The organism is Streptomyces sp. NPDC006435 (assembly GCF_040612315.1).
Taxonomy (GTDB): domain Bacteria; phylum Actinomycetota; class Actinomycetes; order Streptomycetales; family Streptomycetaceae; genus Streptomyces.
The window spans coordinates 1-57,044 of record NZ_JBEXPY010000022.1 but is presented as its reverse complement, the minus strand read 5'-3'; the positions used below and the strand labels follow the sequence as shown (position 1 = coordinate 57,044).

The following is a 57,044-nucleotide window of genomic DNA, read 5'->3' as shown; positions in this document are numbered from 1 at the left end:
TGATCTCGATGTCGACGCCCGCCGGCAGGTCGAGGCGCATCAGCGAGTCAACCGTCTTCGGCGTGGGGTCGAGGATGTCGATGAGGCGCTTGTGCGTGCGCATCTCGAAGTGCTCGCGCGAGTCCTTGTACTTGTGCGGCGACTTGATGACGCAGTACACGTTCTTCTCAGTGGGCAGCGGCACCGGGCCCGCGACCGACGCACCAGTGCGGGTCACCGTCTCGACGATCTTCTTCGCCGAGGAGTCGATGACCTCGTGGTCGTAGGCCTTGAGCCGGATGCGGATCTTCTGTCCCGCCATGGCTACTAGTAGTCCTGTCTCTCGCTAACGCTCTGGCCACCCGGGGGCTCTGACGACTCCGTCTCCGACCCACGCGGTCGGGCGTGTCGCATCCCCTCTACGCAGATCTCCCGAAGGATTTCCCAACCAAGGGGGTGCGGGCCCGAGGACCGCAGGACCGGGGGCGGAACACCCACCGGGTGCCTGGCCGGTGCCCCGCTGACGCTTCCCGGAAGATTCCCGTACGTCCGACCCGCAAGGGGTCGACGAGTACTGTGGGACTCGCTTCCGGTCCTCCCGGCGGGAGGCGCGCAGCATTGACACTCAACCGAGCAACCTGGTCAGTGTGCCATACGGGGCGCGGGCCTGGCCAATCGGGCGGAGGATCTTACCCCGCGTGGTCGCCCGGTCAAACGCGGGCACGCGGCGGTGCGCACGGAGACTCCGCTTCCGCCGGCCGCGCCGGGGGTCACGGCCGCCGCTCCCCCGCCCGCACGGCCCGCCGCCGCTCCCGGAAATCCGGTCGAGCACCGCGCCGCCCCGCCCCTACAGTGACCGGTCGGGCACACCGTCGTCACCAGGGGCTTCCATCATGCGTACGCACTATCCGCGCACCGCGCACCTGCCCTGGTCCCCCGGGGCCACCTCGGACGACGTGCGGATCGCGGACCTCTCCGGGCTGACCGGCCGCGAGGTCGTCGTCACCGAGAAGCTGGACGGCGAGAACACCACGCTCTACCCCGACGGGCTCCACGCCCGCTCCCTCGACTCCGCCCACCACCCCTCACGGGGCTGGGTGAAGGCCCTCCAGGGCCGGATCGGGGCCCGCATCCCCGCCGGGCGGCGGATCTGCGGCGAGAACGTGTTCGCCCGTCACTCCCTGCCGTACGACGGCCTGGAGAGCTACTTCTACGGCTTCTCCGTCTGGGACGGGGAGCGGTGCCTGGACTGGGACCGGACCGTGGCGTTCCTGCGCGACCTGGGGATACCGGTGCCGCCCGTGCTGTGGCGCGGGGTGTTCGACGCCCGCGCCGAGAAGGCCCTGCGGGCGCTGCGGCCGGACACCGGGCGGCAGGAGGGGTACGTCGTGCGCCCCGCCGACGGCTTCGACGCCCCGGACTTCGGCCGCCTGGTCGCGAAGTGGGTGCGCCCCGGCCATGTACGGACCGACACGCACTGGATGCACGCCGCCGTGGTGGAGAACGGGCTCGGCCCGGCCGCCGCCCTGTGGGCCGTACGGTCCGGGGCCCCGGTCGACGCGGCGGCGCTGGCCGCCGCGACGGGCACGGAGGCGGGGGACGCCGGGGCCGCCCGCGCGACGGCCGCGGCCCTCGACGCGGCGGGCCGCACCGGCGACGACCGGCTCGCCGGGGTGCTGGCCGCGCTGCTGCGCCGTTCGCCCCGTGCCGCGCTGGCGCCCGCGCTGGCCCGGACGGTGGGGATGCCGCTCGCCCGGCGCGTCGCCGACCTCGTCGGGCTCCACCCCTCGCTGCACCGCCCTTACCCGGACGAGGAGCGCCGCACGGGCCTGGTCCGGATGTCGTTCGCCGCCGATCTGCCGCTGCTGCACACCCTGGCCGCCGCGGTCGCACAGGACGACGGGGCCCGCGAGCAGGTGGAGTGGTCGGCGCTGCACGCGGAGGAGCTGCGGGAGCCCGAGGGGCTGCGGGAGGTCTTCGCGGACCTGGCGCCGGACGCCGCCGACCGCTGTGTGGCGCAGGCCCGCGAGGCGTACGCGCTGGGCCGGGTCGCCACCGCCGAGGAGGCGGTCGCGGCGACCTGGCGGTGGCGGTCGGGGGACTTCCCGCGCCTGGTCCACCTGGTCGGCCCGTCCGGCAGCGGCAAGAGCACCTTCGCCCGCGGCCTGCCCGGGGTCGGCGCGTACGTCTCGCTGGACGACCTGCGGCTGGCCCGGGGTTCGCGCGCCGACCAGAAGGCCAACGGCGAGGTGCTGCGCGAGGGGCTCGACCGGCTGGACGCCGCGCTCGCCGCGGGCGGCACGGTCGTCTGGGACGCCACCTCGCTCAACGTGCACCAGCGTTCCCTGGTGCACGCGGTCGCCCGGCGCCGGGACGCGCTGCTCACGCACGCCGTGGCCCTGGTCGACGAGGCGGAGCTGCTGCGCCGCAACGGCCGGCGCGACCACCCGGTGCCCCCGGAGGTACTGGCCTCCCAGCTGCACCGGTTCGTCCCCCCGTACCCCGGCCAGGCGCACCGCACCTGGTACGTCGGCGCGAGCGGAACCGTGGAGGACAGGGCGTAGCGATGGAGGGCAGGGCGTAGATGCGTACCAGCGAGGAGATCTACCACCGGGTCCGCTGGGACACCAGGTTCGACCCGGCGCGCTTCGTGATGGGCGTGGCGCAGCGCGGGACGGTGCCCAAGCGGGTGCCGCTGCCCCGGTTCACGCCGGGCGGGGACATCCCCTGGCACCGGGTGCTGTTCTTCGAGGCGGACGGCGAGGTGGTGTGGGACCGGTCCTCGGGGGTGGACCGGATCGACGCGACGGACGCCGGACGGGTGCGCGCCCCGCGCCGGCTGCCGTCCCCGTACTTCACCTCCCGCGCGCCGCACGCGTACTCCGCCTCGCGGGCCGCCTGGACGCCGGTGCCCGAGGACGCGCCCGCGCCCCCGCCGGCCTCCGGTCCCCCGGCCCTGCTGACCTGGAACACCCTCTGGGACCGCTACGACAGCGACCGCATCGACACCGCCCGCCGCAGGCCGCTCCTGCTCGACGCGCTGCAGGCCGCGGACGCCGACGTCATCGCCCTCCAGGAGGCCGAGCCCGCCCTGCTCGCCCTGCTGCTGGCGGCGCCGTGGGTCCGCCGGGACTACACGTTCTGGGCCGATCCGGCGGGCCGGGACGTCGCCGACTGCGGTCTGCTGCTGCTCAGCAGGCTTCCGGTGCGGGAGGCGGGGCTGCACGCGCTCGGCCCGCACAAGGCGGTCGCGGCCGTCGTCGTGGAGACCTCCGAGGGGCCCTTCACGGTCGCGGTCACCCATCTCAGCAGCGACCACTCGTCGAACGGTGCCGCCCGGCGCGATGCCGAACTGACCGATCTGGCAACGGGGTTGGCGGCGGTCGAGGGCGACGTGGCACTGCTCGGCGACTTCAACGACGGCGGGGACACCCCGCAGGAGCGGCTGGGGATGGCGGACGCCTGGAGCCGGGTGCACGGCGCCGGTGACCGGACGCCGACCTTCGACCCCTCGGTCAACCCGCTGGCCGCGGTCTCCTCGCTGACCGGGCGCGCGTCCCGGCTGGACCGGGTGCTGCTCCGTTCGGAGCGGCTGCGCCCGGTGTCGGCGGTGCTGCTGGGCGACACGGCGGCGCCGGACGGGCTGTACGTCTCGGACCACTTCGGGGTCCGGGTCGAGCTGGCCCGCATCGCCGCCGGGGCGCCCGAGGCCGGTGATTCGGCGGAGGCGGAGACGGAAGCGGAGACGGAAGCTGCCGTCGCCGCGGAGGGCGCGCTCGCGGCGGAGATCGTGCGCCGGGTGGCCGCCGCCCTGCCCGAGGCCCGCGTCCACCTGGTCGGTTCGCGCCGGACGGGGTGCGCGCTGCCCGGCGCCGACGTGGACCTGGTCGCTGCGCTGCCGGGCGACGGGGACCTGCCGGGGGTGCGGGCGCGCTTGGCCGCCGCGCTGCCGGAGGCCGCCGGGGTGCGCGAGGTGACCGGGGCCCGGGTGCCCGGTCTGCGCTTCGAGGCGGACGGGCTCGGGGTGGACCTGGTGACCGTCGCGACGGGCGACGTGCCCCCGGCCGAGGCGGTGGCCTGCCGCACCGAGGCGGGTGCGGCGGCGGCCGTCGCGCTCAGCGCGGTGAGCGACGCGGACGCCGTGCTCGCGGCGGCGGACCCGCACCGGGAGGCGTTCGTCCGGCTCGCCCGCGACGTGAAGGCGTGGGCCCGGGCGCGCGGCCTGGACTCCGCCCCGTGCGGCGGGCTGCCCGGCCTCGCCTGGTCGGTGCTCGCGGCCCGTACCGCCCGCGAGTCGGGCGACCTGCCGCCGCTCGCCCTGCTGCGGCACTTCTTCGCGACCTGGGCGGCGTGGGACTGGGACCGCCCGGTCGGTGGCGACCGGCCTTCCGGCGACGCCGACGGGCGCCCCCTCACCGTGCTGACCCCGACCGCCCCCGTGCGTTCCTGCACCGCACAGGTCTCGGCGGCGGGCCGCGACCTCGTCACCGAGGAACTCTTCCGCGCCTGGGAGGTCCTGGACTCCGCCGCCGACTCCGGCCCCGTACCGCGTTCCCTGCTCTGCGCCCCGCCGCCGCTGCGCGAACGGCACGCGGCCTGGGCGGTCGTCCCGGTGCGGCGGGGCGCGGACGAGGGCCGCTTCCGGGGCCGCCTCCTGGCCCTGCTCGCCGCCCTCGCCGACGCGGGCTCCCCGGACGCCCACGCCTGGCCCCGGCCGTACGCCGTCGACGCCTCCCACGTCCAGTACGCCATCGGCCTCGGCCGCACCCCGCCCGACGCGTCACGGCTGGCGGAGATCGGCGGCGAACTGCTGCGCGGCATCCCGGGGGCGGAACTGCGCCGGGCGGACGGGGGCGAGGTACGGGGCCTGCGGTGAGTACCGGCCCGCGCGGGGCCGGGTAACGGCGTCCGGTAGAGACTTCCGCCGACAGCGACGAGCCCCCGGTCCGCACCGGCCGGGGGCGGGGCCCGGTCACGCCGGTGGACATGGTCCGAGAAGTCACCCGAACCGGATATTCCGCTTGTGTCCCGTCCCACGGCCCGGACCAGGCAACCCTCCCCCGTCGATCTCCGTCTATCCCCCCGCGGCAACCGCTCACCCCCCTCCGGCGGTCCGCACGCGAATCGGCACGCAGCACAGGGTCGCCCGGCCGCCCGCTGCGGGGGAACGGACGGAGCACGGTGTGACGGATCGACCCTTGTCGCGCGCATCCCGCACGGGAACGACGCGGCGCACCCTGATGACGGCGGCGGTCGGCGCGACCGGACTCGCGGCCCTCACCGCCTGCGCGACGCCCTCCTCGCCCCGCCGTCGCGACCCGGCCGCGAACCCCCTGCCCGGCCTGCCGATCAGCACCGCGCACCCGGCCCTGATGATGCAGTTCCTCGCCCACCCGGACGACGACCTGTACTTCATGAACCCGGACACCCAGCAGGCCCTGGACGCCGGTACGCCCCTCGTCTGCGTCTATCTGACCGGCGGCGAGGCCGACGGCGTCAACCGAATACCCGGCCGCCCCACGCCCCCGCCCGACAAGGCCGCGTACTCCTCGTCCCGCCACCAGGGGCTCCGCCAGGCGTACGCGACCCTGCTCGGCCTCGACCGGTTCACGGCGTGGGACAAGTCCGTCGTCGAACTGCACGACGGCCACCGCGCCGAGATCAACACCCTCTCCTCCGGCGGCCGCAGGGTCGAGCTGATCTTCCTCAACACCGCCATGCACACCTCGTACGGCCGTCTCGGGCTGCCCAGCCTCTGGCAGGACCGACGGCTCGTCCTGCGCACCGTCGTCGCCGACGACTCCCCGCTGACGAAGGCGGGCTCGTACACCTACGACGGGCTGATCGACGTGCTGGTCGGGCTCCTGGACCGGTACCGGCCCAGCGTCGTGCACACCCTGGACCCGGACCCGGACATCCAGCACAGCAGCGAGGCCGTCCGCCGCCGGGACAGCGAGCAGCCGGGCTACTCCGACCACCCCGACCACACCGCCGCCGCGTCGTTCACCTGGGCGGCGCTGATCCGGTGGGTGGCGCGGTCCACCCGGGACGGCGGCGGGGTACCGGCCTTCACCACCACGTCGTTCCGGGCGTACTACAACCGGCACTGGCCGAAGAACCTGCCGCCCGCGGTGCTGGCCGAGAAGGCCTCGCACCTGGTGCCCTACGGCGGCTCGGTGGACTGGCGGTGCGGCAACCCCGCGGGCTGCGGGGACTACAACGTGGGCGGCGACCGGCCGTTGACCAACCGCAAGGGGTGGGTGCGGTCCACCCACCACCGCCACCCGGGCCCCCGGGCGCGGGTCGCCGCCGGGGCGGACGGCCGGCTCACCCTGTACGGGGTGCTGGGGCTGCGCGCGGCCCGGTGGCGCGAGAGCGCGCCCGGCAGCGGGCTCTTCGAGGCGGCGGACGACCTCGGCGGCGGTCCGCTCGCCCCGGTGCTGGGCTCGGCGGCGACGGCGGACGGGCGGCACCTGCTGTTCGGGCTGCGGTTCGCGGCGCTCGGCGGGCACGGCTCGGACAACGAGCGCGAGATCGTGCTGCTGGAGCAGGGCGCACCGGGCGGCCCCTTCCGCGCCTGGCGCGGGCTCGGCAACCCCTCCGCCGGGGCGGACCACGGGCGGCGGATCGGCGTGCCCGTCGCCGTGGCGGCCCCGGACGGCCGCGTCCACCTCTTCGTACGGAACGCGGAGAAGGGGCTGAGCACCCGGGTGCGCGACGCGGGGTCCGGGCGCTGGAGCGAGTGGCGCGATCTGGGCGGCGGCGAGGTGCAGGACGGGCTGACCGCAGTCGTGGACACGGCGGGGTGCGTCCATGTGTACGCGGCCGGGCACCACTTCGTGCACCACTGGACCCAGGACACCCCGGACACCGACGTCACCGCCCGTGCCCAGTTCACGGACGCTCCCACACCGGCGCACGCCCCCGGCGCGCTCCCCGCGCCGGACGGGTCCGTGGAGCTGTACTACCGGCCCGCCGCACGGTCGGAGCTCGCCGTCGTACGGTCCGGCGGCGGTCCCGCGCCCCGCTTCGGGGGGTACGGTCCGGTGACCGCCGCCGCCGCGCCGGGCGGCCCGGTCCTGCTGGGCCGGACCACGGAGGGCCGCATCCGGCTGCGGACCGCCGCGGGCTCCGCCGTACGGTCGCGGGGGCCGGTCGCCCTGGATGGCACCGCGCTCCACGTCGGCGCTGACGGGCGGCCGGTCGTCGTGGGGGTCGGGGCGGACGCCGCACCCTGGGCGTGGCGCCCGTAGAGGTGGGCGACTCCCCCCAACTGCCGTTCCATAAGGCCGCGTTATTCCCAAACGCTAGTACCTCTGCCTCGTCGCGCTCCGGCACCCTGTTGCCCACCATCCCCCATGGACACGCCAACCCCAGCGTGTCGCGCGAAACGAGGAAGCATGCGTATATCCAGGCTCGTGCCCGCTGCCGCCGCCGCAGCGGCCTGTGTCCTCGCCCTCTTCGCACCGTCCGCGTCGGCCGCCCCGGAGCCCCCGCTCCAGGACTCCCCGCCGCCCACCACCCAGATCATCGGCGGCGGCCAGGCGACCAACGCCCCCTGGGCCGCCCGTCTCTTCTCGAACGGCAGGGAGACCTGTTCGGCGACGATCATCGCGCCGACCTGGATCCTCACCGCCAAGCACTGTGTCGCCGGCGGCGGCCTGTCGTTCCGCATCGGCAGCCTCGACCAGCACAGCGGCGGCGTGGTCGCCAACGGCGCCCAGACCTACACGCACGGCTCGGACCTGGCACTGGTGCGCCTGGACCGTTCCGTGCAGGCGACCTACTCCCGCCTCGGCTCGCCCGGCTCGGTGAGCATCGGGCAGAGCGTCCAGGTCTGGGGCTGGGGCGCCACCTCGCAGTGCGGCTCCGAGGCCAACTGCCAGTCGCGCTACCTGAAGGTCGCCAACGTGACGGTCACCGGCGGCTGCAGTGACGCGTACGGCGGCTCGGCGATCTGCGCCCGGCGCGGCAACGGCATCACCGCGGGCGGCGACTCCGGCGGCCCGATGACCGCGAACGGCATCCAGGTCGGCGTCGCCTCCACCAGCGACCGGCAGACCACGACCGCGTACACGAACGTCACCGCGTACCGGTCCTGGATCCAGTCGATCGCGGGCGTCTGACCGACGCCGCCGACCGGGACGACGGGCACCTGACCGGCCCGCCGTCCCCGTGAACCGCAGGGCCCCGGTACCTCGCCGCTCCGAGGTGCCGGGGCCTGCGCCCGTTCCTGGCCCCGCGCGATCCGTACCGCGTCGACGGGGGTGCGGACGTGCGGCTTGCCGACCGTCGACGAGAACCGGTTGCGTATGGTGCCGACGCCGGGGAACAGCTCGGCGACGATCCCCGGGAGTGCGCCCCGGCGGCCCCGGCGCCCGGCCCCCGGTCCGGGCCGCGGTTGACCCTCGACCTGGTCAAGGGCCCAGAGTTCCGGACGTGGAGAACGACATGCGCAGCATCGGCGAGATGGCCCGTGACAGCGGACTGGGCGTGAGCGCCCTGCGGTTCTACGACGGGGCCGGCGTGCTGGTCCCGGCCCGGGTGGACCCGGACAGCGGCTACCGCTGGTACGGGCCCGAACAGCTCGCGGAGGCCGTGCTGCTGGCCGGGCTGCGCCGGACCGGCATGCCGCTGGCGGACGTCCGGCTGGTGCTGGCCGGGTGGTCCGCCGCCGACACCGAACTGATCCGGACGCTGCTCCGGACGCATCTGCACCGGCTCGAAACAGGTCTGTCCGATGCCCGCGCCGAGTTCTCCCGGATCCGAGCCGTACTCGAACGCAGGGAGAACCCCATGGCCTCGCCCCACTCCACGACGCTCCGGTCGACCGTCTCCGGCCCCGGACTGGCCGCCGCCCTGGACGCGGTCCGTTTCGCCGTGGGCACCGACCCCGAGCTCCCCATGCTGCACGGCGTGCTGTTCGACTTCGAGGACGACGGGCTCCGGGTCGTGGCCACCGACCGCTACCGGCTGGCCGTCGCGCGCACCGGTGCGACCGGGCACGAGGGTCCCGGTGCACAGGTCGTCGTGCCGTCCCCGCTCGTCGACGCGATGCGGGCGCTGCTCACCGACGACGCGGCCACCCGCCTCACCGTGGACGGCGACCGCGTGGCCCTGGAGGCGGGCGACCGCCAGGTGGCGGGCCAGTGCCTCGACCACGGCTTCCCCGACCACCGCCGCCTCGTCCGCCTGCCGGCCGGGCGCCGGGTGACCGTCGACGTCCCGGCCCTCCGGCAGGCCGTCGAGAACGGCCCCGTCCATACGGACGACACGGCCCGCGGACAGGACGGGCCGCACGGCGGGATCAGCCTGCTCACGCTGGCCGACGACGGCACCGTGACCGTCCACGAGGAGGCCGACGGCCACCGGGACGACGTCATCGCCCTCAACCGGGAGTTCCTGCTGCACGCCCTCGCCGCCGGGGCCCGGGACCGGCTGGTCCTGGAGCTGGGCACGCCGACCGCCCCCGTCGCGATCCGCCGGACCGACTCCGAGGACACCTTCTCCCTGCTGATGCCCGTCCGGCTGGACGACTGACCCGGGGCCCGGCATCCGGCACCCCTGCCCACCGCGGAAAACCCCCGGACACACCGAAGGGCCCCGGTCCACCGCTCGCGCGGCGGGCCGGGGCCCTTCTTGGTGCTCTGTACGGAGCAACCAGGTCAGACGGTCAAGTAATTACTTGACGATCTTGGTGACCTGGCCGGCGCCCACGGTCCGGCCACCCTCACGGATGGCGAACTTCAGGCCCTCCTCCATGGCGACCGGCTGGATCAGCTGGACCGACATGACGGTGTTGTCGCCCGGCATGACCATCTCGGTGCCCTCGGGGAGGGTCACGACGCCGGTCACGTCCGTGGTACGGAAGTAGAACTGCGGGCGGTAGTTGTTGAAGAACGGGGTGTGACGGCCACCCTCGTCCTTCGACAGGATGTAGGCCTGGGCCTCGAACTCGGTGTGCGGCGTGACCGAACCGGGCTTGATGATGACCTGGCCGCGCTCGACGTCCTCGCGCTTGATGCCACGGAGGAGCAGACCGACATTCTCACCGGCCTGGCCCTCGTCGAGCAGCTTGCGGAACATCTCGATGCCGGTGACCGTGGTGGTGGTCTTCTCCTGCTTGATACCGACGATGTCGACGGTCTCGTTGACCTTGAGGACACCACGCTCGATACGACCGGTGACGACGGTGCCACGACCGGTGATCGTGAAGACGTCCTCGATCGGCATCAGGAACGGCTTGTCGACGTCACGCTCGGGCTGCGGGATCGCCTCGTCGACGGCGGCCATCAGGTCGAGGACCGACTGGCCCCACTCCTTGTCGCCCTCGAGCGCCTTGAGCGCGGAGACCTTGACGACCGGAACGTCGTCGCCCGGGAACTCGTACTCGGAGAGGAGCTCACGGACCTCGAGCTCGACGAGCTCCAGGATCTCCTCGTCGTCCACCATGTCGGCCTTGTTCAGGGCGACGACGATGTACGGAACGCCGACCTGGCGGGCCAGGAGCACGTGCTCCTTGGTCTGCGGCATCGGGCCGTCGGTGGCGGCGACCACGAGGATGGCGCCGTCCATCTGCGCGGCACCGGTGATCATGTTCTTGATGTAGTCCGCGTGACCCGGGCAGTCGACGTGCGCGTAGTGACGCGACTCCGTCTGGTACTCGACGTGCGCGATCGAGATGGTGATACCGCGCTGGCGCTCCTCGGGAGCCTTGTCGATCTGGTCGAAGGCCGAGGCCTCGTTCAGGTCCGGGTACGCGTCGTGCAGCACCTTGGTAATGGCGGCCGTGAGGGTCGTCTTACCGTGGTCGATGTGACCGATGGTGCCGATGTTGACGTGCGGCTTAGTCCGCTCGAACTTCGCCTTCGCCACTGGGTCCTCCTGTGGAGTGGTTCTGTACGCCTTGCTTCATCGGCGCCAGGTGATCTTTGCTGGGATGCCGGGCCCGGGGGCATTCAACACATTGCTTTCGCTCTGCGAGGAATGCCCCACCAGGCTCCGGTGACAAGCCTAAAGCGTGAGCTCGGGAGAGTTACTCGCCCTTGGCCTTCGCGATGATCTCCTCGGCGACGTTCCGCGGAACCTCGGCGTAGGAGTCGAACTGCATCGAGTAGCTTGCGCGACCCGAGGTCTTGCTGCGGAGGTCTCCGACGTAGCCGAACATCTCCGAGAGGGGCACGAGGCCCTTCACGACGCGAGCGCCGCTGCGCTCCTCCATGGCCTGGATCTGGCCACGGCGGGAGTTGATGTCGCCGATGACGTCACCCATGTAGTCCTCGGGCGTGGTGACCTCGACGGCCATCATCGGCTCGAGGAGAACCGGGGACGCCTTCCGCGCGGCCTCCTTGAAGGCCTGCGAACCGGCGATCTTGAAGGCCAGCTCGGAGGAGTCGACCTCGTGGTAGCCACCGTCGAGAAGAATGACGCGGACGCCCGTCATCTCGTAGCCGGCCAGGATGCCGAACTGCATGGCTTCCTGGGCACCCGCGTCCACCGAGGGGATGTACTCCCGGGGGATGCGGCCACCGGTGACCTTGTTGACGAACTCGTACGAGGCCTCGCCGCCCTCGATGGGCTCGATCGCGATCTGCACCTTGGCGAACTGACCGGTACCACCGGTCTGCTTCTTGTGGGTGTAGTCGACGCGCTCGACGGTCTTGCGGATCGTCTCGCGGTACGCGACCTGCGGCTTGCCGACGTTCGCCTCGACGCGGAACTCGCGCTTCATGCGGTCGACGAGCACCTCGAGGTGAAGCTCGCCCATACCGCCGATGACGGTCTGGCCGGTCTCCTCGTTGGTGTGCACCTGGAAGGAGGGGTCCTCCTCCGAGAGACGCTGGATGGCGACACCCAGCTTCTCCTGGTCACCCTTGGACTTCGGCTCGATCGCGACCTCGATGACCGGCGCCGGGAAGTCCATGGACTCCAGGATCACCGGGTTCTTCTCGTCGCAGAGCGTCTCACCGGTGGTGGTCTGCTTCAGACCCATGACGGCGATGATGTCGCCGGCGCCCACCGACTCGATCTCCTCACGCTTGTTCGCGTGCATGCGGTAGATCTTGCCGATGCGCTCCCTCTTGCCCTTGACGGAGTTCAGCACCGAGGTGCCGGACTCCAGGCGGCCCGAGTAGACCCGGACGAAGGTGAGCTTGCCGAGGTGCGGGTCGCTCATGATCTTGAACGCCAGCGCCGCGAGGGGCTCCTCGTCGGACGGCTTGCGCTTGACGACGACCTCGGCGTCCTTGACGTCCTGGCCCTCGATGGCCTCGACGTCCAGGGGCGAGGGGAGGTAGCGCACGACGGCGTCGAGCAGGGGCTGAACGCCCTTGTTCTTGAACGCGGTGCCGCAGAACACCGGGGTGACGGTCGTCTCGCCGCCCTTGCCGGAGTTGATGGTGATGCGACGGATGCCCTCGTAGAGCTGCTCCACGGAAGGCTCTTCGCCCTCCAGGTAGAGCTCCATGAGCGCCTCGTCGTTCTCCGCGGCGGCCTCGAGGAGCTTGCCGCGGTACTCCTCGGCCTGCTCCGCGAGCTCGGCCGGGATGTCGACGATGTCGTACGCCTCGCCCTTGGTCGCTTCCGCGGGGTAGACGAACGCCTTCATCGTCACGAGGTCGACGACACCCGTGAAGTCGGCCTCGGCACCGATCGGGAGCTGCATGACGATCGGGGTCGCGCCGAGGCGGTCCGTGATCATCTCGACGCAGCGGAAGAAGCTGGCACCGGTACGGTCGAGCTTGTTGACGAAGCAGATGCGCGGCACGCCGTAGCGGTCCGCCTGACGCCAAACGGTCTCGGACTGCGGCTCGACGCCCGCGACACCGTCGAACACGGTGACGGCGCCGTCGAGGACGCGGAGCGAACGCTCCACCTCGACGGTGAAGTCGACGTGACCCGGGGTGTCGATGATGTTGATGGTGTGGTCAACATCGTTGAGCGGCCAGTGGCAGGTCGTCGCGGCGGACGTGATCGTGATGCCGCGCTCCTGCTCCTGCTCCATCCAGTCCATCGTGGCAGCGCCGTCGTGGACTTCACCGATCTTGTACGAAACGCCGGTGTAGAACAGGATCCGCTCGGTGGTGGTCGTCTTGCCCGCGTCGATGTGGGCCATGATCCCGATGTTGCGGACCTTGGCCAGGTCAAGCGAAGTGGTGGCCATAAGGCTCAGTCTTCTCTCGGTCTCGATGTGGGTAGCGACTACCAGCGGTAGTGCGCGAAGGCCTTGTTGGACTCGGCCATCTTGTGGGTGTCCTCACGCTTCTTGACGGCAGCGCCAAGACCGTTGGAGGCGTCGAGCAGCTCGTTCATGAGGCGCTCGGTCATGGTCTTCTCGCGGCGGGCGCGGGAGTAACCCACGAGCCAGCGCAGCGCGAGGGTGGAGGCGCGACCGGGCTTGACCTCGATCGGCACCTGGTAGGTGGCGCCACCGACACGGCGGGACTTGACCTCGAGCGAGGGCTTGACGTTCTCAAGCGCGCGCTTCAGCGTGATGACCGGGTCGTTGCCGGTCTTCTCGCGGAGGCCCTCCATGGCGCCGTACACGATCCGCTCGGCGGTGGAACGCTTGCCGTCCAGCAGGATCTTGTTGATCAGCGAGGTGACAAGAGGAGAGTTGTAGACCGGGTCGATGATGACCGGGCGCTTCGGGGCAGGGCCCTTACGAGGCATTCTTACTTCTCCTTCTTGGCGCCGTAGCGGCTGCGGGCCTGCTTGCGGTTCTTGACACCCTGGGTGTCAAGGGAGCCGCGGATGATCTTGTAACGAACACCCGGCAGGTCCTTCACACGGCCACCACGCACGAGCACGATGGAGTGCTCCTGCAGGTTGTGTCCCTCACCCGGGATGTAGGCCGTGACCTCGATACCGGAGGTCAGACGCACACGCGCGACCTTACGGAGCGCCGAGTTCGGCTTCTTCGGGGTGGTCGTGAACACACGCGTGCAGACGCCGCGGCGCTGGGGCGAACCCTCGAGTGCGGGCGTCTTGTTCTTCTCGACCTTGTCCTGCCGGCCCTTCCGGACCAGCTGCTGGATCGTAGGCACTACTTCTCCGGTTTCTGTGTGCCGTTCGTGAAACTAACCTGGAACGTCACCGACCCACGCGGTCGGGTGTGTCGAATGCTGCGGACTCCTGCCGCAAGGCAGAAGGAGCGCAGATCACGGTGGCCCCTTGACGGACTCGCCATGCGGTTGAGGACACGCACACGAGCCCGGGCACACCCCAGGCACAAGGTCTGAGCGTACCTACCTCACCGACTCCGGTCAAAACAAATGCTGTCCACCGGGACACGCCGGACCCCGGGACACACCGCGGGCGGAATCGAGACAGGGGGCGGCGGGCGGACGGCAGGAATACGACCTCGCCGGTACGGGCACGGACGTTCTCAGTACATTGAACCGCTGATCGGCGACCGGGGGGACGGAATGGCGGCGACGTACGTACCCGAGGGCGACGGACTCGACGACCAGGTGCCCTTCCTCGCCCGGCTGGAGCGCGAGGACCGGGTGGCCCTGCTCGCCCTGGGGCGCGAGCTGCGCTTCGACTCCCGGACCGCCCTGCTCCGGCAGGACGAGCCGTCCGCGCACGTCCTGCTGATCCTCCACGGCTGGACGAAGATCACCACCTCCGCGCCCAACGGCTACGAGGCGCTGCACGCCCTGCGCGGCCCCGGCGACATCGTCGGCGAATCGGCCGCGCTGACCGGGCGGCCTCGCTCGGCGACGGTGACCGCGCTCTCCCCCGTGCGGGCCGCGGTCGTGACGCACGAGAAGTTCCGCACCTTCGTGGCCGGCTCCCCCGAGGTGTCGCTCTCCCTCCTGGCACTGACCTCCGACCGGACGCGGGCCGCGGACCGGCGCAGCCTGGAGTTCGCGGCGATGACGGTGCGCGAACGCTTCGCCGTCCTGCTGCTGGACCTGGCGCGCACCCACGGTGCCCGCACGGACGAGGGCATCGAGCTCGACATACCGCTCAGCAAGCAGGAGCTGGCCGGGGCGGTCAGCGCCTCCCGGGAGATGGTCCAGCGGCTGCTGAAGGACCTGCGCGAACGGGGCATCGTACGGACCGGACGGCGGGCGCTGGTGATCGTGCGGCCGGACGCGCTCCGCCGGATCGCCCGGTCCGGGGAATCCGCCCTCCCGGCCCTCCGCCAGGAGGCCCCGCAGGCTCCGTAGCGCGGGCGACCGGAGCGGCCGGCGGCCGTCCCTTCTGTGCACACGGTCACACATCGAGTGCGTCATCGTTCCTCACCGCCGCACCCCGCCCTGCCCCACGCTCGTGTCCCGGCCCACGGAGACACGAGCGAGAGGCACCCCATGAACGACCCGGTGAACAGCACGATCCTGCTGCTCGACATCGAGAAGTACAGCGAGCGGGACGACGTCGAGCAGGCGTATCTGCGCCGCATGCTCTACGACCTGACCGACCGGACGCTGCTGGCCGCCGGGGTCGACGAGACCCGGCGGCGGCGGGCGGACCGCGGCGACTCCGTGATGGAGCTGATCGACGCCAACTGCTCGGTGGTCGCCCTGCTGCGGGCGCTGCTGACCGAGGTGCCGGCCCGGTTGCGCAGCCAGAACCGGCGCGCCTCCGCCGCGGCACGGATGCGGCTGCGGGGAGTGGTCGCCTCGGGGTACGTCGCGGTGGACCCGCTCGACGGATGGGTGGGCAGCGACCTCAACCACGCGTGCCGGCTTCTGGACGCGGACGCGCTGCGGGCGGCGCTGCGGGACCGCAGGGACGACTTCGCGCTCTGCGTGTCCGACCCGGTGTACCAGGGGGTCGTGCGGCACAGTCACACGGGCGTCCCGGCGGAGGAGTTCCGCTCCGTCACGGTGGACAGCAAGAACGGCCCGCTCGGCGCGTGGCTGCACGGTCCGCTCCCGCAGGCCGTGGACGCGGCCCCGGCCGCGCCGTCGGCGCCGGTCCCGGCGCCCGGTCCGGGCGGTGCCCCGGCCGGCGGCGCCCCGGTCTACGGCGGTGTCTTCGGCGGGACCAATCACGGCATCGGCGGCGGTGTCTTCCACGGGGACGTCCGGTTCGGCGGCGGGGACCGGTGAGCGCCGAGGAACCGGCACAGGGGGCCCCGCCCCCGCCCGGGGACGACCAGGGCGCCGAGCCGCCGGAGGGCCCGCAGACCGAGGGGGAGGGCGCGGACGCGGAGAAGAGGACCGACCAGCCGCAGCCCGCCTGGGCCGCCCGGCGGGACCTGGCGAGCCACACCCCGCGGACCATGGGGTTCGGCGACGGCTCCCAGGTCGGTGGAGGGATCTTCGGCGGGACCAACCACGGCATCGGCGGCGGCACGTTCTACGGGGACGTCCTGCAGCGGACCGAGATCGTCTACCGGTTCGACGCGCCCTCCGCCCTCCGTGCCTCGGGCGCGATCGCGCCGTCCGCCCTGACGGGGCTCGCCGCGTGCTTCGTCCCCGGACGGGACGACTTCGAGGCGCTGGCCGACCGGCTCCGCGACGAGCACGTGCTGGTCCTCTCGGGGCCGTACTACTCGGGTCGGCGGACCGCCGCGCTCATGCTGCTGCACCGGGTCGGCGCCGCTCCGGTCCGGGCGATGAACCGGGACACCACCCCCGAACAGCTGACGGCCGGCCTCAAGGGCGGTGAGCCGGACGGCGGCCGGACCGGGCACGTCCTGTGCGACCTGGTCACCGCGGCGGGCCGGCCGCTGCGGGAGGCCGATCTGCTGGCCGCCCGCGAGGAGCTGGGCGAGGACGCGTATCTGGTGATCACCACGGGACCGGCCGCCCTGCTGGAGGACGTACCGGTGGTGAAGTGGCGGACGCCCGCACCCCGGGACGTCCTCGCCGGGCACCTGAAGGCGCTGCTGGACGGCGAGGAGCGCGTGCCGGAGCTGCTGGCGCTGCCCGCCGCGGCCGCTTTCCTCGAACGTCACCATCAGCCGCGCGAGGCCGCCGAGTTCGCCCGGCTCCTGGCCGGATGCGCGGACGGCACGGACGGCACGGACGGCACCGCGCGTCTCGACGGCTTCTCCCTGCTCGCGCTGGAGAGCCAGGTCCAGGAGTGGTTCGAGGACGACGGGACCGTACTGCACCTGCGCGAGAAGGCGTTCCTCGTCGCGCTGGCCGCCTTCGACGAGGGGCCGTACGCCCTGACGGCCGAACTGGGCGATCTGCTCTACGCCGCCCTGGAGAGGACCGAGAGCCGACTGCACCCCGCCGTCCCGGTCTTCGGTACGCACATCGGCAAGCGGCTCCAGCTGGCACGGGCGCACCGGTTCGAGGCCGAGGAACCCACCGAGTGGGGCCCGGTCCAGCAGGTGAAGGCCGCCTTCCGCGACGAGCGGACCCCGCTCGTGCTGCTGCGCGAGATCTGGACCGGGCACCCCTCGGCGCGGCCCGCGCTCGTGCAGTGGCTGCGGCAGCTGGCCGGGGACGGGCGGCCCTTCGTCCGCACCCGGGCCGCCTCCACCGTCGCCGTGTTCGCCCACACCGACCTGCCGTCCGCGATGGCGCTGATCGTCGAGCCGTGGGCATCGTCCCGCCTCTACCGGCACCGGAGCGTCGCCGTCGGCGCGCTCACGCTCGCCCATGTGCTGGGCACTCCCCATGTGCCGCGCATCCTCGACGCCTGGTGCGAGAGCGAGGAGTCGTCGCTGCGCTGGGTGGCCATCCGGGCGCACGGGATGATCGGGCCGGAACGCCCGGTGCAGGCCCTGGCCGCGCTGCGCACGGCGGCCCGGCACGAGGCGGGGCGGCCGGAGCCCGACCCGGAGCTGACGGGGCAGCTCGCGGAGTCAGTGGAGCTGTTGCTGCTGTCGTCGGCGGGCGAGGAGGTGGTGGCGGAGCTGGTGCGGACGGTGCACGACGACCGGCCCGCGGCCGATCTCGCGCTCGGCGGCTTCCTCGGCGCCTGCCGCCGCGTCGAGCAGGACGAGCGCCGCGGCCTGCCGAGCGTGCTGGCCCGGTACGCGCGGGCGTCGGCGGCGGGCTCCCCCGAGGCCCCCGGCATCGCCGAGCTGTGGCGCACCGCCCTGGGCGACCGGGGCCGCACCCGGGACGCGCTCGACGTGCTCCGCCTGTGGGTGCTGTCGGCGGAGCACGGATCCGGCGCCGAGTGGGCGCTCGCCGCCCTGCTGCCCGTGCTCGTCACCACACCGCCGGAGTACCAGCGGATCAGCCACCTCCTGCGGACGATGCCCGGCGAGGACGGTGCCGACCCCCCGCCCGTGACGGGCCGGCTGCTGGCCGTCCTGCCCCGGCCCTGACCCGCGTACCCCTCCCAGCGAAGCGACAGGAGAACACCCATGCCCGAATTCCGCAGGCTCCCCGACTGGGACCAACGGGCCGACCGCGGGACACGGCTGACCGACCCGGTGGTCACGGTCCGGCAGCTGTCCCGGTTCGGCTTCGCCCGCCGTCCGCTCACCCGGATCGACCACGCCCTGGTCTTCTCGGCCCCGGACGGTTCGTACGACGCCTATCTCCCTCCGCTCCGCCCCACCAGGGCCGGGGCCGCCGCGAAGCGCTACACCGCGGTGTACGAGGTCGACATGGGGGTCCATCCGGTGCGCGAGGAGATCACGCTGCCGAGCGACGACGACGCCTTCGAGTTCGCGGTGGCCGTCGAGCTGTCGTGGCAGGTCGTCGATCCCGCGCGGTTCGTGGCGAGCCGTCACCGCGACGTGCCGCGGCTGCTGGTGGGCGAGCTGGAGCGGGCGGCCCGCGCCGTCACCCGCCGCTTCCCCGTCTCCCGGAGCGCGGCGGCCGAGGAGGCGCTGCTGCGGGAGGTCCACGCGCAGGGCGTACCCGGCGCCGGGGCGGGGCTCACGGCGGACTGGACGGTCCGGCTGCGCGGTGACCGGGAGGTCATCGACCACGTCCGGCGCATGCGCTCCATCGACCACGAAGCCACCGAGCAGATCCGCGCCGAACACCTCGGCCGGGAGCACGACGCCGCGATCGACCGGCGCGTCAGGGAGCAGGACGTGCTCCAGTCGGGGCGCGCGGCCGAGTTCGAGGAGCAGCAGCACCGGCTGAGGCTGCGGCAGCAGCGGTGGCAGCACACCGAGGAGGTCGACCGGGCGCGGGCCCTGCTGGAACTGCAACAGGTGAACGAGGAGAAGATCGCGTTCTACGAGAAGCACCTGGAGCAGGGCGGGGTCCGTGCGTGGGCGCTCCTCCTCGCGGACCGCCCCGGGGACATCAGCACCGTGGTGGCGAGCCTGCGCCAGGACCAACTCGAAATGATCAAGGCCCAGCTGGAGCTGGCCAAGGAACTGCTGAAGGGCGACAGCGCGGAGGGCCACGAGCTGGAGGCCCCGAAGGTGCAGGCGTTCCAGGCCGTGGTCGACGTACTGGACCAGCGCCTTCCCGGTGTCACCGCGCGGAGCACGGCCGGCGGGCGGCTGACCGTCTCGATGCCGCAGGACGCCCCGGGGACGGAGGCGCCCCGGTACGGCGGCCCCTCCCCGTCGCCGTTCCCCGGCTGGCATCCCCCGCCCGGCTACGGCAGCACCCCGCTGGAGCCGAACCGCGCCGAGAGCCCGGCAGAGGCACCGGACGCGACGGAGCCGGACACGACCGGGCCCGGCGTGAAGAAGCCGGGCACGGAGAAGCCGGGCACGGCAGGACCGGGCGAGGAGGGGGCGGGCACATGACCGACAGCTCACCGGGCCGGCCCACCACGGCCGGGGAACGGCTCCTCCTCGATCTGCGGGCCGAGATCGCGCGGGCCGACAGCAAGGCATCCGTGCTGGTCGCCGCGCTCGGCATGACGGCGGGCGTGCTCAGCGGCTGGCTGGCGGGCCGGGGCTGGCGGCCGGGCTCGCTCGACGCCCCCGGGACGGCCCTGTGGTGGACGGGCGTCGGCGGTCTGACGGCCGCGCTGGTCGCCCTGCTGATGGCCGTGATCCCGCGCTACCGCCGCAGCGTCTGGGTCCCCGGGGAGCCGCTCACCTACTTCGGGGACATCCAGGACGCCGCCCGGCGGGGCCGGCTGCCGGAGGCGCTCGACGCCACCGCGAACTCCCGGACCGCCGCGCTCGTCACGGCCCTGGCCGAGACCAGCCGGATCGCCCTGTGCAAGCACCGGTGGATACGGGCCGGGCTGCTCGCCTACTCCGTGGGCACCGTTCTGCTCCCCGCCTCGCTGCTCCTCGGCTGACGCCCCGACCGCCAAAGGATGATCACGATGTCTCCGACCTCCCGGACCCCGGACCCGGGCGACGGCCCCGTACCGCCGTCCCCGCCGCCCGGCCCCGATCCGGCCACCGCCCCGCCCCTGCCCGACGACCTGGTCTACGAGCACGGTCCCGGCCGCCGGGTGTACTACGCGGCGCATCAGCGCAGGATGGACCTCACCGCGCTGGGGCAGCTGGCGCTGGCCCTGCCCGCCTTCCTCACGAGCGCGCTGGTGGTGCTGCTCGTGGGGGTGCTCCTGGACGTCGGGCCCGGGGTGCCGTTCTGGATACCGGTCGCCCTCTGGGTGGCGTCCGGCGCCCTGGTCTTCCACCGGCCCACCGAGGACCTGCTGGCCCGTTACCTGTTCGGGCTGCGGCGTCCGATGCCCCAGGAGGCCGCCCGGCTGGAGCCGGTGTGGCGGGAGGTGACGGCGATCGCCGGGGTCGACGGGGGCCGGTACCGGCTCTGGGTCGAGGAGAGCGACGCCCTCAACGCGCTCGCCGTGGCGGGGCACGTCGTGGGCGTCACCCGGTACGCGCTGGAGCAGCTGTCGAGCCGTCGGCTGGCCGCCGTGCTCGCCCATGAGCTGGGGCACCACACCGGAGGTCACGCGTGGGCGCTGCTGCTCTGCCACTGGTACGGGCTGCCCGGCCGGCTGGTCCGGCGGGTGCTCCGCGCGACGGCGCTGTCCCTGGTCACGCCCGTCCGGTGCGCCGTCTACCTGGCCGGGGGCGTTCTGCTCCTCGCGCTGGGCGGGTTCGACTCCACCGTCGCCCGGATTCTCTACGGGCTCCCGCTGCTGCTCGCGCTCCCGTATCTGTCGGCGGCCGTGGGGCGTCGCGCCGAGCTCCGGGCCGACCGGCATGCCGCGGGCCTCGGGTTCGCCCCGGAGCTCGCCGACGTGCTGGAGATGCTGTACGAGGACGGCCCGCCGGAGCACGAGTCGGTACCCGCCCGGCTGCTCTCCACCCACCCCGACGTCCCGACCCGGCTGCACCACCTGCGGGCCTACCTGTAGTCGGAAACAGTCGGAAACGCCGGAGGGCGGCCACCCCGCACGAAACGGGGTGACCGCCCTCCGGTCGTCAAACGACTCGCTTACTGGTTGTACGGACCGTAGTCGTAGTCCTCCAGCGGAACGGCCTGGCCGGAGCCCGTGCCGAACGGCGAGTAGTCCATGTCGTCGTAGCCGACGGCCGAGTACATCGCGGCCTTGGCCTCCTCGGTCGGCTCGACCCGGATGTTGCGGTAGCGGGACAGGCCCGTACCGGCCGGGATGAGCTTACCGATGATGACGTTCTCCTTGAGGCCGATGAGGCTGTCGGACTTGGCGTTGATCGCCGCGTCCGTCAGGACTCGGGTCGTCTCCTGGAAGGAGGCGGCCGACAGCCAGGATTCCGTCGCCAGCGAGGCCTTGGTGATACCCATCAGCTGCGGACGGCCGGAGGCGGGGTGACCGCCCTCGGTGACCACACGACGGTTCTCGGTCTCGAACTTCGAGCGCTCGACGAGCTCGCCCGGCAGCAGTTCCGCGTCGCCGGACTCGATGATCGTCACGCGGCGCAGCATCTGCCGGATGATGATCTCGATGTGCTTGTCGTGGATCGACACGCCCTGCGAGTTGTAGACCTTCTGGACCTCGCCGACCAGGTGGACCTGGACCGCGCGCTGGCCGAGGATGCGGAGCACGTCGTGCGGGTTGGTGGCACCCACGGTGAGCTTCTGGCCCACCTCGACGTGGTCGCCCTCGCCCACCAGCAGACGGGCGCGCTTCGAGATCGGGAACGCCGTCTCGTCGCTGCCGTCGTCCGGGGTGACGACGATCTTCTTGGTCTTCTCGGTCTCCTCGATGCGGACGCGGCCGGCCGCCTCCGAGATCGGGGCGACACCCTTGGGCGTACGGGCTTCGAAGAGCTCGACGACTCGGGGCAGACCCTGGGTGATGTCGTCACCGGCCACACCACCGGTGTGGAAGGTACGCATCGTCAGCTGGGTACCGGGCTCACCGATGGACTGGGCGGCGATGATGCCGACCGCCTCACCGATGTCGACCAGCTTGCCGGTGGCGAGCGAGCGTCCGTAGCAGAAGGCACAGGTGCCGACCGCGGACTCGCAGGTCAGGACCGAGCGGGTCTTGACCTCCTCGACGCCGTGCATGACCAGCTGGTCGATGAGCACGTCACCGAGGTCGACGTTGGCGGGCGCGATGACCTTGCCGTCGACGACGACGTCCTCGGCGAGCATGCGGGCGTAGACCGAGGTCTCGACGTCCTCCGTCTTGCGGAGCACGCCGTCGGCGCCCTTCTCCGCGATCTTCAGCTTCAGGCCGCGGTCGGTGCCGCAGTCCTCCTCGCGGATGATCACGTCCTGCGAGACGTCCACCAGACGACGGGTCAGGTAACCCGAGTCGGCGGTACGCAGGGCGGTGTCCGCCAGACCCTTACGGGCACCGTGCGTGGAGATGAAGTACTCCAGAACGGTGAGGCCCTCGCGGAAGGACGCCTTGATGGGACGCGGGATCGTCTCGTTCTTGGCGTTGGACACCAGACCACGCATACCGGCGATCTGACGCATCTGCATCATGTTTCCTCGGGCACCCGAGTCAACCATCATGAAGATGGGGTTCGTCTTGGGGAAGTTCGCGTTCATCGCCTCGGCGACCTCGTTGGTCGCCTTGGTCCAGATCGCGATGAGTTCCTGCGTGCGCTCGTCCTTGGTGATCAGACCGCGCTCGTACTGCTTCTGGACCTTCTCGTCCTGCGCCTCGTAACCGGCGACGATCTCCTTCTTGGCCTCGGGGACCACGACGTCGGAGATGGCCACGGTGACGCCGGAGCGGGTCGCCCAGTGGAAGCCGGCCGCCTTCAGGTTGTCGAGCGTCGCCGCCACGATGACCTTGGGGTAGCGCTCGGCGAGGTCGTTGACGATCTCGGAGAGCTGCTTCTTGCCGACCGAGTAGTCGACGAACGGGTAGTCCTCGGGCAGCAGCTCGTTGAAGAGCGCGCGGCCCAGGGAGGTCCGCAGCCGGAACGAGTCGCCCGGCTGGAACTCCTGCTCGCCCTCCTCTGCGACCGGCGGCACCCAGCCGCGCGGCGGGATGGTGCCCACCGGGAAGCGGATGTCGACCTTCGCCTGGAGCGACAGCTCGCGGGCGTCGAAGGCCATGATCGCCTCGGCCGTGGAGCCGAAGGAGCGGTCCTGTCCGACGACGTTGCGCTCCTCCTCGTCCGTGGTGAGGAAGAACAGGCCCAGCACCATGTCCTGGGTCGGCATGGTGACGGGACGGCCGTCGGCCGGCTTCAGGATGTTGTTCGAGGACAGCATCAGGATGCGGGCCTCGGCCTGCGCCTCCGCGGAGAGCGGCAGGTGGACGGCCATCTGGTCACCGTCGAAGTCCGCGTTGAACGCGGTGCAGACGAGCGGGTGGATCTGGATGGCCTTGCCCTCGACCAGCTGCGGCTCGAAGGCCTGGATGCCGAGGCGGTGCAGCGTGGGCGCACGGTTCAGCAGCACCGGGTGCTCGGCGATGACCTCTTCGAGGACGTCGTACACCACGGTGCGGCCGCGCTCGACCATGCGCTTGGCCGACTTGATGTTCTGCGCGTGGTTCAGGTCGACCAGGCGCTTCATCACGAACGGCTTGAAGAGCTCCAGCGCCATGGCCTTCGGCAGACCGCACTGGTGCAGCTTGAGCTGCGGACCGACGACGATCACGGAACGCGCGGAGTAGTCCACGCGCTTGCCGAGCAGGTTCTGACGGAATCGACCCTGCTTGCCCTTGAGCATGTCGGACAGCGACTTCAGCGGACGGTTGCCGGGGCCCGTCACCGGGCGGCCACGACGGCCGTTGTCGAAGAGCGCGTCGACGGCCTCCTGGAGCATGCGCTTCTCGTTGTTCACGATGATCTCGGGCGCGCCGAGGTCGAGAAGCCGCTTCAGGCGGTTGTTGCGGTTGATCACGCGGCGGTACAGGTCGTTCAGGTCGGAGGTCGCGAAGCGGCCACCGTCCAGCTGCACCATCGGACGCAGGTCCGGCGGGATGACCGGCACGCAGTCGAGCACCATGCCCTTGGGCTTGTTGCTGGTCTGCAGGAACGCGGAGACGACCTTGAGGCGCTTGAGCGCACGGGTCTTCTTCTGGCCCTTGCCGGTGCGGATGATCTCGCGGAGGCGCTCGGCCTCCTCGTCGAGGTCGAAGGACTCCAGGCGCTTCTGCAGGGCGGCGGCGCCCATGCAGCCGTCGAAGTACGTGCCGAAGCGGTCACGCAGCTCGCGGTAGAGCAGCTCGTCGCCCTCCAGGTCCTGGACCTTGAGGTTCTTGAAGCGGCTCCACACCTCGTCGAGGCGGTCGATCTCGCGCTGCGCGCGGTCGCGCAGCTGCTTCATCTCGCGCTCGGCGCCCTCGCGCACCTTGCGGCGCACGTCGGCCTTGGCGCCCTCGGCCTCCAGCTCGGCCAGGTCGGTCTCGAGCTTCTTGGCGCGGGCTTCGAGGTCGGCGTCGCGGCGGTTCTCGATCTGCTGGCGCTCGACGGAGACGTGCGCCTCCAGCGAGGGCAGGTCGCGGGTGCGGCGCTCCTCGTCCACGAACGTGATCATGTACGCGGCGAAGTAGATGACCTTCTCGAGGTCCTTCGGCGCGAGGTCGAGGAGGTAGCCCAGGCGCGACGGGACGCCCTTGAAGTACCAGATGTGGGTGACGGGAGCGGCGAGCTCGATGTGTCCCATGCGCTCACGGCGCACCTTGGCGCGCGTGACCTCGACGCCACAGCGCTCACAGATGATGCCCTTGAAGCGGACACGCTTGTACTTGCCGCAGTAGCACTCCCAGTCCCGGGTCGGACCGAAGATCTTCTCGCAGAAGAGTCCGTCCTTTTCGGGCTTGAGGGTGCGGTAGTTGATGGTCTCCGGCTTCTTCACTTCGCCGTGCGACCAGGTCCGGATGTCGTCCGCGGTGGCGAGGCCGATCCGCAGCTCGTCGAAGAAGTTGACGTCGAGCACTTGTCGTCAATCCCTCTTTCGGGGGTTCGAGCCCCCTCGCATCAAGCGAGAAATTGGGGCACTTCAGCAATGGTCTGAACGGGTCCGGGGAGAGCCGGCCGGATCACTGGGATCCGGCCGGCCAACCCGTCAGACCTCTTCGACGCTGCTCGGCTCGCGCCGGGACAGGTCGATACCGAGCTCCTCCGCCGCGCGGAAGACGTCCTCGTCCGTGTCGCGCATCTCGATGGACATGCCGTCCGAGGACAGCACCTCCACGTTGAGGCAGAGCGACTGCATTTCCTTGATGAGCACCTTGAAGGACTCGGGGATGCCGGGCTCGGGGATGTTCTCGCCCTTGACGATGGCCTCGTAGACCTTCACGCGGCCGGTCACGTCGTCGGACTTGATCGTCAGGAGCTCCTGGAGGGCGTATGCGGCGCCGTATGCCTCAAGGGCCCACACCTCCATCTCACCGAAGCGCTGTCCACCGAACTGGGCCTTACCACCGAGCGGCTGCTGGGTGATCATGGAGTACGGCCCGGTCGAACGCGCGTGCAGCTTGTCGTCGACCAGGTGGTGCAGCTTGAGGATGTACATGTACCCGACCGAGACCGGGTCCGGGAACGGCTCGCCGGAGCGGCCGTCGAACAGCTTGGCCTTGCCGGAGGGCTGGACCAGGCGGTCGCCGTCGCGGTTCGGGATCGTGGCCCCGAAGAGACCGGAGATCTCGTCCTCGCGCGCACCGTCGAAGACCGGGGTGGCGACGTTGGTGCCGGGGGCGACCTGGTCGGCGCCGATGGCCTGCAGGCGCTTGGCCCACTCGTCACCGAGGCCGGAGACGTCCCAGCCGCGGCTGGCGAGCCAGCCGAGGTGGATCTCCAGGACCTGTCCCGGGTTCATTCGGGACGGGACACCCAGCGGGTTGAGGATGATGTCGACCGGGGTGCCGTCCTCCAGGAACGGCATGTCCTCGATCGGCAGGATCTTCGAGATGACGCCCTTGTTGCCGTGACGGCCGGCGAGCTTGTCACCGTCGGTGATCTTGCGCTTCTGCGCGACGTAGACGCGGACCAGCTGGTTCACGCCGGGCGGCAGCTCGTCGCCCTCCTCGCGGTCGAAGACGCGGACGCCGATGACCTTGCCGATCTCGCCGTGCGGGACCTTCAGCGAGGTGTCGCGCACCTCGCGCGCCTTCTCACCGAAGATCGCGCGGAGCAGGCGCTCCTCGGGGGTCAGCTCGGTCTCGCCCTTGGGCGTGACCTTGCCGACGAGGATGTCACCGGCGACGACCTCGGCACCGATCCGGATGATGCCGCGCTCGTCGAGGTCGGCGAGGACCTCCTCGGAGACGTTCGGGATGTCCCGGGTGATCTCCTCCGGGCCGAGCTTGGTGTCACGGGCGTCGACCTCGTGCTCCTCGATGTGGATCGAGGAGAGGACGTCGTCCTGCACGAGGCGCTGCGACAGGATGATCGCGTCCTCGTAGTTGTGGCCCTCCCACGGCATGAACGCCACGAGGAGGTTCTTGCCGAGCGCCATCTCACCGTTCTCGGTGGCCGGACCGTCGGCGAGGACCTGGCCCTCGATGACCCGGTCGCCCTCGGAGACGACGACCTTCTGGTTGACCGAGGTGCCCTGGTTGGAGCGCGAGAACTTGGCGATGCGGTACGTGGTGTACGTGCCGTCGTCGTTGGTCACGGTGATGTAGTCCGCGGAGACCTCCTGGACCACACCGTCCTTCTCGGCCTTCAGCACGTCACCGGCGTCGGTGGCGCAGCGGTACTCCATGCCGGTGCCGACGAGCGGGGCCTCCGACTTAATCAGCGGCACCGCCTGACGCATCATGTTCGCGCCCATGAGGGCACGGTTGGCGTCGTCGTGCTCCAGGAAGGGGATCATCGCGGTGGCGACGGACACCATCTGGCGCGGCGAGACGTCCATGTAGTCGACCTCGGCCGGCGGCACGTAGTCGACCTCGCCGCCGCGGCGGCGGACCAGGACGCGGGGCTCGGTGAAGCGCAGCTCGTCGGAGAGGGTCGCGTTCGCCTGGGCGATGACGAAGCGGTCCTCCTCGTCGGCCGTGATGTAGTCGACCTCGTCGGTGACCTGGCCGTCGACGACCTTGCGGTACGGCGTCTCGATGAAGCCGAACGCGTTGACGCGGCCGTACGAGGCGAGCGAACCGATCAGACCGATGTTCGGGCCTTCGGGGGTCTCGATCGGGCACATGCGTCCGTAGTGGGACGGGTGCACGTCTCGGACCTCGAAGCCGGCCCGCTCACGGGACAGACCGCCGGGGCCCAGTGCCGAGAGACGACGCTTGTGCGTCAGACCCGACAGCGGGTTGTTCTGGTCCATGAACTGGGACAGCTGGCTGGTGCCGAAGAACTCCTTGATGGAGGCGACGACCGGCCGGATGTTGATCAGGGTCTGCGGCGTGATCGCCTCGACGTCCTGGGTGGTCATGCGCTCGCGCACGACGCGCTCCATACGGGCGAGACCCGTACGGACCTGGTTCTGGATGAGCTCGCCGACGTTGCGCAGGCGGCGGTTGCCGAAGTGGTCGATGTCGTCGGTCTCGACGACGATCTCCCGGCCCGACTCGCCGATCGTCTCGGTCTCACCGGCGTGCAGCTTGACCAGGTACTTGATGGTCGCGATGACGTCGTCGGTGGTGAGGACCCCGGCGTCCAGCGGCTCGTCCGCACCGAGCTTCTTGTTCACCTTGTAGCGGCCGACCTTCGCCAGGTCGTAGCGCTTCGGGTTGAAGTAGAGGTTCTCCAGCAGCGTCTGGGCGGCCTCGCGCGTGGGAGGCTCGCCCGGACGGAGCTTGCGGTAGATGTCGAGCAGCGCGTCGTCCTGGCCCTGGGTGTGGTCCTTCTCCAGGGTGGCGCGCATGGACTCGTACTCGCCGAACTCCTCGAGGATCTGCTCGGTCGTCCAACCGAGGGCCTTGAGCAGGACGGTCACGGACTGCTTGCGCTTGCGGTCGATGCGCACACCGACCATGTCGCGCTTGTCGATCTCCATCTCCAGCCAGGCACCCCGGGACGGGATGATCTTGGCGGAGAAGATGTCCTTGTCGGACGTCTTGTCGATGGAGGAGTCGAAGTAGACACCCGGCGAACGGACCAACTGCGACACGACGACACGCTCGGTGCCGTTGATGACGAAGGTGCCCTTGTTGGTCATGAGCGGGAAGTCGCCCATGAAGACCGTCTGGGACTTGATCTCGCCGGTCTCGTTGTTGGTGAACTCGGCCGTGACGAAGAGCGGGGCGGCGAACGTGAAGTCGCGCTCCTTGCACTCGTCGATCGAGTTCTTCGGGGGCTCGAAGCGGTGGTCGCGGAACGTGAGCGACATCGACCCGGAGAAGTCCTCGATCGGGGAGATCTCCTCGAAGATTTCCTCCAGTCCGGACTTGGTGGGGACGTCTTGTCCACTGTCCAGAGCAGCCTCGACGCGAGCCTTCCAGGCGGCATTGCCGAGGAGCCAGTCGAAGCTCTCGGTCTGCAGCGCGAGGAGGTTCGGAACCTCGAGGGGCTCCTTGATCTTTGCAAAGGAGATGCGCAGCGGGGCGGTGCTGGCACCGTTGTTCGTATTCGCGGTCGAGGCGTTGCGCGAGGCGGCCAAGAGGGGGTCCTTCCGAGGGCTCGGACTCACTACGCGCGTACCGGTCCCAAGCCGGCCACGTAGACAGTCCGTTCCTGAGTCGACCAGAAAAGGCCAGGTCAGGGGCGTTCGGTCATCGGTGCTCTAGCGTGGGCATGCCCCTGGTGACGGGCAGGGGGCAGCTAACAGGCAGCGCAAAGGGTCAGTGTAGCCAAACGGCACACTGATGTCCAGTCGGGGTTCTCAGAGACCCACGTTGCTCTCAACAGCTGTTCTCAACACCCATGACTCGGTTGTCGCGCGTGGTGCGCTCTTCTTTACTGCCCGCTCCGCCCACGATCCATGCCTCGGATTCGGATCGATGTGGCGACGCGTCCTGAGAATTGCGCGCCGCGTGCGGTTCGTCAAGGCCCCCCAACGGGGTCGGCCGCCCCGAGGTCCTCACCCGGGCGCCTCCCGGCGCCGGTCGGCCGTCCCGCGGAGGCAACGGCGATGATCACCATACTCGTCACCGCCGGAAGAGCAAGGCAGCCGCCTCGGGTACGCCGAAGGGCGACCACCCCGATGGGTGATCGCCCTTCGTCAGACGACGTCCGTGCTGTGCGGCACGGGGCGCCAGGAGGAGTCAGAGGACTCCTTGAGTCACTTGACCTCGACGGAAGCGCCGGCGGCCTTGAGGGACTCGGCAGCCTTCTCGGCGGCCTCCTTGGCGACCTTCTCGAGGACCGGCTTCGGGGTGCCGTCGACGAGGTCCTTGGCCTCCTTCAGACCCAGCGAGGTCAGCTCACGCACGACCTTGATGACCTGGATCTTCTTGTCGCCGGCGCCGGTGAGGATGACGTCGAACTCGTCCTTCTCCTCGACGGCCTCGGCAACGGCGCCCGGGCCGGCCGGACCGGCGACGGCGACGGCCGCAGCGGCGGTGACGTCGAACTTCTCCTCGAAGGCCTTCACGAACTCGGAGAGCTCGATGAGGGTCATCTCTTCGAACTGCGCGAGCAGGTCGTCCTGGGACAGCTTCGCCATGATGGCGTCCTTCCACTAATTCGGCAGGTGCCGGATGTACATGTAGGCGGGCGTACGTTCGGCCCGCTGCGACCGTCGCCCTAGGCGGCGACGATCATTGCGCGAGCCGAGTTACTCGGCACCGCCCTGCTCTTCGAGCTTGACGCGAAGCGCCTCCGCGGTGCGGACGAACTTCGACGGCAGCGCCTGGAAGAGCGAAGCAGTCTGGGACTGCTTGCCCTTGAAGGCACCGGCCAGCTTGCTGAGCAGAACCTCGCGGGACTCGAGGTCCGCGAGCTTCTTGATCTCATCGGCGGACAGCGCCTTGCCGTCAAGGACACCGCCCTTGATGACGAGGTTGGGGTTCTCCTTGGCGAAGTCACGAAGACCCTTCGCCGACTCCACCGGGTCACCGGTGATGAAGGCAACCGCCGTCGGACCAGTGAACTGGTCGTCCAGCGACGTGATCCCGGCCTCGTTGGCCGCAATCTTGGTCAGCGTGTTCTTCACCACGGCGTACTGGGCGTTCTCACCGAGCGAACGGCGCAGCTGCTTGAGCTGAGCCACGGTGAGACCCCGGTACTCGGTCAGCACGGCGGCGTTCGAGCTGCGGAACTGGTCCGCGAGCTCGGCTACCGCGGCAGCCTTGTCGGGCCTTGCCATGAGCGTCGGCCTCCTTCCGGGTGATGAGGACCGCTCAGAAGGGGCCGGGAAAGACGAAACGCCCCGGCGCAGGCGCCAGGGCGTAGCTCGACCGAACAAAATCCGGGAGCTTTCCACAGTCACCTGCGCAGGTCGCCCGTACTCAACGGATCCTTCGGTCGCCATCCCCTTCTTGCGAGGGCACGGCAACGACCAGCGGTCTTTGGCTTCTGTGGAAGGTTACGCGACCGGGGCCGCGTCGAGCAAATCCGTCCCTCCGCGGGTGGTCCGGGAGGTTCAGGAAGCGCCTCCGGCGGCTCCCTGCTGCTGCTTCAGGAGCTCCTTGAAGTCGACCGTGTCGGAGGCCGGGGGCATCTCGACCGAGGCGTCGGTGCCGTAGTCGCTGTAGTACACCGTGGAGTTGAGCTCCCCGGTCTTCATCTGGCCGCGCTCGGTCTTCTTGACCAGCAGGTCGTTCTTGTCGACCCAGATGTCGACCTGCTCCGTGGTGATGCCGGCCTCGCTCAGCTGCTTCTTCAGCCCGGCGAGCTGGTCGGCGTCGAGCTCGGAGTTCTTCGCGGTCAGCTCGGCGACGTCGACCGTGCCCGAGTAGTGCGTGGTGGGGACACCGCGCACGTCCTCCTCGCCGACCTTCTTCACGTCGCCGGAGGCCAGCAGGGACTTCACGCCCTGGTCGGGGGTGGTGTTCTCCATCTGCTGCTTCATCGCCTCGCCGGAGGCGCCCGCCATCTCGGCGATGTCGGCGTAGCTGTAGTTGATCCAGTGCTTGCCGCCGGCCTGCTTCGCGAAGGCGTCGCCCATGTTCACGACGTAGCCGTTCTTGAAGTACCGGGCCTGCATCGTGCCGTTGCCGCCGGTCTGCTTGATGGCGTCCGCCATGGTGCCACCGGTGTAGGTGATCTCCATGGCGCCGGTGAGGCCGTCGGACCAGTCGATGGAGCCGGTCTGCTTCATGGACATGGTGGTGCCCATCTGCGTGGTGCCCTCGACCTTGGCCGAGCTCTGCCCCTTGGTCTTCTTCTGGACGTCGAGCAGCGCGGCTATGGGGTCGGCCTTCGTCACGCCGCTGCTGCGGTCCGTGCTCTTGCCGCTCTTGTCGCTCTTGTCGCCGTCAGACCCGTTGCAGGCCGCGACCGACGTCAGTGCCGCCGCCACCGCCACCGACAGACACACGCGTCGTACGGTACTGGTCCTCATGTCAGCTTCCACCCCTCGTTCGGCTCTGTCGGGGGCTCACGCTAACGCACGGGTCCGACAGCGCCATTCGGTACGTACATACGAGGACGGGCCCCGCACCTCGAAAGGTTGCGGGGCCCGTCGATGTCACACGTGACACGGCGTGCTGCCGAGCGCGAGGGCTCAGACGGCGGCCGGGTCCTCCTCGACGAGGAGGTTACGGGTGCGGTTGGCGTCCAGCGGGATGCCGGGGCCCATCGTGGTGGCCAGGGCGGCCTTCTTGATGTAGCGGCCCTTGGCGGCGGACGGCTTCAGACGGAGGACTTCCTCCAGCGCCGCCGCGTAGTTCTCCACCAGCTTGGTGTCGTCGAACGAGACCTTGCCGATGATGAAGTGCAGGTTCGAGTGCTTGTCGACGCGGAACTCGATCTTGCCGCCCTTGATGTCGGTGACGGCCTTGGCGACGTCGGGGGTGACGGTGCCGGTCTTCGGGTTCGGCATCAGACCACGCGGACCGAGCACGCGGCCGAGGCGGCCGACCTTGCCCATGAGGTCCGGGGTCGCGACGACGGCGTCGAAGTCCAGACGGCCCTTCGCCACCTCGTCGATGAGCTCGTCGGCGCCGACGATGTCGGCGCCCGCGGCTTCCGCGGCCGCAGCACGGTCACCGGTCGCGAAGACCAGGACCCGGGCGGTCTTGCCGGTGCCGTGCGGGAGGTTCACGGTGCCACGGACCATCTGGTCGGCCTTGCGGGGGTCGACACCCAGACGGAAGGCGACCTCGACAGTGCCGTCGAACTTCGTGGTCGCGGTCTCCTTGGCGAGACGGACGGCCTCGAGCGGGGCGTAGAGGCGCTCCCGGTCGACCTTGGCGTCCGCAGCCCGGAGGTTCTTGCTGCGCTTCACTTCTGCTCCTGTGGTTTCAGGGTGTGGAGTCGTGGTGCGGGCCAGCGCTTGGCCCTACCACTGAGGACGTGAGGGGCTGATTCAGCCTTCGACCGTGATGCCCATGGAACGGGCGGTGCCAGCGATGATCTTCGACGCGGCGTCGAGGTCGTTGGCGTTCAGGTCGGGGAGCTTCGTCGTGGCGATCTCACGGACCTGGGCGGCCGTCAGCTTGGCGACCTTGGTCTTGTGGGGCTCGCCGGAGCCCTTCTCCACGCCCGCGGCCTTGAGGATCAGCTTGGCGGCCGGCGGAGTCTTGGTGACGAAGGTGAAGGAACGGTCCTCGTAGACCGTGATCTCCACCGGCACGACCATGCCGCGCTGCGACTCGGTCGCGGCGTTGTAGGCCTTGCAGAACTCCATGATGTTGACGCCGTGCTGGCCGAGCGCGGGGCCGACCGGCGGGGCCGGGTTGGCGGCGCCGGCGTTGATCTGGAGCTTGATAAGCCCCGTGACCTTCTTCTTCTTGGGAGGCATTGCTCTCTCCGGGTCCTAGTGAGAGTGTTTCGCCGCCGTCCGATCATCCGGATGGAGGCATACCGCACAACGATAACGGGTATGGCTGCGCGTCCAAAAACCGAGCAGGTCAGACGGGCTTCTCAGCCGGTCTGACCTGCTCGGTAGGCATGTGCCCAGAAACCGCCGCCGGTGGCGTCAGTTCTTCTGGATCTGGTCGAAGCTGAGCTCCACCGGGGTCTCGCGGCCGAAGATCTCGACGAGGCCCTTGACCTTCTTCGAGTCGGCGTTGATCTCGTTGATCGTCGCCTGCAGCGTCGCGAACGGGCCGTCGGTGACGGTGACCGAGTCGCCGACCTCGAAGTCGAGCACCTGGACCTCGACCTTGCGGGCCGGAGCCGGCTTGCCCTCGGCCTCGGCGGCCTCGCGGGCGGCCTTCTCCTCGGCCTCCGGGGCGAGCATCTTGACGATCTCGTCCAGGGTCAGCGGGTAGGGGTCGTAGGCGTTGCCCACGAAGCCGGTGACGCCGGGGGTGTTGCGGACGACGCCCCAGGACTCGTTCGTCAGATCCATGCGCACCAGGACGTAGCCCGGGAGCTTGTTCTGGCGGACGTTCTTGCGCTCGCCGTTCTTGATCTGGACGATCTCTTCCTCGGGCACTTCGGCCTGGTAGATGAACTCCTCGACGTTGAGCGAGACGGCGCGCTGCTCCAGGTTGGCCTTCACGCGCTTCTCGTACCCGGCGTACGTGTGGATGACGTACCACTCGCCGGGAAGGCCGCGCAGCTCCTCGCGCAGGGCCGCGACGGCATCGACGGGGGCGGCCGGCTCGGCCTCCTCCGCCTCGTCCTCGTCGCCCTCGGTCTCCGCCTCGTCCTCGACGTGCAGGGCGGCCTCTTCGGCGGGCTCACCCGCGGCGGCGTCGGCAGCCTCGGCCTGGTCCGGCTCCTCGGCGTCCGCCGCCTCGACGATGTCGAGCTCGTCCTCGGCGGACTCGACGGCGCCCGCGGTCGGCTCGACGGCGTCGTTCAGGTTCGGGTCAGACACGGTGGCTGCTTCTTCCTGGAATACAAATGGGTGGAACATGCGAAAGGGGCGCCCTGTGAGGCGCCCTCCGCGGGATCAGCCGAAGACGTACTTCATGACCCGCTGGAAACCGAAGTCAACCACGGTGACCAGACCGATCATGACGACGACGAAAACAATCACCACTGTGGCGTACGTCGTCAGCTGGCTCCTGGTCGGCCAGACGACCTTGCGCAGCTCGGCGATGATCTGGCGGTAGAACAGCGCGAGGCGACCCAGGGGGCCCTTCTTCCCGCGCTTTCCGCCCTTCCGGGTCTTCTTCTTCGACTCGGGTACTTCATCCTCGGCATCAGGCATGTCGATGGAGCCCACGGCGTCCGTCACGCTTCTCACCTGATTCCGGGTCGTGGCCGTGCCGCGCCCGGTGGAGCCGCACGGCGGTGCATTGAAGTACGTACATGCGCACACATCCTGGCGAAGGAGTGTGTAGCAGGGCCGGAGGGACTTGAACCCCCAACCGCTGGTTTTGGAGACCAGTGCTCTACCAATTGAGCTACGACCCTTTGTGGTTTCCACCAACCTACCGCATCCCCCCGGATGGCCCGAGTGCAGGAACGGTGCGGCTGGTGAAGGCCAACGACAGGTGAGTGTACGTGTTCAGCGGCCCGGCGTCGAACAGATACCTCCGGGCGGCTCCCGGTCCGGTCCCGTCCGCATGCTGTCGGGGCCCTGTCCGGTCCCTGAAACCCGTGTGCCGCCGGGGATCGGGGTCTGGGACCATGGGGGCCATGAGCGCTGCAACTTCCCCCTCCGAGCGCCGGGTCTCCGCCCGCATCGGTGCGATCTCCGAATCCGCCACCCTCGCTGTCGACGCCAAGGCCAAGGCCCTCAAGGCCGCCGGTCGTCCGGTGATCGGCTTCGGCGCCGGCGAACCCGACTTCCCGACCCCCGACTACATCGTCGAGGCCGCGGTCGAGGCCTGCCGCAACCCGAAGTACCACCGCTACACCCCGGCGGGAGGGCTCCCGGAGCTCAAGGCCGCCATCGCGGAGAAGACGCTGCGCGACTCCGGCTACGAGGTCGACGCCTCCCAGATCCTGGTGACCAACGGCGGCAAGCAGGCGATCTACGAGGCGTTCGCCGCGATCCTCGACCCGGGCGACGAGGTCATCGTCCCGGCCCCGTACTGGACCACCTACCCCGAGTCGATCCGCCTCGCGGGCGGTGTCCCGGTGGAGGTCGTGGCCGACGAGACGACCGGTTACCGCGTCTCGGTGGAGCAGCTGGAGGCGGCGCGCACGGAGCGGACCAAGGTCGTCCTGTTCGTCTCCCCGTCCAACCCGACCGGCGCCGTGTACAGCGAGGCCGACGCCGAGGCGATCGGCCGCTGGGCCGTCGAGCACGGCCTGTGGGTGCTCACCGACGAGATCTACGAGCACCTGGTCTACGGGGACGCGAAGTTCACCTCGCTGCCCGCGATCGTGCCCGAGCTGCGCGACAGGTGCATCGTGGTCAACGGCGTCGCCAAGACGTACGCGATGACCGGCTGGCGGGTGGGCTGGGTCATCGGCCCGAAGGACGTCGTCAAGGCCGCGACCAACCTCCAGTCGCACGCCACGTCCAACGTCTCCAACGTGGCCCAGGTCGCCGCGCTGGCCGCCGTCTCCGGGAACCTGGACGCGGTCGCCGAGATGCGCACCGCCTTCGACCGGCGCCGGCGGACCATCGTCCGGATGCTCAACGAGATCGACGGCGTGCTGTGCCCGGAGCCCGAGGGCGCGTTCTACGCGTACCCGTCGGTGAAGGGGCTGCTCGGCAGGGAGATCCGCGGGAAGCGCCCGGCCACCTCGGTCGAGCTGGCCGCGCTGATCCTGGACGAGGCCGAGGTCGCGGTCGTACCGGGCGAGGCATTCGGCACGCCGGGGTACCTGCGCCTCTCGTACGCCCTGGGCGACGACGACCTCGTCGAGGGCGTCTCCCGGATCCAGAAGCTGCTGGCGGAGGCCAAGGCGTAGGCATCCGCGGGAACGAACGAGCGACCCCCGGCCCCGGCCGGGGGTCGCTCGTTTGTTCCGACTTCACCCCCGATCGACGAAGCGGCTACCGGAGCACCCCGCGCATGCGGCAAGATCCGGGGATGGAGCGTGATGTACGGCTGTTGCCCAAGGCCCACCTGCACTTGCATTTCACCGGGTCGATGCGGCCCACCACCCTGCTCGAACTCGCCGACAAGTACGGCGTGCACCTGCCGGAGGCACTGACCGGCGGCGAGCCGCCCAAGCTGCGGGCCACGGACGAACGCGGCTGGTTCCGCTTCCAGCGGCTCTACGACATCGCCCGCTCCTGTCTGAGGGAACCCGACGACATCCGGCGCCTGGTGCGCGAGGCCGCCCAGGAGGACGTCGCGGACGGCTCCGGCTGGCTGGAGATCCAGGTCGACCCCACCTCGTACGCCCCGCTGCTCGGCGGGCTGATCCCGGCCATCGAGATCATCCTGGACGCGGTGGACTCCGCGTCGCGCGAGACGGGGCTCCCGATCCGGGTGGTGATCGCGGCGAACCGGATGAAGCACCCGCTGGACGCCAGGACGCTCGCCAGGCTCGCGGTGCGTTACGCCGACCGGGGCGTGGTCGGGTTCGGACTCTCCAACGACGAGCGCCGCGGGATGGCCCGGGACTTCGACCGGGCCTTCGCCATCGCCCGCGAGGGCGGTCTGCTGGCGGCCCCGCACGGCGGCGAGCTGTCCGGCCCCTCCAGCGTGCGGGACTGCCTGGACGACCTCGACGCGGCCCGGATCGGGCACGGGGTGCGGGCCGCCGAGGACCCCCGGCTGCTGCGCACGCTGGCGGAGCGCGGGGTGACCTGCGAGGTCTGCCCGTCGTCGAACGTGGCGCTCGGCGTCTACGACAAGCCCGCCGACGTCCCCCTGCGCGCGCTGTTCGAGGCCGGGGTGCCGATGGCGCTGGGCGCGGACGACCCGCTGCTCTTCGGTTCCCGACTGGCCGCGCAGTACGACCTCGTGCGGCGCCACCACGCGTTCACTGACGAGGAGTTGGCGGAGCTGGCCCGGCAGTCGGTGCGCGGGTCGGCCGCCCCGGCCGCGATGCGGACGCAGCTCCTGGCGGGCATCGACGCCTGGCTGGCGGGGCCCGCGGCCTGACGCCCCCGGCCGGAGGGGCGACGCCCCCGTCCCTGCCGCCCGGCTACGCCCCGACGCCGCGCATCAGCACCCCGGCCAGGGACGCGGCGAACTCGTCGAGGGGCTGCGGGGGCTCCCCGCCGGCCAGGGCCTCGTAGGCGAACGCCCGCTGCGCGCAGGCCCCGATCAGCAGCGACGCGGCCGCGTACGTGTCCGCGTCGGCCCGCACCCGTCCGGCGGCCTGTTCGGAGCGCAGATAGGCGTCCAGGCCCCGGATGGGCATGTGCGGGCCGGTGCCGAGCTCCCGCATCGCCTCGTTGTGGCGTTCCTTGAGCCGGGGGTCGGCGTACAGCGAGGCGGCGATCGGGAAGCTCTGCTCGTAGAAGAGGGCGGCCTGGCGGGCGATCTCGGTGAGGTTCTCCTCGACGGTCCGCTCCCCCGCCCCCGGGGAGACCAGGAGCCGCTTCAGCAACGGGTTGAGCCGGGGCAGCCGCTCCTTGAGCACGGTCACGAACAACTCCTCCTTGCTCGCGAAGTGCTTGTAGAGCGCGGCCTCCGAGCAGCCGGCCGCGCGGGCGATCTCCTTGGTCGTGGCGCGTGCCAGGCCGATGGTGAGCATCAGCTGGTGGGCGGCGTCGACGATCCGGACGCGGGCCGGCTTCTGCTCCATGTGCGCTCCCGGAGGCTTGACGAGGCGGTGAGTGTCCACTCACCCTATGGGTAAGTGAATACTTACTCACCCCGGGAAGGTGCGCAATGAGGATCACGGTGTTCGGCGCGACGGGCGGTGTGGGGCAGGAGATCGTGCGCCAGGCGGTGACGGCGGGGCACGAGGTGACGGCGGTGGTCCGCGATCCTGCGGGGCTGCCCGTGCCGCTCTCCGACGTCCAGGTGTGCACGGTGGCGCGTCTGGACGATCCGGAGGTGCTGTGCGAGGCGGTCGCGGGCCGGGACGCGGTGCTCTCCGCCCTCGGCTCGCGCACCCGGAGGGCGGACGGCGTCGCCGAGCGGCTCACCGGTTCGGTGCTGGCGGCGATGGAGGCGGCGGGGACTCGGCGGCTGCTGGTGGTCAGCGCTTCCCCGGTCGGGCCCCATCCTGCCGACGACCCGCTGCTGGACCGGCTGATCCGCAAGGGGGTCGGGGCGGTCCTGAAGGAGGTCTACGCGGATCTGACGCTGATGGAGGCGGCACTGGCCCGCAGCGCGACGGACTGGACGTCGGTGCGGCCGCCGAAGCTGACCGACGGGCCGCTGACCGGGAGGTACCGCACGGTCGTCGGCGGCTTCCCGCGCAGCGGCCGGACGCTCTCCCGGGCCGACGTGGCGCACGCGATGCTGACGCTGACCGACGACCCGGCGACGGTGAAACAGGGCGTGGGAGTGGCGTACTGAGCCGGTGCCCCGTACCCGAGAAGCCCCTCCTGGGCCGGTTACAGGCTCACGCCGACCGTCACGGGCTCGTTGACGAGCGTGACGCCGAACGCCTCGCGGACCCCGGCGACGACCTCGCGGGCGAGCGCGAGGAGGTCCTCGGTGGTCGCCTCGCCGCGGTTGGTGAGGGCGAGGGTGTGCTTGGTGGAGATGCGGGCCGGGCCCGTGCCGTACCCCTTGGTGAAACCGGCCCGGTCGATGAGCCAGGCCGCGGAGGTCTTGACGCGTCCCCCGTCCGCGGGGAAGGCGGGGGGCGTCACGTCGGGGCCGAGCCGGTCCTCGACGCGGGCGAGGAACGCCTCGTACTCGGCCTGTTCCAGGATCGGGTTGGTGAAGAAGGAGCCGGCCGACCAGGTGTCGTGGTCCTCGGGGTCCAGCACCATGCCCTTGCCGGCGCGGAGTCCGAGCACCGTCTCACGGGCGGCGGCGGCGGGCACCCGGTCGCCCTGTTCGACGCCCATGGCGCGGGCCGTCTCGGCGTACCGCAGCGGCGCGGACAGCCCGCCCGCGTCCTCCAGCCCGAACCGGACCCGCAGCACCACGAAGCGGTCGGGTTCGGCCTTGAAACGGCTGTGCCGGTACGAGAACGCGCAGTCGGCGTTCGGGATGGTGACCGTCTCGCCGGTGCGGCGGTCGTGGGCGACGACCTCCGTGATGGTGGCGGAGACCTCCTGCCCGTAGGCACCGACGTTCTGGATCGGCGTCGCCCCCGCGGAGCCGGGGATGCCGGCCAGGCACTCGATGCCCGCGAGGCCGGCCTCGACAGTGCGGGCCACGGCGTCGCTCCAGACCTCGCCCGCGGCCAGCTCCAGGGTCGTGCCGTCCAGGGCGAAGCCCTTGGTCGCGATGCGCAGGGCGGTGCCCTCGAAGCCCTTGTCCCCGATGACCAGGTTGCTGCCGCCGCCGATGATCAGGAGCGGGGTACCGGCGTCGTCGGCCTCGCGCACGGCTTCGATCACCTCGGCGTCGGTCGTCGCCGTGATCAGGCGGGTGGCCGGGCCGCCGAGCCGGAAGGTGGTCAGGGGGGCGAGGGGGGCGTCATGGAGTTCCTGCACGGGGACAAGAGTACGGTCCGGTGCCCCGCCGCTCGGGCGGGGCACCGGACCGTGGGCGTGGGACCGCGGTTCAGGCGGTGACTCCGTGGACCGTGTCCCCCGCCTCTGCGACGCGGTACGGCATCAGGCGAGCTGCACCACGGCGCGGGACATGCCCAGCACCTTCTTGTCCTCGCTCGTCACCGTCAGGTCCACCCGCACCCGCCGGTCGTCCAGCAGGGCGCCGACCTTGGCGCCGACCTCGACCAGGGCGCCCTTGTCGTCGTTCGGCACGACGACCGGCTTGGTGAACCGCACCCCGTACTCGACGACCGCGCCCGGGTCGCCGACCCAGTCCGTGACCACCCGGATCGCCTCGGCCATGGTGAACATGCCGTGCGCGATGACGTCCGGCAGGCCGACCTCACGGGCGAACTTCTCGTTCCAGTGGATCGGGTTGAAGTCGCCGGAGGCGCCCGCGTACTCCACCAGCGTCGCCCGGGTCACCGGGAAGGACTGCGCCGGCAGCTCCGTACCGACCTCGACCGACTCGTATGCGACCTTCGCCGTCATCACGCCTCCTCGGCGGCACGCGCCACCAGCTTCGTCCACGCGGTCACGACGTGCTCGCCGGACTCGTCGTGGACCTCGCCCCGGACGTCCAGGATGTCGTTGCCCGCCATGGACTTGATGGCCTCGATCGTCGAGGTGACCGTCAGCCGGTCCCCCGCCCGCACGGGGCGCGTGTAGGCGAACTTCTGGTCGCCGTGCACCACACGGCTGTAGTCCAGGCCCAGCTGCGGGTCGTGGATCACCTGGCCGGCGGCCTTGAAGGTGATGGAGAAGACGAACGTCGGCGGCGCGATCACATCACTGTGGCCGAGCGCCTTGGCGGCCTCGGGGTCGACGTACGCCGGATTCGTGTCGCCCACCGCCTCGGCGAACTCACGGATCTTCTCCCGGCCGACCTCGTACGGCGGGGTGGGCGGATAGGTCCGCCCGACGAAGGACTGGTCGAGCGCCATGGGCTCGCTACCTCCTGATGAAAGATGAACAGGCCGAAGTACAGCCTTCATACAACGACACGAGGCCGCCCCCCTAGGGGGGCGGCCTCGTGTACGAGCCTGATTCAGCGCGTTTCGCGGTGCGCGGTGTGCGAGTTGCAGCGCGGGCAGTGCTTCTTCATCTCAAGACGGTCCGGGTTGTTGCGCCGGTTCTTCTTGGTGATGTAGTTCCGCTCCTTGCACTCCACGCAGGCCAGCGTGATCTTCGGGCGGACGTCGGTGGCAGCCACGTGAGTGCTCCTTGGACGGACGGATGGACGGATGAACGCAAAAAAGAGTAGCCGATCGAAGGACCGACCCCACAATCGGCTACCGTAAGTAGCGGTGACCGGACTTGAACCGGTGACACAGCGATTATGAGCCGCTTGCTCTACCGACTGAGCTACACCGCTTTGATGAAACAGGTCCCCCCGCCGAAGCGGGGATTCCCGATCACCAGAGCCCCAATGCGGAATCGAACCGCAGACCTTCTCCTTACCATGGAGACGCTCTACCGACTGAGCTATTGGGGCGAGCGATGAAGACATTACACGGTCATTCGCCGATCGCCCAAATCCGTATCCGGGCCCCCGCCGGAGCCCTCGCCGGAGCCCTTGATCGACGCCCCGCCGATCCCCCGCCGCCCCCTCTTCGATTCCGCGGCCGACCGACCCCGTACCGCCCCGGCAGCGCCGTGAGCAGCACCTCCGTCGCCCCGCGAATCACGACCGCCCCGACAGCGCTCCCACGCCCCAAGTGCCCCTGCGGCCACACCGGTACGACTATTTCGCTCCTCCTCGAACCGGACCGAACACGCCCCTAGGCTCGACTCACTCTGCGTGACCTTGTCCCCATATTTCTCAGGAGCGCGATGCCCGACAGCCAACCGCGGCAGCCGGACGACCACCCCGCCGACGCGGCCGACGGCCCCGGTTCCGACCCCGCGGCCGGAACCGGCACCCTGGTGCTCTGCGGGGCCCGTCTCACCGACGGCCGCGTCGTGGACGTACGGCTCGGCGGCAGCCGCATCGAGGCCGTCGGCACCGCGGGCAGCCTGACCTCGCCCGGCCCGCGCCTGGATCTGCGCGGCTACCTGCTGCTCCCCGCCCCCGCCGAACCCCACGCCCACAGCGACACCGCGCTCACCGCCGCCGGGGCGGGCCCCGGCGGCCCCGGACCGGTGTCGCACCGCCCCGAGGACATCCGGCGCCGCGCCACCGAGGCCGCCCTGCTCCAGCTCGGCCACGGCGCGACCGCGCTGCGCTCGCACGTACGGATCGGGGACGTCCGGGGCCTCACCGCCTTCGAGGCCGTCCTGCAGGCGCGCCGCTCGCTGCGCGGGCTGGCCGACCTGACCGCGGTCGCCGTGCCCCGGCTGCTCACCGGCGTCGCGGGCGCCGACAACCTGGCCCTGCTGCACGACGCGGTGAAGATGGGGGCCGGGGCGGTCGGCGGCTGTCCCGACCTCGACCCCGACCCCGCCGGGTACACCGAGGCCGTCCTGGAGATCGCCGCCGAGCAGGGCTGCCCCGTCGACCTGCACACGGACGGCGACGACCCCGCCCGGCTCTGCCGGCTCGCCGCCATGGCCGGCGGGCTGCGCCCCGGCGTCTCCATCGGCCCGTGCGCGGGCATCTCCCGGCTTCCCGCACACGCCGCGGCCCGGGTCGCCGACCAGCTGGCCGCGGCCGGTGTGACGGTGGTCTGCCTCCCGCAGGGCGGCTGTTGCGGGGTGGAGGGGCCGGGCACCGCGCCGGTGCGGCTGCTGCGCGCGGCCGGGGTGCGGGTCGCGGCGGGCGGCGGGGCGCTGCGCGACGTCGCGAACCCCGTGGGGCGCGGCGACCCGCTGGAGGCCGCCTACCTGCTGGCCTCGCAGTACGGGCTGCGGGCCGGCGAGGCGTACGGGGCGGTGTCCTCGGTCGCGCGGAAGGCGATGGGGCTGCCCGAGGTCCGGGTCGAGGCGGGCTTCCCGGCCGAGCTGCTCGCCGTGCGCGGGGAGGAGCTCTCCGGGGTGCTCTCGCTCGCCTACAGCCGGATCGTGGTGCACCGCGGGCGGGTGGTGGCGCGGACGAGCGCGGTGCGCGAGTACTGCGACTCGGAGGCCGTCGTCGCCCTCGACCTGCCCCGCCAGGGAAGATCCGACCCCGGTCCCTGCGGCGGGCCCTGAGCGCGGTCGGCCGGTGCGGCGTACGGTCGGGAACATGCGCATTGTCATCGCAGGTGGACATGGTCAGATCGCGCTGCGGCTGGAGCGGTTGCTCGCCGCGCGCGGGGATGAGGCCGTGGGCGTCATCCGCAGTACGGAGCAGGCCGGGGACCTGCGGGCGGCGGGTGCCGAGCCGGTCGTGCTGGATCTCGAATCGGCCTCCGTGGAGGAGGCGGCGCAGGTGCTGCGCGGCGCCGACGCGGCGGTCTTCGCGGCCGGCGCGGGCCCGAACAGCGGCGCGGAGCGCAAGGGGACGGTGGACCGCGGGGCGGCGGTGCTGTTCGCGGACGCGGCGCAACTGGCGGGCGTACGGCGGTTTGTCGTGGTCTCGTCGATGGGCGCCGACCCCGACCACCCCGGCGACGAGGTCTTCGACGTGTACCTGCGGGCGAAGGGCGCCGCGGACGCGTACGTGCGCTCCAGGGAGGCGCTCGACTGGACGATCCTGCGCCCCGGCATGCTGACGAACGACGCGGGCACGGGGCTGGTCCTGCTGACCGTCTCGACCGGGCGCGGTCCGGTGCCGCGCGACGACGTGGCGGCGGCGCTGCTGGAGCTGCTGGACACCCCGGCGACGGCGGGGCTGACCCTGGAACTCATCTCGGGGAACGTGCCGGTGTCGGTCGCGGTGAAGGACATCGCGGGGAACTGACCCGGGGCCGGGGGACGGCCGGGCATCGCCGCGGACCGCGCTTCCGCCGGCTCCCGGGCCGCCCGTCCCGCGTACCGGGCGCCCGTCCTGTGTACCGGCCCCGCGTACCGGTTCAGTCGCGCGGTGCCGGGCGGACCGTGATCCCGTGGCGTTCCAGCAGGGCGACGGTGACGCCGTCGCCCTCGCGGAGCGTGCCCGTGAACGTGCCGTCGTAGAGCGTTCCGCGCCCGCAGGACGGGCTGCGGGGCATCAGCAGCGCCTCCGTGCAGCCGGCCCGGCGCGCGGCCTCCAGGGCGCGTTCGGCGCCGTCCACGAACTGCGCCGTCACGTCGTGCCCGGTGTCGTCGACGACGCGGGCGCGGCCGTCGAGCACGTCGTGGCCGTCGCCGCCGACGATCTCCGCGGGGCGGCGCGGGGTGGACAGTCCGCCGGCGACCTCGGGGCAGAAGGCGACGGGACGGCGGCCGGCGAGTGCCTCGGCCACCGCTCCGGACGCCCTGCCCCGGCCGTCGTAGCGACAGGGCACACCACGCAGGCAGGCGCTGACCAGTACGGGTTCCATGTCCACGCCCTTCGTGGTCCGCCCCTTCGCGGGGCTCACGGGGAAACGAAGAAGGCCCCTGTCCTGGGACAGGGGCCTTGTTCCGTGGCGGCGCCAGGATTCGAACCTGGGAAGGCGAAGCCGGCAGATTTACAGTCTGCTCCCTTTGGCCACTCGGGCACACCGCCGGGAATTGCTGCCGTGAGAACCGTTTTTCGCGGTGCTCCCTGGCAACGACGTAAACGATACCTGATGCCCGGGGGTGCTACGCCACCGGATTGATCAGCGGTCCGATCGGGCGCGGGTGGCTAGGCTTTGATCGGCGGGGCCGGGCGGACAGGCCCGCCGCCGCTTGTTTGTGCACCCCGTTTCCAGCACCCCCGATACAAGGAGCCACACGTCATGGCCGACTCCAGTTTCGACATCGTCTCGAAGGTCGAGCGGCAGGAGGTCGACAACGCCCTCAACCAGGCCTCCAAGGAGATCTCGCAGCGCTACGACTTCAAGGGCACCGACGCCTCGATCTCCTGGTCCGGCGAGAAGATCCTGATGCAGGCGAACGGCGAGGAGCGGGTCAAGGCGATCCTCGACATCTTCCAGTCCAAGCTGATCAAGCGCGGCATCTCGCTGAAGTCCCTGGACGCCGGTGAGCCGCAGCTGTCCGGCAAGGAGTACAAGATCTTCGCCACGATCGAGGAGGGCATCTCCCAGGAGAACGCCAAGAAGGTCGCGAAGGCCATCCGCGACGAGGGCCCGAAGGGCGTCAAGGCGCAGGTCCAGGGCGACGAGCTGCGGGTCAGCTCGAAGAGCCGGGACGACCTGCAGGCCGTTCAGGCGCTGCTGAAGGGCAAGGACTTCGACTTCGCGATCCAGTTCGTGAACTACCGCTAGTCCGCCGGCCCGCGCGGTCGCCCGGGGTGGAGCCGTGACCGGCTCCACCCGTCTTCCTCCCCCGGGGCGCGATGTCCGAATACCGCCGGTCCCGGCGCGGCGGGCGACGCAGACTGGTGCGTGCCGGAGGGCGGCGGTGTCGAACGGCGACCCCGCCGGGTTCCGGCCCGAAGGGCGAGGAGAGGGACGAGCCATGACCATGTACGCGACGGTCGACAGCCCGTTGGGCGAACTGCTGCTGGTCGGCGAGGGGACCGCGGACGGCGGGATCGCGCTCGCCTCGCTCTCGCTGCCCGGACAGAAGGGCGCGGCGGTCGTCGAGGACGGCTGGGTCCACGCGCCGGACGCCTTCGCCGGTGTCGCCGCGCAGCTGCGCGAGTACTTCGAGGGGCGGCTGACCCGCTTCGACATCGTGTACGCGGACGGCGCGGGCACCGAGTTCCAGCGCCGGGTGTGGGCCGCGCTGGACACCGTCCCGTACGGGGAGACGGTGTCGTACGGGCAGATCGCCGAGCGGGTCGGCGCCTCCGGCGCGGGTGTCCGGGCCGTGGGGACGGCGATCGGGCGCAATCCGCTGCTGGTGGTCCGGCCCTGTCACCGGGTGATCGGTGCCGACGGGGCGCTGCGGGGCTACGCGGCGGGCGTGGAGCGCAAGGAGCGGCTCCTGGGGCTGGAAGGCGCCCTGGCGGTGCGCTGAGGTGTCCGGGCTCTTCCCGCGTCCGCGGACCGTCGTCGCGCCGGGGGCCGTGCACGTGCCGGAGTGGCTCCCGCCGGAGCGCCGTCGGGAGCTGGTGGCGGCCTGCCGGGAGTGGGCGCGCGGTCCGGTGCCGCTGCGGCATCCGGTGCTGCCGGGCGGCGGGGTGATGTCGGTGCGGACGGTCAGCGTGGGCCGGCACTGGCAGCCGTACCGGTATTCGCGCACGGCCGACGACGTGAACGGCGCGCGGGTGGCCGAGTTCCCCGACTGGCTGGCGGAGCTGGGCCGGGAGGCGCTGGTGGCGGCGTACGGGGACGGGAGCCCCGTGGAGGCGTACGCGCCGGACACCGCGATCGTCAACTTCTACGACGGCTCGGCGCGCATGGGCATGCACCAGGACAGGGACGAGCGGTCGGACGCCCCGGTGGTGTCGCTCAGCATCGGCGACACCTGCGTCTTCCGCTTCGGGAACACGGAGAACCGCGCGCGGCCCTACCGGGACGTGGAGCTGGCCTCCGGCGACCTGTTCGTCTTCGGCGGGCCGTCGCGCTTCGCGTTCCACGGCGTGCCGAAGGTCTTTCCGGGGACGGCCGGTCCCGAGTCGGGGATGGCACGCGGCCGGCTCAATCTGACCCTGCGCGAGACCGGACCGGACCGCCCCGGACACGCCTGACCGTGCCGGACGGGGGCGGTCCGGACGGGGCGGCGGGGCTTGGTGATCATGGGGCCGTACGGTCGTGGCAACCGTACGGCCCCGGGGTGCGTCTTGCCCCGGACGCCGTTTCGTCGCGGCGCGCGGGCCGGGGAGGCCGGGGCCGGGGGTCGTCGGACGGTGCGTCCGGGCGCTCCGCGGACCCGTTCCGGTTCCCGTCGTCCGCGCCCGGGACCGATACTGACGATGCACAGCTACGACGGGCGACCCCCGTGGAAGGCGAGTGACCATGAAGCTCCTGCAGCTGATCCTGAACATCCTGTGGGTGGTGTTCTGCGGATTCTGGATGGCCCTCGGGTACCTGATCGCCGCGATCATCTGCTTCGTGCTGATCGTGACGATTCCGTTCGGCATCGCGTCCCTGCGCATCGCGGGCTACGTGCTGTGGCCGTTCGGCCGGACGACCGTGGAGCGGCCCGACGCGGGTGCGCCCTCCTGCGTCGGCAACGTGATCTGGCTCGTCTTCGCCGGGTGGTGGCTGGCGCTGGGGCACCTGCTCACCAGCATCCCGCTGTTCGTGTCGATCATCGGCATCCCCTTCGGCTGGGCGAACCTGAAGCTGATCCCCATCTCGCTCATGCCGCTGGGCCGCGAGGTGGTCCCGAGCGACCAGCCCTTCGGGGCCCGGTAGGGCTTTCCCCGCACTTGCCCGTGATGGTGTCCGGCCGCCGTCCCCCCGGGGGGACGGCGGCCGGACACCATCACGGGCGGTGGCCCGCCATCTGTTCCAGTCTGGCGATCCGCTCCGCCATCGGCGGGTGGGTCGAGAACAGCTTGGACATGCCCTGTCCGGGCCGGAACGGGTTGGCGATCATCATGTGGCTCGCGGTCTCGATCCGCGGCTCCGGGGGCAGCGGAAGCCGCTTCGTGCCCGCGTCGAGCTTCCGGAGGGCGCCTGCCAGGGCGAGCGGGTCGCCGGTCAGCTGGGCCCCGGAGGCGTCCGCCTCGTACTCGCGGGAGCGGCTGACGGCGAGCTGGATGACGGAGGCGGCGACCGGGCCGAGGATCATGATCAGCAGCGTGCCGAGGAAGCCGGGGCCCTCGTTGTCGTTGGACCGGCCCGCCGGGATCAGCCAGGCGAAGTTGACCAGGAACATGACGACCGAGGCCAGCGCCCCGGCGACGGACGAGATCAGGATGTCGCGGTTGTAGACGTGGCTCAGCTCGTGGCCGAGCACCCCGCGCAGCTCCCGCTCGTCCAGGATCTGCAGGATGCCCTCGGTGCAGCAGACCGCCGCGTTGCGCGGGTTGCGGCCGGTGGCGAAGGCGTTGGGCGCCTGCGTCGGGGAGATGTAGAGCCGGGGCATGGGCTGCCGGGCGGCCGTGGAGAGCTCCCGGACCATGCGGTAGAGCTGTGGGGCCTCGAATTCGCTGACGGGCCTGGCCCGCATGGCCCTGAGTGCCAGCTTGTCGCTGTTCCAGTACGCGTAGGCGTTGGTGCCGACTGCCACGAGGACCGCGACGATCAGCCCCGTACGTCCGAAGAAGCTTCCGATGACGATGATGAGGGCGGACAGGCCCCCGAGGAGTACGGCGGTTCTCAGCCCGTTGTGCCGGCGGTGCACGGTACGCCCTCCAAATGGTGCGGCAGGGGAACCCTTTGCTCGGTGGTCTCCACTCCCCCAGTGGAGCCTCCCGTACAGGTCAACGCCAGGCGGGAGGAGCTGGTTCCCCGGCCCGCACCGCCGCGGGGCGGGGCCGGTGCGGCGCTCACGGGCCGGAGCGGGCGATGGGCCGTACGGGTCAACGGACGCGCGTGCGCCACTCGGCACCGGGTGCCCGAGGGCTTTCCCGGTGCCGGAGGGGGGTCTCAGCGCTGGGCGGGGAGCCCGGCGGTCGCGAGGGCCGCGGGGTCCGGCGTGACCTCGCTGGTGCAGTGGGCGCAGCGGGAGGCAATGGCCGGGATCTCGGTGTAGCAGCGGGGGCAGTCGCGCACGGCGGCCTTGATGTCGACCTTCTCCTCCGCCTTGGTGAAGCGGTTCTGGACCTTCGCCATGGGGACGACGACGCCGAAGTAGAGCACCGCCGCGGTGATCAGGAACGCGATGGCGGCGGCCAGGAACTTCCCGTACGGGAAGATGGCGCCCTCGACCGAGAACTGTGCCGAGCTGAAGTCGCCGACGGACCCGGTGGCGAGGCCGATCAGCGGGGTGATGAAGGCCGTGCTGAATCCGGTGACCACTGCGGTGAACGCCGCTCCGACGGCCAGACCGATGGCCATGGAGATGATGTTTCCGCGCAGGATGAAGTCCTTGAACCCGTTCAGCACTGCTCTTGCTCCTTTTGGAATGGCTCTGGTGGGGGGATGTGCGGGCAAGACCATGCCCTGTATGAGCCTTTCCGGGCAAACCGATCTTCGGTAAATCGGAAGAGTCGGGTGCGTCGGGAGAGCCTCAGAAGAGGCTGACGGCGGCGAACCTGAGAACGGTCTGCGGGGCGCCGGAGAGCACGATGCCGGCCACGGCGGTGAGAGCGATCGCCGTGGTGAGGGAGGCCGGGACGCGGTGCTCGGCGGAGGCGGCCGCAGGGGTCGCGGCCGCGGGCTCCGGGGCCTCCTCCCCGGCCTTCCCGGCTTCCCCCGGGGCGCCTTCCGGGGACCGGAAGAGCGTCGCGGTCCACCGGAGGTAGTAGTAGAGCGCGATCACGACGTTGACGGCCATGACGACGGCGAGCCAGCCGAGTCCGGCGTCGACGGCCGCGGAGAAGACCGTGACCTTGGCGAAGAGGCCGATGATGCCGGGCGGCAGACCGGCCAGGCAGAGCAGGAAGAAGGCCATCGCCAGGGCGGCGAGCGGGCGGACGGCGTACAGGCCTCGGTGGTCGGTGATGCGGTTGCCGGGGTTCGTGCGGGAGACGAGGGCGGCCACCGCGAAGGCGCCGAGGTTCACGACGGCGTACATGAGGGCGTACGCGACGGTGGAGCCGATGTGTTCGTCGCTGGAGTACCCGGCCGCGGCGATCGGCACCAGGAGATAGCCGGCCTGGGCGACGGACGACCAGGCGAGCAGCCGTACGGCGCTGCGGGCGCGGCCGGCGTCCTGACGCAGGGCGGCGACGTTGCCGACCGTCATCGTGAGCGCGGCGAGGACGGCGACGGCCGGTCCCCAGACGTCGGCGTACGCCGGGAACGCGATCACGGTGACGAGGACCAGGCCGGAGAAGCCGACCGCCTTGCCGACGACCGAGAGGTACGCGGCGATCGGCAGGGGGGCGCCGACGTAGGTGTCGGGGACCCAGAAGTGGAAGGGCGCGGCGGCCGTCTTGAACGCGAAGCCGACCAGGGTGAGGGCGACGCCCGCCCCGGCAAGGGTGCTGAGCCGGCCGGGCACGTCGTCGAGCCGGGCGGCGATCTCGGTGAGGTGCAGGGTGCCGGTGGCCGCGTACACGAAGCTGACGCCGAGCAGCATGACGGCGGTCGCGACGACGGAGGAGAGGAAGAACTTCAGCGCGGCCTCGGAGGAGCGCCGGTCGCCGCGCTTGATGCCGACGAGGGCGAAGGCGGGCAGCGAGGCGACTTCCAGGGCGATGACGAGGGTGGCGAGGTCGCGGGCGGCGGGCAGAAGGGCGGCGCCGGCCGCGGAGGACAGCAGCAGGAACCAGAACTCGCCCGCCGGGAGCCTGCGGGTGTCACCGGCCGAGAGCAGGGCGGTGAGCAGGGCGCCGCCGAGCACGAGGGCCTGGATGACCAGGGCGAAGTGGTCGGCGGTGTAGCTGCACGCGGTGCCGCCCGTCGCGGCGGCGGCCTCGGTGAGGCAGAAGGTGGAGCGGTCGCCGGCGCGCAGCGGGACCAGGAGGGCGAGTGCGGCGACGAGCCCGGTGATGGCCAGCGGTCCGAGGAGCGGCTTGCGTTCCTCGGGGAGGAACAGGTCGGTGACCAGGACGAACAGGGCGAAGGCCGCCACGACGACCGGGGGTGCGATGGCGAGCCAGTCGACGGACTGGACGAGGCCGGTCACGCCCTCGGCCGCGGTGGTGACGAGGTCGGGTGCGCTCCCGGCCGCGGCGGCGACGGGGCCGGTGGTGTTCCCGGCCGCGGTGGTGACGACGTCCGGGGTGAGGACGGCTGCGGTCACGACTTGCCTCCTGCGAGGAGCTTCTGCACGGCCGGGTCGGTGAGGCCGAGGAGGACGGCGGGCCACAGACCGGCGAGGACGGTGAGCGCGACGAGCGGGGTCCAGGCGGCGAACTCGTACGCCTGGACGTCGGCGAGCTGCGGCTCCTCACGCTTCTCGCCCATGCAGACCCGGCGCACGACCATGAGCATGTACGCGGCGGTGAGCAGGGTGCCGAACGCGGCGATCGACATGAAGGTGAGGAAGGCCGGGCGGCTGAGGCCGTCGGCGGGGTCGAAGGAGCCGAACAGGGCGAGCATCTCGCCCCAGAACCCGGCGAGGCCCGGCAGTCCCAGGGAGGCGACGGCGGCGAAGGCGAGGAGGCCGCCGAGGCGGGGGGCCCGGCCGTAGAGCGCGGCCCCGGTGGCGCCGGAGAGGGTGTCGAGGTCGGCCGTGCCGTAGCGGTCCTTGACCGCGCCGACCAGGAAGAACAGCAGGCCGGTGATGAGGCCGTGGGCGATGTTGGCGAAGAGCGCGCCGTTGACCCCGGTGGGTGTCATGCTCGCGATGCCGAGGAGCACGAAGCCCATGTGGCCGACGGAGGAGTACGCGATCAGCCGCTTGAGGTCGCCCTTCGAGCCGGGGCGGACCAGGGCCAGGCAGGCGAGGGATCCGTAGATGACGCCGACGACCGCGAAGGCGGCGAGGTAGGGCGCGAAGGTCCGCATCCCGTCGGGGGCGACGGGGAGCAGGATGCGGACGAATCCGTAGGTGCCCATCTTCAGCAGGACGCCCGCGAGGAGGACGGAGCCGACGGTCGGGGCCGCCGTGTGGGCGTCGGGCAGCCAGCTGTGCAGCGGCCACATCGGGGTCTTCACCGCGAGTCCGACGCCGATCGCCAGAACGGCGATGACCTGCACGGACGTGGTGAGCCCACGGCCGTTGTCAGTGGCGAGTGCCACCATGTCGAAGGTGCCGCTCTTCAGCCCGACGAGGAGCAGGCCCAGCAGCATGATCACCGAGCCGAGCAGTGTGTAGAGGATGAACTTCCAGGCCGCGGCCTGCCGCTGCGCACCGCCCCAGCGGGCGATGAGGAAGTACATCGGGATGAGCACCATCTCGAACGCCAGGAAGAACAGCATCAGGTCGAGGACGGCGAAGGTCGCGAGGGTGCCGGACTCCAGGACGAGGAGGAGCGCGACGAATGCCTTCGGGGAGGGGCCCGCGGCCCGCGGCCCCGGCCGCTGTTGTTGCAGCTTGAAGTAGCTGTGGAGCGCGCAGAGGAAGGTCAGCAGCGCGGTCAGCACGAGAAGGGGGAGCGAGATGCCGTCGGTGCCGAGGTGGATGCGGACGTCGAGCGCCGGGATCCAGCTGATGTCGGTGGTGGCCTGCATCTTCGACGGGTGGCCGTGGTCGAATCCCGCGGCGAGCATGATCGCGGCGAGCAGGACGGCGCCGGTGACGGTCACGCCGTGGCGGAGCACGGCCTGGTCGGGGCCGGTGCCCTTCAGTCCGGGCGGGGCGGGCAGCAGGGCGGCCACGGCACCGAGGAGCGGGGCGGCGACGATGAACGCGAGAAGGAACTGCATCACGGATTCGCTGATATCGATCACGGCTCACGACCCGGCGTTGAGGTTGGCGAAGACGACGGCGGCGATCGCCAGGACCAGGGAGCCGGCGAGCAGCGCGCCGAGGTAGGTCTGCACGTTGCCGGTCTGGGCGCGGCGGACGGCGGTGCCGAGCAGGCGTGCGCCGGCTGCGGAGCCGCGTACGTAGGTGTCGACGACCTCGCGGTCCAGGAAGCGGACGAGGCTCGCCGCGGCACCGACGGGGCGGACGAAGAGCGTCGTGTACAGGGCGTCGAGGTGGAAGCCCTCGGCGGCCGGGCGGTGGAGCGGGCCCAGCAGCAGGCGGCCGGGGTCGGCCGGGTCGGGGACCTCGCCGTCGGTCCCGTAGGCGGCGGTGTGCGCCGACAGGGCCTGGGACTCGACGAGGGCGGGTTCGGCGTCGGGGTGGGCGACGACCGTGCCGACGGGGGTGCGGGCGGCGCGTGCCGAGGTGTGGCGCCAGGCGGCGTAGGTGACGAGGCCGCCGACGAGGCCGACGCCGGTGGAGAGGACGGCGGTGGTCACGGACGGGGTGAGGGCGTTGCCGTCGAACCACTCCGTGAGCGCGCCGGCGGCCAGTCCGAAGGCGATGGTGGGGGCGGCGAGCACCCACAGGGGGGCGGTCATCGCGGTGGGCTGTTTGCCGTGGTCGGGGGCCTCGGCGCCGCGGCCCCGGAAGGCGAGTAGCCAGAGGCGGGTGGCGTACGCGGCGGTGAGGACGGCGGCGAGCAGTCCGGCGACGAGCACGGTCCAGCCGGCGGCGGCCGGGGCGACGTCCCGGTCCCCGAGCGCGGTGTGCTCGGCGGCGACGAGGACGGCTTCCTTGGAGAAGAAGCCGGCGAACGGCGGGATGGCGGCGAGGGCGAGCAGGGCGACGGTCATCGTCCAGTAGGCGTCCGGGACGCGCTTGGTGAGGCCGCTCATGCGGGACATGGCGGCCAGCGAGTTGGTCCCGGCGGCGTGGATGACGACGCCCGCGGCGAGGAAGAGGACGGCCTTGAACGCGCCGTGCGACAGGAGGTGGAAGACGGCGGCCCCGCGGTCGCCGACGGCCAGGGCGCCGGACATGTAGCCGAGCTGGCCGATGGTCGAGTAGGCGAGGACGCGTTTGATGTCGTCCTGGGCGAGGGCGGCGAGGCCCGAGCCGATCATCGTGACCGCCGCCATGACGGCGAGGACGACGAGGGCCGCGCCGGACGCGGCGAAGACGGGGAGGAGGCGGGCCACGAAGTAGATGCCGGCGGCGACCATCGTCGCGGCGTGGATCAGCGCGGACACGGGGGTGGGGCCGGCCATCGCGTCGGGCAGCCAGGTGTGCAGGGGGAACTGCGCCGACTTGCCCGCGACGCCCGCGAGGAGCAGCAGGGCGATGAGGGTGGGGTGGTCGAGGCCGCCGTTGGCGACGGCGCCCAGGATGCCGGTGATGCGGAACGTGCCGGTGTCCGCGGCGAGCGCGAACAGGCCGATCAGGAAGGGGACGTCGCCGAGCTTGGTGACCAGGAAGGCCTTGAGGGAGGCGGCGCGGGCCTCGGGCGTCTCCCAGTAGTGGCCGACGAGGAAGTACGAGCAGATGCCCATGATCTCCCAGCCGACCAGGAGCACCATCACGTCGCCGGAGTAGACGACGAGCAGCATCGCGGAGGTGAAGAGGGAGACGAGCGCGGCGTACGAGGGGTAGCGGGGGTCGTCGCGCAAGTAGGCGGTCGAGTAGATCTGCACGCAGGTCGCGACGAGCCCGACCAGGACGGCGACGAGGACGGCGAAGCCGTCGAGGTGCAGGGCGAGGTCGATCGGGACGGAGCCGGTGGGCGTGAGCTGTGTCGCCGCGTCGATGGCCCGGCCGCCGCCCTGGCGCGAGGCGACGAGGACGGCGAGCACGAAGGCGGCGAGGGTCGGCAGTACGGCCAGGGGGCGTACGTATCCGGGGGCGGTGCGGCCCAGAAAGAGACCGGCCGCGGCGCCCAGGAAGGGGAGGAGGGGGACGAGGACGGCGAGGGTCGTGGTGGTCACGCGGTGGCCTCCGCCTTCTTTGCCTTCCCTGCCGCAGCAGTGGCCTGGTCTTCGGTTCCGGTGCCGGGCCCGTCGTCGGGGAGGGATTCGGCGGCGTCGGTCTCGGCGGTGTCGCGGAGGCGGTCGATGTCCGAGGTGCCGCGGTTGCGGTACACGGCGAGGACGATCGCCAGGCCGATGCCGATCTCCGCCGCCGCGACGGCGATGGTGAAGAGGGCGAGGGCCTGTCCGGCGTGCAGGGTGTCGCGGAGCCAGACGTCGAAGGCGACCAGGTTGAGGTTGACGGCGTTGAGCATCAGCTCGACGGACATCAGGACGAGGATCGCGTTGCGGCGGGCGAGCACGCCGTACAGCCCGACGCAGAAGAGGAGGGCGGCGAGCACCGCGGGGTAGGCGAGGTGCATCAGCTCTGCTCCTTACCGCTCTTGCGGGACAGGACGACCGCGCCGACCAGGGCGGCGAGCAGCAGGACGGAGAGCGCTTCGAACGGCAGCACCCAGTGCCGGAAGAGGAAGGAGCCGGTGACCTCGGTCGAGCCCCGGGCCGGTCCGTCCAGGTCGATCCAGGTGGTGCGGAAGGCGTCGACGACGACCCACACGAGTGCGCCGGCGGCGGCGACCGCCACGCCGAGGGCCGCCCACCGGTTGCCCGAGTCGGCGTCCGGGGAGCGGCCGATGGGGGCCTTGGTGAGCATCAGCCCGAAGAGGAGGAGGACGACCACGGAACCGACGTAGATCAGTACCTGCACCCAGGCGATGAACTCCGCGGTGAGCAGGAGGTACTCGACGGCGAGCCCGCCGAGCGCCACGACCAGCCAGAGGGCGGCGTGCACCAGCTGCTTGGTCGTGACGGTGACGAGGGCCGCGCCGAGGGTGGCGAGGCCGACGAGGAGGAAGGCGATCTCGACACCGGTCGGCGAGAGGAAGCCGGAGGGTGCCGGGGTGATCACGGGGGTCGCGGAGACAGCTGTGGCCGCAGTGACCGCGGTGGCTGCGAGTGTCACTCCTCCCCCTCTGCTTCCTTCTGGTCCTGCTGGGCTTCCTGGGCGCGTTGGGCTTCGAGTTTCTCCGCGGTCTTGCGGGCGGCGGCGATCTCCTTCGGCTCCTCGGCGCCGGGGTCGAGCGCGGGCGGTTCGGGCACCGTCCACATCCAGGCGCGGAGTTTGTCGCGCTCGTGGGTGAGTTCGAGGATGTCCGTCTCCGCGTACTCGAACTCCGGTGACCAGAACAGCGCGTCGAAGGGGCACACCTCGATGCAGATGCCGCAGTACATGCAGAGCGAGAAGTCGATCGCGAAGCGGTCCAGGACGTTGCGGCTGCGTTCGCGGCCGCCGGGGGCGGCGGCGGGCACCGTCTCCTTGTGGGAGTCGATGTAGATGCACCAGTCCGGGCACTCGCGGGCGCAGAGCATGCAGACCGTGCAGTTCTCCTCGAACAGCGCGATGACGCCGCGGGAGCGGGGCGGGAGTTCGGGCTGGACGTCGGGGTACTGCGCGGTGACCGTCTTCCGCGTCATCGTCCGCAGGGTGACGGCCAGCCCCTTGGCCAGGCCGGAGCCGGGGATGCGGGGCCGGGAGGACGGGTGCGACGCGGTCATCAGTTGATCGCCACCTTCACGATGCCGGTGAGCGCGATCTGCGCGAGGGCGAGCGGGACGAGGGTGGTCCAGGCGAGCTTCTGCAGCTGGTCCTCGCGCAGCCGGGGGTAGGTCACCCGCAGCCAGATGACGACGAAGGCCAGGACCGCGGTCTTGAGGAGTGTCCAGACCCAGCCGAGTCCGTCGGCGCCGAGCGGGCCGTGCCAGCCGCCGAGGAAGAGGACGCTGGTCAGCGCGCACAGGACGACGATGCCCGCGTACTCGGCGAGCAGGAAGAGCGCGAAGCGCAGTCCGGTGTACTCGGTGTACGCGCCGAAGATGATCTCCGAGTCGGCGACCGGCATGTCGAAGGGCGGGCGCTGGAGTTCGGCGAGCCCGGCCACGAAGAAGACCAGGGCGCCGACGATCTGCCAGGGCAGCCACCACCACTCGAAGGCGTCGAGGATGCCCGTGAGGGAGACCGTCCCGGCCGCCATCGCGACGGACGCGGCGGCGAGCAGCATCGGCAGTTCGTACGCGAGCAGCTGGGCGGCGGTGCGCAGGCCCCCGAGGAGGGAGAACTTGTTGGCCGAGGCCCAGCCCGCCATCAGCGAGCCGAGCACCCCGACGCCCATCACGGCGAGCACGAAGAAGATGCCCGCGTCGACGGCCTGCCCGACCGCGCCCTCGCCGGGCCCGATCGGAATGGCGACGAGCACGAGGAGGTACGGCAGGAGCGCGACGGCCGGGGCGAGCTGGAAGACCCTGCGGTCGGCCCGCTCCGGGACGATGTCCTCCTTCTGCGCGAACTTCACGCCGTCCGCGACGAGCTGCGCCCAGCCGTGGAAGCCGCCCGCGTACATGGGGCCGAGGCGGCCCTGCATGTGGGCCATCACCTTGTGCTCGGTCTGCCCCACGACGAGCGGGAGGACCATGAACACGGCGAAGACGATGACGAGCCGGAGGGCGACGTCGAGTACGTCGTTCACGCGGTATCGCCTCCGGCGGGGCTGTCGGGGGTGTCCGGGGCCTCGGGGGGTTCCGGGGTTCCGGCGGATTCGGGAGTTCGGGGAGTCTCGGGCATCTCGGGAGCCCCAGTGGCCTCGGACGTCCCGGAGGCCTCTGGGGCCTCGGGCGTCTCGGGAACATCAGGTGTCCCGGGCGCCTCGGATGTCCCAAGGGCCTCGGGAGCCCCGGGGGCCTCGGATGCCCCGGGGGCATCAGGAGTCTCGGGCGCCTCGGGCGACGTGTCCGGGTCGAAGGCCGGGCGGGCGTGGTGCCAGGGGGCATCGCTCGCGCCCGTACCCGTGCCCGGCTTGTCCGGGGCGGGCGTCGGCTTGTCCGGGGCGGCGGAGGCCGGTGCGTCCTGGGCGGGGGCCGGCTCGTGGTGCTGGCTCGCCGAGCCCTGCGAGGCGCTCCGGTTGCGGCGCGGCCGCGCGGCGCGCGCCCGGCC

At 71.3% G+C, this 57,044-nt stretch carries 49 protein-coding genes and 4 tRNA genes (1 of these 53 running past the window's edge); 20 read left to right on the top strand and 33 right to left on the bottom strand.

Annotated elements, in window-relative coordinates:
* Positions 1 to 301 carry the 5' portion of a 30S ribosomal protein S10 gene (gene rpsJ, locus ABZZ04_RS21810; protein WP_003948644.1) on the bottom strand. The gene continues 8 nt to the left of window position 1, outside the view, so the window shows 301 of its 309 coding nt (coding positions 1-301); it begins with the start codon at positions 299 to 301; the stop codon falls past the left edge of the window.
* A gap of 571 nt (positions 302 to 872) precedes the next feature.
* On the opposite strand from rpsJ, the gene ABZZ04_RS21805 reads away from it, so the two are divergent.
* From ABZZ04_RS21805 to ABZZ04_RS21785, 5 genes are all read left to right on the top strand, one after another.
* Positions 873 to 2,543 carry an RNA ligase family protein gene (locus tag ABZZ04_RS21805; protein WP_356933860.1) on the top strand — a complete coding sequence of 557 codons (1,671 nt, stop codon included), beginning with the start codon at positions 873 to 875 and terminating at the stop codon, positions 2,541 to 2,543.
* 20 nt (positions 2,544 to 2,563) lie between these two features.
* Positions 2,564 to 4,855 (top strand): poly(A) polymerase, encoded by a 2,292-nt coding sequence (locus ABZZ04_RS21800; protein WP_356933859.1) that lies wholly within the window; start codon positions 2,564 to 2,566, stop codon positions 4,853 to 4,855.
* 364 nt (positions 4,856 to 5,219) lie between these two features.
* Positions 5,220 to 7,232: a PIG-L family deacetylase gene (locus tag ABZZ04_RS21795; protein WP_356933918.1), complete on the top strand. Its 2,013-nt coding sequence runs from the start codon at positions 5,220 to 5,222 to the stop codon at positions 7,230 to 7,232.
* 147 nt (positions 7,233 to 7,379) lie between these two features.
* The gene (locus ABZZ04_RS21790) at positions 7,380 to 8,105 is read left to right on the top strand and encodes a trypsin-like serine protease (RefSeq protein WP_356933858.1); all 726 of its coding nucleotides are present in this window, start codon (positions 7,380 to 7,382) and stop codon (positions 8,103 to 8,105) included.
* Between the two features lie 313 nt (positions 8,106 to 8,418).
* A complete protein-coding gene (locus ABZZ04_RS21785) occupies positions 8,419 to 9,519 on the top strand; it encodes a MerR family transcriptional regulator (RefSeq protein WP_356933857.1) in 1,101 nt (366 codons plus the stop codon).
* Between the two features lie 141 nt (positions 9,520 to 9,660).
* Here ABZZ04_RS21785 and tuf read toward each other — a convergent pair whose 3' ends face one another.
* The 4 genes from tuf to rpsL form a co-directional block, all read right to left on the bottom strand.
* Positions 9,661 to 10,854 carry an elongation factor Tu gene (gene tuf, locus ABZZ04_RS21780; protein WP_356933856.1) on the bottom strand — a complete coding sequence of 398 codons (1,194 nt, stop codon included), beginning with the start codon at positions 10,852 to 10,854 and terminating at the stop codon, positions 9,661 to 9,663.
* 160 nt (positions 10,855 to 11,014) lie between these two features.
* Positions 11,015 to 13,141, bottom strand: coding sequence for an elongation factor G (gene fusA, locus ABZZ04_RS21775; protein WP_356933855.1), 2,127 nt, complete (start codon positions 13,139 to 13,141; stop codon positions 11,015 to 11,017).
* 38 nt (positions 13,142 to 13,179) lie between these two features.
* Positions 13,180 to 13,650, bottom strand: coding sequence for a 30S ribosomal protein S7 (rpsG, locus tag ABZZ04_RS21770; RefSeq protein WP_072485550.1), 471 nt, complete (start codon positions 13,648 to 13,650; stop codon positions 13,180 to 13,182).
* 2 nt (positions 13,651 to 13,652) lie between these two features.
* A complete protein-coding gene (gene rpsL, locus ABZZ04_RS21765; protein ID WP_003948652.1) occupies positions 13,653 to 14,024 on the bottom strand; it encodes a 30S ribosomal protein S12 in 372 nt (123 codons plus the stop codon).
* 381 nt (positions 14,025 to 14,405) lie between these two features.
* Between rpsL and ABZZ04_RS21760 the strand changes: the two genes are divergently transcribed.
* From ABZZ04_RS21760 to ABZZ04_RS21735, 6 genes are all read left to right on the top strand, one after another.
* Complete coding sequence (locus tag ABZZ04_RS21760) at positions 14,406 to 15,155, top strand: Crp/Fnr family transcriptional regulator (protein WP_356933854.1); 750 nt, start codon at positions 14,406 to 14,408, stop codon at positions 15,153 to 15,155.
* Between the two features lie 141 nt (positions 15,156 to 15,296).
* On the top strand, positions 15,297 to 16,040 hold the full coding sequence (locus tag ABZZ04_RS21755) for a hypothetical protein (protein ID WP_356933853.1): 744 nt from the start codon (positions 15,297 to 15,299) through the stop codon (positions 16,038 to 16,040).
* Entirely contained in the window at positions 16,037 to 18,223 is a 2,187-nt protein-coding gene (locus ABZZ04_RS21750; protein ID WP_356933852.1) for a hypothetical protein, read from the top strand. The genes ABZZ04_RS21755 and ABZZ04_RS21750 overlap by 4 nt, the downstream gene beginning before the upstream one ends.
* Positions 18,224 to 18,262: 39 nt before the next feature.
* Entirely contained in the window at positions 18,263 to 19,615 is a 1,353-nt protein-coding gene (locus ABZZ04_RS21745) for a hypothetical protein (RefSeq protein WP_356933851.1), read from the top strand.
* Positions 19,612 to 20,121: a Pycsar system effector family protein gene (locus tag ABZZ04_RS21740; protein ID WP_356933850.1), complete on the top strand. Its 510-nt coding sequence runs from the start codon at positions 19,612 to 19,614 to the stop codon at positions 20,119 to 20,121. Before ABZZ04_RS21745 ends, ABZZ04_RS21740 begins: the two co-directional genes overlap by 4 nt.
* 27 nt (positions 20,122 to 20,148) lie before the next feature.
* A complete protein-coding gene (locus ABZZ04_RS21735) occupies positions 20,149 to 21,156 on the top strand; it encodes a M48 family metalloprotease (RefSeq protein ID WP_356933849.1) in 1,008 nt (335 codons plus the stop codon).
* Positions 21,157 to 21,236: 80 nt separating this feature from the next.
* On the opposite strand, the gene ABZZ04_RS21730 is transcribed toward ABZZ04_RS21735, so the two are convergent.
* The 10 genes from ABZZ04_RS21730 to ABZZ04_RS21685 form a co-directional block, all read right to left on the bottom strand.
* Positions 21,237 to 25,136, bottom strand: coding sequence for a DNA-directed RNA polymerase subunit beta' (locus ABZZ04_RS21730; protein ID WP_356933848.1), 3,900 nt, complete (start codon positions 25,134 to 25,136; stop codon positions 21,237 to 21,239).
* Between the two features lie 129 nt (positions 25,137 to 25,265).
* Positions 25,266 to 28,751 (bottom strand): DNA-directed RNA polymerase subunit beta, encoded by a 3,486-nt coding sequence (gene rpoB / locus ABZZ04_RS21725; RefSeq protein WP_356933847.1) that lies wholly within the window; start codon positions 28,749 to 28,751, stop codon positions 25,266 to 25,268.
* Between the two features lie 621 nt (positions 28,752 to 29,372).
* Positions 29,373 to 29,756, bottom strand: coding sequence for a 50S ribosomal protein L7/L12 (rplL, locus tag ABZZ04_RS21720; RefSeq protein WP_356933846.1), 384 nt, complete (start codon positions 29,754 to 29,756; stop codon positions 29,373 to 29,375).
* A gap of 111 nt (positions 29,757 to 29,867) precedes the next feature.
* Positions 29,868 to 30,398 carry a 50S ribosomal protein L10 gene (gene rplJ / locus ABZZ04_RS21715; RefSeq protein WP_356933845.1) on the bottom strand — a complete coding sequence of 177 codons (531 nt, stop codon included), beginning with the start codon at positions 30,396 to 30,398 and terminating at the stop codon, positions 29,868 to 29,870.
* A gap of 276 nt (positions 30,399 to 30,674) precedes the next feature.
* A complete protein-coding gene (locus ABZZ04_RS21710; protein WP_356933844.1) occupies positions 30,675 to 31,595 on the bottom strand; it encodes a hypothetical protein in 921 nt (306 codons plus the stop codon).
* A gap of 162 nt (positions 31,596 to 31,757) precedes the next feature.
* A complete protein-coding gene (gene rplA, locus ABZZ04_RS21705) occupies positions 31,758 to 32,480 on the bottom strand; it encodes a 50S ribosomal protein L1 (protein ID WP_356933843.1) in 723 nt (240 codons plus the stop codon).
* Positions 32,481 to 32,561: 81 nt separating this feature from the next.
* Positions 32,562 to 32,996: a 50S ribosomal protein L11 gene (gene rplK / locus ABZZ04_RS21700; RefSeq protein WP_006126872.1), complete on the bottom strand. Its 435-nt coding sequence runs from the start codon at positions 32,994 to 32,996 to the stop codon at positions 32,562 to 32,564.
* Between the two features lie 177 nt (positions 32,997 to 33,173).
* Complete coding sequence (gene nusG / locus ABZZ04_RS21695; protein ID WP_356933842.1) at positions 33,174 to 34,022, bottom strand: transcription termination/antitermination protein NusG; 849 nt, start codon at positions 34,020 to 34,022, stop codon at positions 33,174 to 33,176.
* A gap of 75 nt (positions 34,023 to 34,097) precedes the next feature.
* Positions 34,098 to 34,385: a preprotein translocase subunit SecE gene (gene secE, locus ABZZ04_RS21690; RefSeq protein WP_356933841.1), complete on the bottom strand. Its 288-nt coding sequence runs from the start codon at positions 34,383 to 34,385 to the stop codon at positions 34,098 to 34,100.
* Between the two features lie 106 nt (positions 34,386 to 34,491).
* Positions 34,492 to 34,564 (bottom strand) — tRNA-Trp (locus ABZZ04_RS21685).
* A gap of 225 nt (positions 34,565 to 34,789) precedes the next feature.
* Between ABZZ04_RS21685 and ABZZ04_RS21680 the strand changes: the two genes are divergently transcribed.
* Both ABZZ04_RS21680 and ABZZ04_RS21675 read left to right on the top strand, forming a co-directional pair.
* Positions 34,790 to 36,016 (top strand): pyridoxal phosphate-dependent aminotransferase, encoded by a 1,227-nt coding sequence (locus tag ABZZ04_RS21680; RefSeq protein ID WP_356933840.1) that lies wholly within the window; start codon positions 34,790 to 34,792, stop codon positions 36,014 to 36,016.
* 122 nt (positions 36,017 to 36,138) lie between these two features.
* On the top strand, positions 36,139 to 37,161 hold the full coding sequence (locus ABZZ04_RS21675; RefSeq protein WP_356933839.1) for an adenosine deaminase: 1,023 nt from the start codon (positions 36,139 to 36,141) through the stop codon (positions 37,159 to 37,161).
* 43 nt (positions 37,162 to 37,204) lie between these two features.
* Here ABZZ04_RS21675 and ABZZ04_RS21670 read toward each other — a convergent pair whose 3' ends face one another.
* Positions 37,205 to 37,810: a TetR/AcrR family transcriptional regulator gene (locus tag ABZZ04_RS21670; RefSeq protein WP_356933838.1), complete on the bottom strand. Its 606-nt coding sequence runs from the start codon at positions 37,808 to 37,810 to the stop codon at positions 37,205 to 37,207.
* Between the two features lie 86 nt (positions 37,811 to 37,896).
* Between ABZZ04_RS21670 and ABZZ04_RS21665 the strand changes: the two genes are divergently transcribed.
* On the top strand, positions 37,897 to 38,532 hold the full coding sequence (locus tag ABZZ04_RS21665; RefSeq protein ID WP_356933837.1) for an NAD(P)H-binding protein: 636 nt from the start codon (positions 37,897 to 37,899) through the stop codon (positions 38,530 to 38,532).
* 38 nt (positions 38,533 to 38,570) lie between these two features.
* On the opposite strand, the gene ABZZ04_RS21660 is transcribed toward ABZZ04_RS21665, so the two are convergent.
* The 6 genes from ABZZ04_RS21660 to ABZZ04_RS21635 form a co-directional block, all read right to left on the bottom strand.
* Entirely contained in the window at positions 38,571 to 39,626 is a 1,056-nt protein-coding gene (locus ABZZ04_RS21660) for a UDP-N-acetylmuramate dehydrogenase (RefSeq protein WP_356933836.1), read from the bottom strand.
* A gap of 123 nt (positions 39,627 to 39,749) precedes the next feature.
* Positions 39,750 to 40,178 (bottom strand): MaoC family dehydratase, encoded by a 429-nt coding sequence (locus ABZZ04_RS21655; RefSeq protein ID WP_356933835.1) that lies wholly within the window; start codon positions 40,176 to 40,178, stop codon positions 39,750 to 39,752.
* Complete coding sequence (locus tag ABZZ04_RS21650) at positions 40,178 to 40,630, bottom strand: MaoC family dehydratase N-terminal domain-containing protein (RefSeq protein WP_356933834.1); 453 nt, start codon at positions 40,628 to 40,630, stop codon at positions 40,178 to 40,180. The genes ABZZ04_RS21655 and ABZZ04_RS21650 overlap by 1 nt, the downstream gene beginning before the upstream one ends.
* 104 nt (positions 40,631 to 40,734) lie before the next feature.
* Positions 40,735 to 40,899, bottom strand: a complete 165-nt coding sequence (rpmG, locus tag ABZZ04_RS21645) for a 50S ribosomal protein L33 (protein ID WP_003956487.1) — start codon at positions 40,897 to 40,899, stop codon at positions 40,735 to 40,737.
* Positions 40,900 to 40,988: 89 nt separating this feature from the next.
* Positions 40,989 to 41,061 (bottom strand) — tRNA-Met (locus ABZZ04_RS21640).
* A gap of 47 nt (positions 41,062 to 41,108) precedes the next feature.
* Positions 41,109 to 41,181, bottom strand: a tRNA-Thr gene (locus ABZZ04_RS21635).
* 338 nt (positions 41,182 to 41,519) lie between these two features.
* On the opposite strand from ABZZ04_RS21635, the gene ABZZ04_RS21630 reads away from it, so the two are divergent.
* Positions 41,520 to 42,815 carry an amidohydrolase family protein gene (locus ABZZ04_RS21630; RefSeq protein WP_356933833.1) on the top strand — a complete coding sequence of 432 codons (1,296 nt, stop codon included), beginning with the start codon at positions 41,520 to 41,522 and terminating at the stop codon, positions 42,813 to 42,815.
* Between the two features lie 34 nt (positions 42,816 to 42,849).
* Complete coding sequence (locus ABZZ04_RS21625; RefSeq protein ID WP_356933832.1) at positions 42,850 to 43,506, top strand: SDR family oxidoreductase; 657 nt, start codon at positions 42,850 to 42,852, stop codon at positions 43,504 to 43,506.
* Positions 43,507 to 43,618: 112 nt separating this feature from the next.
* Here the strand turns inward: ABZZ04_RS21625 and ABZZ04_RS21620 are convergent, their stop codons facing one another.
* The gene (locus ABZZ04_RS21620; protein ID WP_356933917.1) at positions 43,619 to 44,068 is read right to left on the bottom strand and encodes a DUF523 domain-containing protein; all 450 of its coding nucleotides are present in this window, start codon (positions 44,066 to 44,068) and stop codon (positions 43,619 to 43,621) included.
* An 85-nt stretch (positions 44,069 to 44,153) separates the two neighbouring features.
* Positions 44,154 to 44,235, bottom strand: a tRNA-Tyr gene (locus tag ABZZ04_RS21615).
* Positions 44,236 to 44,449: 214 nt separating this feature from the next.
* Between ABZZ04_RS21615 and ABZZ04_RS21610 the strand changes: the two genes are divergently transcribed.
* The 4 genes from ABZZ04_RS21610 to ABZZ04_RS21595 all read left to right on the top strand — a co-directional run bounded on the left by ABZZ04_RS21610 (position 44,450) and on the right by ABZZ04_RS21595 (position 46,978).
* Entirely contained in the window at positions 44,450 to 44,938 is a 489-nt protein-coding gene (locus tag ABZZ04_RS21610; protein WP_148838675.1) for a YajQ family cyclic di-GMP-binding protein, read from the top strand.
* A 193-nt stretch (positions 44,939 to 45,131) separates the two neighbouring features.
* Positions 45,132 to 45,635, top strand: coding sequence for a methylated-DNA--[protein]-cysteine S-methyltransferase (locus tag ABZZ04_RS21605; RefSeq protein WP_356933831.1), 504 nt, complete (start codon positions 45,132 to 45,134; stop codon positions 45,633 to 45,635).
* Between the two features lies 1 nt (position 45,636).
* Complete coding sequence (locus ABZZ04_RS21600) at positions 45,637 to 46,308, top strand: alpha-ketoglutarate-dependent dioxygenase AlkB (RefSeq protein ID WP_356933830.1); 672 nt, start codon at positions 45,637 to 45,639, stop codon at positions 46,306 to 46,308.
* A gap of 268 nt (positions 46,309 to 46,576) precedes the next feature.
* The gene (locus ABZZ04_RS21595; RefSeq protein WP_356933829.1) at positions 46,577 to 46,978 is read left to right on the top strand and encodes a YccF domain-containing protein; all 402 of its coding nucleotides are present in this window, start codon (positions 46,577 to 46,579) and stop codon (positions 46,976 to 46,978) included.
* Between the two features lie 70 nt (positions 46,979 to 47,048).
* Here the strand turns inward: ABZZ04_RS21595 and htpX are convergent, their stop codons facing one another.
* From htpX to ABZZ04_RS21550, 9 genes are all read right to left on the bottom strand, one after another.
* Entirely contained in the window at positions 47,049 to 47,912 is an 864-nt protein-coding gene (htpX, locus tag ABZZ04_RS21590; RefSeq protein ID WP_283853387.1) for a zinc metalloprotease HtpX, read from the bottom strand.
* 245 nt (positions 47,913 to 48,157) lie between these two features.
* Positions 48,158 to 48,616 carry a large conductance mechanosensitive channel protein MscL gene (gene mscL, locus ABZZ04_RS21585; RefSeq protein ID WP_356933828.1) on the bottom strand — a complete coding sequence of 153 codons (459 nt, stop codon included), beginning with the start codon at positions 48,614 to 48,616 and terminating at the stop codon, positions 48,158 to 48,160.
* Positions 48,617 to 48,740: 124 nt separating this feature from the next.
* A complete protein-coding gene (locus ABZZ04_RS21580) occupies positions 48,741 to 50,303 on the bottom strand; it encodes an NADH-quinone oxidoreductase subunit N (RefSeq protein ID WP_356933916.1) in 1,563 nt (520 codons plus the stop codon).
* Between the two features lie 113 nt (positions 50,304 to 50,416).
* Complete coding sequence (locus tag ABZZ04_RS21575) at positions 50,417 to 51,988, bottom strand: NADH-quinone oxidoreductase subunit M (protein WP_356933915.1); 1,572 nt, start codon at positions 51,986 to 51,988, stop codon at positions 50,417 to 50,419.
* Positions 51,989 to 52,015: 27 nt separating this feature from the next.
* Entirely contained in the window at positions 52,016 to 54,016 is a 2,001-nt protein-coding gene (locus tag ABZZ04_RS21570; protein ID WP_356933827.1) for an NADH-quinone oxidoreductase subunit L, read from the bottom strand.
* Positions 54,013 to 54,420: an NADH-quinone oxidoreductase subunit NuoK gene (gene nuoK / locus ABZZ04_RS21565; RefSeq protein WP_356933826.1), complete on the bottom strand. Its 408-nt coding sequence runs from the start codon at positions 54,418 to 54,420 to the stop codon at positions 54,013 to 54,015. Before nuoK ends, ABZZ04_RS21570 begins: the two co-directional genes overlap by 4 nt.
* Entirely contained in the window at positions 54,420 to 54,965 is a 546-nt protein-coding gene (locus tag ABZZ04_RS21560) for an NADH-quinone oxidoreductase subunit J (protein WP_356933914.1), read from the bottom strand. Before ABZZ04_RS21560 ends, nuoK begins: the two co-directional genes overlap by 1 nt.
* Before the next feature lie 50 nt (positions 54,966 to 55,015).
* Positions 55,016 to 55,612: an NADH-quinone oxidoreductase subunit I gene (locus ABZZ04_RS21555; RefSeq protein WP_356933825.1), complete on the bottom strand. Its 597-nt coding sequence runs from the start codon at positions 55,610 to 55,612 to the stop codon at positions 55,016 to 55,018.
* Positions 55,612 to 56,580, bottom strand: coding sequence for a complex I subunit 1 family protein (locus tag ABZZ04_RS21550; RefSeq protein ID WP_356933824.1), 969 nt, complete (start codon positions 56,578 to 56,580; stop codon positions 55,612 to 55,614). The genes ABZZ04_RS21555 and ABZZ04_RS21550 overlap by 1 nt, the downstream gene beginning before the upstream one ends.
* Positions 56,581 to 57,044: the final 464 nt, after the last annotated feature.

Excerpts from the sequence above, each read along its gene's own strand:
- ABZZ04_RS21670 (WP_356933838.1), bottom strand. The coding sequence starts at position 37,810 with ATGGAGCAGAAGCCGGCCCGCGTCCGGATCGTCGACGCCGCCCACCAG.
- ABZZ04_RS21805 (WP_356933860.1), top strand. The coding sequence starts at position 873 with ATGCGTACGCACTATCCGCGCACCGCGCACCTGCCCTGGTCCCCCGGG.
- rplK (WP_006126872.1), bottom strand. The coding sequence starts at position 32,996 with ATGCCTCCCAAGAAGAAGAAGGTCACGGGGCTTATCAAGCTCCAGATC.
- ABZZ04_RS21795 (WP_356933918.1), top strand. The coding sequence starts at position 5,220 with ATGACGGCGGCGGTCGGCGCGACCGGACTCGCGGCCCTCACCGCCTGC.
- ABZZ04_RS21555 (WP_356933825.1), bottom strand. The coding sequence starts at position 55,612 with ATGACCGCGTCGCACCCGTCCTCCCGGCCCCGCATCCCCGGCTCCGGC.
- rpsG (WP_072485550.1), bottom strand. The coding sequence starts at position 13,650 with ATGCCTCGTAAGGGCCCTGCCCCGAAGCGCCCGGTCATCATCGACCCG.
- ABZZ04_RS21800 (WP_356933859.1), top strand. The coding sequence starts at position 2,564 with ATGCGTACCAGCGAGGAGATCTACCACCGGGTCCGCTGGGACACCAGG.
- fusA (WP_356933855.1), bottom strand. The coding sequence starts at position 13,141 with ATGGCCACCACTTCGCTTGACCTGGCCAAGGTCCGCAACATCGGGATC.
- ABZZ04_RS21575 (WP_356933915.1), bottom strand. The coding sequence starts at position 51,988 with ATGCAGTTCCTTCTCGCGTTCATCGTCGCCGCCCCGCTCCTCGGTGCC.
- ABZZ04_RS21650 (WP_356933834.1), bottom strand. The coding sequence starts at position 40,630 with ATGGCGCTCGACCAGTCCTTCGTCGGGCGGACCTATCCGCCCACCCCG.
- ABZZ04_RS21655 (WP_356933835.1), bottom strand. The coding sequence starts at position 40,178 with ATGACGGCGAAGGTCGCATACGAGTCGGTCGAGGTCGGTACGGAGCTG.
- ABZZ04_RS21610 (WP_148838675.1), top strand. The coding sequence starts at position 44,450 with ATGGCCGACTCCAGTTTCGACATCGTCTCGAAGGTCGAGCGGCAGGAG.
- ABZZ04_RS21675 (WP_356933839.1), top strand. The coding sequence starts at position 36,139 with ATGGAGCGTGATGTACGGCTGTTGCCCAAGGCCCACCTGCACTTGCAT.
- ABZZ04_RS21680 (WP_356933840.1), top strand. The coding sequence starts at position 34,790 with ATGAGCGCTGCAACTTCCCCCTCCGAGCGCCGGGTCTCCGCCCGCATC.
- ABZZ04_RS21790 (WP_356933858.1), top strand. The coding sequence starts at position 7,380 with ATGCGTATATCCAGGCTCGTGCCCGCTGCCGCCGCCGCAGCGGCCTGT.
- ABZZ04_RS21740 (WP_356933850.1), top strand. The coding sequence starts at position 19,612 with ATGACCGACAGCTCACCGGGCCGGCCCACCACGGCCGGGGAACGGCTC.
- ABZZ04_RS21760 (WP_356933854.1), top strand. The coding sequence starts at position 14,406 with ATGGCGGCGACGTACGTACCCGAGGGCGACGGACTCGACGACCAGGTG.
- ABZZ04_RS21745 (WP_356933851.1), top strand. The coding sequence starts at position 18,263 with ATGCCCGAATTCCGCAGGCTCCCCGACTGGGACCAACGGGCCGACCGC.
- ABZZ04_RS21620 (WP_356933917.1), bottom strand. The coding sequence starts at position 44,068 with ATGGAACCCGTACTGGTCAGCGCCTGCCTGCGTGGTGTGCCCTGTCGC.
- rplL (WP_356933846.1), bottom strand. The coding sequence starts at position 29,756 with ATGGCGAAGCTGTCCCAGGACGACCTGCTCGCGCAGTTCGAAGAGATG.
- ABZZ04_RS21710 (WP_356933844.1), bottom strand. The coding sequence starts at position 31,595 with ATGAGGACCAGTACCGTACGACGCGTGTGTCTGTCGGTGGCGGTGGCG.
- ABZZ04_RS21625 (WP_356933832.1), top strand. The coding sequence starts at position 42,850 with ATGCGCATTGTCATCGCAGGTGGACATGGTCAGATCGCGCTGCGGCTG.
- ABZZ04_RS21665 (WP_356933837.1), top strand. The coding sequence starts at position 37,897 with ATGAGGATCACGGTGTTCGGCGCGACGGGCGGTGTGGGGCAGGAGATC.
- ABZZ04_RS21630 (WP_356933833.1), top strand. The coding sequence starts at position 41,520 with ATGCCCGACAGCCAACCGCGGCAGCCGGACGACCACCCCGCCGACGCG.
- ABZZ04_RS21595 (WP_356933829.1), top strand. The coding sequence starts at position 46,577 with ATGAAGCTCCTGCAGCTGATCCTGAACATCCTGTGGGTGGTGTTCTGC.
- rplJ (WP_356933845.1), bottom strand. The coding sequence starts at position 30,398 with ATGGCAAGGCCCGACAAGGCTGCCGCGGTAGCCGAGCTCGCGGACCAG.
- nuoK (WP_356933826.1), bottom strand. The coding sequence starts at position 54,420 with ATGCACCTCGCCTACCCCGCGGTGCTCGCCGCCCTCCTCTTCTGCGTC.
- ABZZ04_RS21735 (WP_356933849.1), top strand. The coding sequence starts at position 20,149 with ATGTCTCCGACCTCCCGGACCCCGGACCCGGGCGACGGCCCCGTACCG.
- ABZZ04_RS21755 (WP_356933853.1), top strand. The coding sequence starts at position 15,297 with ATGAACGACCCGGTGAACAGCACGATCCTGCTGCTCGACATCGAGAAG.
- ABZZ04_RS21605 (WP_356933831.1), top strand. The coding sequence starts at position 45,132 with ATGACCATGTACGCGACGGTCGACAGCCCGTTGGGCGAACTGCTGCTG.